This window comes from Pseudomonas sp. MYb118 (genome assembly GCF_040947875.1).
Classification (GTDB): Bacteria; Pseudomonadota; Gammaproteobacteria; order Pseudomonadales; family Pseudomonadaceae; genus Aquipseudomonas.
Genome location: NZ_JBFRXN010000002.1, coordinates 2,332,993 through 2,390,663, shown reverse-complemented (window position 1 = coordinate 2,390,663; position 57,671 = coordinate 2,332,993). Strand labels below are relative to the sequence as shown.

The window sequence follows — 57,671 nt, the reverse complement described above, 5'->3', positions numbered from 1 at the left end:
TTTCGGCTACCCGGCCAATGACCCGCAAGCCATCAAGGAACCGGGACGCACGTTCTGGACGAAGGTGGATATGAGTTTCTAAACCGTACCGCGCCACCCCTGTAGAAGCGAGCTTGCTCGCGATGGCGGCGTGTCAGCCACCATTGATATATCTGACACACCGTCATCGCGAGCAAGCTCGCTCCTACAGGGAACAAACCAGACAACTACAACAGTTCCACGCCAAGCGGAGCACAACCGATGAAACAGCCCAAAGTGAATTTCTACAACCTGGCCTGGCGCTGGCATTTCTATGCCGGTCTGTTCGTCGCGCCATTCATGGTGATGCTGGCCCTGACCGGCACCATCTACCTGTTCAAGCCGCAGCTCGATCCGTTGATGTACGGCAGCCTGCTGAACGTCCCGGCCGGGCATCACACGGTGGCGGCCGACGATTTGCTCAAGCGGGTCAAGGACGCCTACCCGCAGGCGGCGGTCAAACAGTACCTGCCGCCGGTCAGCGCCGAGCGCAGCGCGCAGTTCGTCGTGCAGAACGGCAGCACCGAGTTGAACGTGTTCGTCGACCCCTACCACGGCAACATCCTCGGCGAGCAGGATGCCAAGTGGAACCTGCAAGCCGTGGCGCGGGCGATTCATGGTGAGTTGATGATCGGCACGGTCGGTGACCGTCTGATCGAAATGGCCGCCGGCTGGGGTGTGGTGCTGGTGGTGTCCGGCCTGTTCCTGTGGTGGCCCCGTGGCCAGGCGGCCGGCATTCTGTGGCCGCGCCTGAGCAGCCGTGGCCGTGTGTTGTGGCGCGACCTGCATGCCGTCACCGGTTTCTGGGGCGCCTCGTTGCTGCTGGTGATGCTGCTCAGCGGCATGACCTGGACCGGCTTCTGGGGCAAGCAGTACGCGGAAGTGTGGAACAAGTTTCCCGATGCCATGTGGAACGACATGCCCAAGTCCGACCTCGAGGCCCGCAGCCTCAACACCGCTACTCGCCAGACCGTGCCATGGGCGATGGAAAACACGCCGATGCCGATGTCCGGCGACCATGCCGAACACATGAACCACGGCGCTGCCCACGCAGGCCCGGCGGCACCGACCATCCGCCTGCAGGACGTGCAGGACATCGCCGAACAACGCAAGGTCGAGCCGGGCTACAGCATCACCCTGCCGACCACCGACACCGGCGTGTTCACCATCGCGGTATTCGCCGACGACCCGCGCAACGACGCCACCCTGCATGTCGACCAGTACAGCGGCAAGGTCCTGGCCGACGTGCGCTGGGAGCAATACGGTCCGGTTGCCCGGGCGACCGAGCTGGGCGTGATGCTGCATGAAGGCAAGATGTTCGGCACCCTCAACCAGATCATCGTGTTGCTGATCTGCCTGATGATCCTGCTCAGCGCCGTCAGCGGCGTAGTGATCTGGTGGAAACGCCGGCCACAGGGCAAGTTCGGCGTACCGCCTCTGCGCCACGACCTGCCTACCTGGAAAACCGGCGTGGCGATCATGCTGGCCCTGGCCGTGGTGTTCCCGCTGGTGGGCGCTTCGCTGGTGGTGGTATGGCTGCTGGATCGCCTGCTGATGGCGCGGGTCAGCCGGCAGGTGGAGGCGGGTTCGGCCTGATTCGAACCCGCTGACCTGGAACATCTGTGGGAGCGAGCCTGCTCGCGATGAACCCAAGATCACCGAGGGGTGTCAGGCACCCCTCATTATCGTTGACGGTTATCGCGAGCAGGCTCGCTCCCACAGGGTTGGGGTGGATCAACTCGACCGGCGACTGATCTCTTGCAACCGCTTGGTCGTCACTCGCCCCCGCGGCCGCCAGAATTCGTCAGGCTCCAGGATGTCCAGGCGGCCGCTGCGGATCAGGGTGTCGAGCACCTTCGAGAGCTTCTGCGCCTCGCTCCAGCCGTCCAGCAGCACCCGCGATTCGGCGTCCAGGTAGCTGGGGCGATAGACCAACAAGGCGCCGTTGAGCGGGGTCAGGTAGTAACGGCTATTGGCAACGACCGCCGTCGCCAGCACCGCGATGCTCGCCCTGATTTCATTGTGGGCGATGAAGTTGCGCTGCAACGTGCGTTCGAACGCCAACGCTTCATCGTTCACCTTGTACAGCTGCTGCACGCCCATCACTTCGTAGCCCGCCGGGTAGCGTTTCGAGGGGCCGGGATTGCTGCGCGAGTAACCGGGGAACAACACCCCGATAAACAAGCGTCGAAACGCCGGCGAGTCATCCCGCAGGCCGACCGGCACGGTGGGGCCGGCATCCTCCAGCGGTTCGGTGGCGACAAAATTCAAGTGACCGTCGCGCAGGATCGCCGCCAACTGCGCCTTGCCGCGAGCCCGTTGCCAGGCCCAGCGCGCCGCATCGTCCGGGTGAGCACACAAGGGCCCCAGCGCCAGGCGCTCATCGGCCGCCGCAGGTTTTTCCACGATCTTGCCTGGCGACCACTTGGCCCCGACAGGCCCAGTCATTGCCCAGGTGGCACTCGGCACCAACACCTCCAACTGCCTACCGCCTGCAACCTTGCGAATGTAGTCGGCAGGGTTGTCATCGCCCTGCAACGACTGGACGTACGCCGTCATCGCAACATGGGTTTGCAGGTCGCGATCCCAGGCCGGCATTGAAAGCGAACCCTGGTACCTGAGCAACGCACCATCAGCGCACGACAGGTACAACGGCTGAAACCCGCTCAGCGTTCCCGCCGCGAACACCTTTACCGCCGACAACGCGGCCACCAGCACCGAGAGCGGAATAAAGCTGCGAAACACTTCGCTGCGCGGCAACTCGTCGGGCTGGCGGGCCGGTGCGCACAAGTACAGACCCTGCACCGAATAGCCACTGGGCAACTGCCCGCCAGGGAACACCCGCGCATGGGGAAACTTCAGGTCATCGGCGGTCACCGGCAAGCTGGTCACCGCATGGCCCAGGCGCGCTGAAACCAGCACCAGGCCAAAGCGCCACTGCTCGCGTTTGCCGGCCTGTTGATGGGCATGCCGCACGGCATCGTCTGCGTGGCAGAACGCCGGGCTCAACGCCCGATCGGCCACGGCAAAACGCACCGACTCGGGCGCCTGGTAACCCTGTTTCAGCGGTTGCCAGCCTTTGCCCAGCTTGAGCGCCGGCCCCCACAGGTTGCTACTTTGCACCACGTCAAGGCGACCTACGCCGACCAACTGCTCGACCAGCTCGACGGGGCTGCTCGCGCCACTGCGCATCCGCCGCTCGATCAGGTTGCTCCACGGGTCATGGGGGCTGTCACTGGACGCGGCGAGCTGGCTCTCCAACTCCGCCAGGCGAGTCGCCCTTGCGCTCTTTTGCGCCACGCTCAGCAAGTCGGCCTCCGGGTCCTGCAAGCTGAACGACAGGATCGAACCCTGCGCGCCGAGCAGGTATTCGTGGCTCCACAAATGCCCGGACGCCAGCGCCGTGGCCAGCACCGGGGTCGAGAAAAAATCTCGATAGACCCGCCGCGCGTCGCCCTGTATCAGGAAGGGCAACGGCGTCGCCACCCGGTTGCGATAGCGGGCGACGATTTTGCAACCGGAGGCCAACAGCTCCGGCGTGACCTCTTCATCGGGCAGTATCGACTTGGGATCAAAATCTTCGCTGACCACCGGCAGCGGCGCAGTGGCGACGAACAGCCCATCGCTGCGCTCGAGCACCAACCCGCCGTGAACCTGTTCGCGGTTCGCACCCAACTGCCGCTCGGCATAACGCACGGCATCGGCCTGCGCAGTGAATGCCGGGCTGAGGGGACGGCGGATGAATCCGGCAAAAGGCTGGAAATCCGCGCCCAGCCGCGAAGGCCCAGGCGTTCCCCAACAGTCGTTGCCCTCCAGCACCGTCAACCAGCTCTGGGCGATCACCCGGCTGACAAAATCCCTGGCCGACAATTGCCCGCTGGCCAGTTGCACGTGCACATCTTCGGCCTCCCCCGAAGGCTGGATCGCGGCATCGAACAAGGTCGTCGCAGTGGGCGCCTGGTATTTGAGCAGCGCCAGGTCCAGGGTCGACAGATAGATCGGCAAGCCGATTTTTTCCCCTGCGGTTCGCCAGCGATTGGCCTCGAAAAAGCCGTTGTACAAATCCGTTGAAGAGATGAAGTGCCGGCCCAGCCATTGCTCGGAGGGATGCAGATGCTGCGGCAAGCACTGCCGGGCGTAGAACAGACCGAACAGCTTGAACGAGGTGGGGTAGGAAAACGTCCCGGCCTCCTCGATACGAAACAGGCTGGCCTGGGAAAACAGCGGCTGGCGCTGGTTGGCCGGCACGGTTTCGCTGACCACGTATTGATCGGTTTGCGCATGCTTGAAGACAAAGGCAAAACAAGTCTGCTCCGGGCCCTGGCGTCGTACCCGCCGGTGCGCATCGCGAACCGCCGAATCCGCGTCGGCGAACACCGCACCGAACGCCACCTGCTCCGGCGTTTCGAAGGGGCGCGGTTCGGCGAACGCTTTCCAGTACTCGGCGACCATGCCGCGCGAACCCCACAGCTCATTGGCGAGCAACACCCGCAAACCGCCCGCCGCGGCCAGCTGCTTGACGATGTCCTCGGGCAACTGCGCCCCCGTCGCCAACGCCTCGGCCATCGGGCTGTTTTTTTCCCCGGTGTCACGTGCACCATCAGCTCTTTTTCTGCCGCCGAGCCACTGAGGTCGTAGGCGATCAGCGCGTCTTCAGCGCACGAAAGATAGGCGACCTGGGCCTGCGGACGATTCTGCAAGATCGCATGCAGGTCGGCGTCGCTGAACAATTGCGCGTCGATGCTCGTCTGCTCGCGGTTCCAGCCGTGGCGTTTCATGCGCTGCACGTCGTACCTCGACAACGCCAGGCGCGAGGCGTACACGCCGCGCAGCACATGCTGCTCGGGCAGGATCGGTTTGCCGGTGGCATCTGCGGGGTAGACAAAATCGGCGGCGAAGCGCCCGTCCTTGCCCACCACCCAGGGTTCGGTGGCCACGAACCGCCCGTCCTCGCGCTCCATGACATAACCGCAGAACTCATAGTCGCGCTGGTTGCCGATCTGCTCATGGACATACCGCGCTGCATCGTCCGCCGTGAGAAACCCCGGGCTCAGGCGCAGCTTCGGGTAGCGGGCGAACGGGAACCAGGACGTGCCCACGGCGCCCTCGACATCCCACAGCTTGCCGGTCTGGATCACCGCCAGCGCCCCCACCGCCGCCACTCGCCAGACGAAGGCCTCCGGGGTCAACGTGCCTTTCTCCAGTTCGCGTTGTTCATCGCCGTCAATGACAGCGCTGAACAAGCGGCCCTCCTGCATCGACCCGGAAAACTGGTAGCGCAACCGGGCGCCGTCGCGGGTGCTGAGGTACAGCGCCATACCTGCGGTCTTGTGCAGGCGGGCACTGCCAATGGCCGCGGAAAAATCGCTGGCCGAGATGAAGTTTTCGTACAGCCACCGTTGGGCGGGTATCAAGCTCGCGTCCGGCACGCTCTGGTAACAGATGCCCTGCAGGGCATAGCCAGCCGGCAGCGCCGGGAGGCCCCGTCTGTTGCCGGCAAAGGCTTGCAAGGCCTGGGTAAACGCGGCTTTGCCGGCGTCGATCACCAGCGGTTCAGTGACCACACTGTCGCCGCTCTTCAGGCTTTGCAGAATGAAGGCGACCTGGCCGACCGCCGGCTTTTCGCGCATCAGGTCATGCGCCCATTGCGCACCCACTTCGGTGTTGGGCAATACCCAGCTGAGCGCCGGCTGCACCGGACCATCAGCGACGAAGGGTTGGTAAGCCACCCAGTTACCCGGCACCTTGCCCACTGAGCCCTTCCACACACCGCTGGACTTGAGCACCGTCAACGCACCGAGCGCGACCAGTTTCTTCACCAGGGTTTCCGCCGTGGCATCGAAGCCGTCGAGCTGTTCGTCCATGACGCCAGTCTTGACCGCACCGTCGAGCAGCACGGCGAAATTGCGCTCCTGCTGCGAGCCGACCCGCACGTATTTGATCAGCGACTCGTCGGGGCCGCTGTTGTACAGCGTGGTGATGCCCTCGCGTCCGGACATCACCACTTCCAGATGTTGCAGGTTGGGCAGGCTGGTGTGCAGCGCGATGCGCTCGGCCGACCAATCCGGCTGCATGACCTTGAGCCGCGCGCGGATGTCCTCGGTGGCGTTGTACACCGCCGCATAACGATAGCCCGGCAGCTCGACCTTGCGCGTGGCGATCCCGCCGGCGAACGGCAGGCCCCAGTCCTTTTGCCAGACCTCGCCGTCGACGGGCGTGGTGGCGAAGAACTTGCCGTCGCGCTCGAGGATGTAGCCCAACTGGTCAATGTCGCGGCGGGTGTTCATCTGGTAATGCGCATGCCGTGCGGCATCATCGGCGGTGAGGAACGCCGGGCTCAGCGACTGGCGGATCCGTTCGAAGGGCTGCCAGTCCTGGCCGACCTGGCCGGCCTTGTCCCAGATGTTGCCCGCCTGCAGCACTTCAAGGCGCCCGGCCGCGGCCACCTGCAGGACAAACTCGTAGGGCGTCAGCACGCCTGCCTTGAGGGCCTTTTGCAGGGTTTCGCCGTTATCCGCCATCAGCGCCGTTTCTGCCGCGGAACCGGAGCAGGTGTAACGGAGCAACGCCTCGGTGGGCGTGCGTTTGTAGAGGGTCAAGCCACGCGATGCCGCTCGCAGCTCATCGCGCTGGCGTGACTGCGTGATCAGCGCCGCCAGTTCAGCCGGGGCGAAGAAATTCTTGTACAGCCAGTCCTGCTGCGCCGGGAGCTGCGCAGGCTTGGCGTGGGTCACCGCGTAGAACCCGTCGATGTAAAACCCCGCAGGCAAGCGCGGCCCGCCCTCGGCGCGACGGGGAAACTCGTCGAGCACGGCCGCAATCGAGGTGCGATCGCGCCAGGGGAACGTGGCCACGTATTCGTCGGTACCCTGCGCCTTGAGCACCGCCCCCATGAACTCGACGTGGGTGCTGGCGCTGTCGGCGTTCATGAACTTGTCGACCAGCCCCACAGGCTCATCGGCTATCGGCGTGCAGAATGGCTGCTCGGTCGGCACTCTCGCTGTGTTCACCGGCTGATGGACCACCCACTTGCCGACGAATTGCCCCCTGACGTTGCCCCATAGCTTGTTGGGTATCACCACACTCAGCGTCCCGGTATTCGCCAGTTCGTCGATGATTTCCTCGATGACCAGAAACGTCCCCGTGGGGCGATCATTCTTGATCTCGACGGCGAGCATGTCCTCTGCCGCCGAGCCGCTCGGTTCATATTTGAGCAGGCAGGTTTCCGAGCCCGACAGATAAAACGCCTTGGCAAAATCCCGATGGCGGATCATGAAGGCCTTCTCGACATCGGTGAAAAAATTCATCGCCACCTGGGCGCCGGCCTCGGGCAGGCCTGGGTATTTTTTCATCACCTGCGCCAGCACGTCGGGGTGCGAGTGATAGAGGCCATGGCAGCGGTAGCCGGCCGGGTGAAGGAAATTGCCCTGGGCATCCACTTTCAGTAGCCGGGTGAAATCCACGTACAGGTTGCCGCCAACCGGCGCCGTTGCAAAAAAGCGCCCGCTGGCGTCCTGCACGATCAGCCCGCCGTATTCCCTGTCACGCTTGTTGCCAATCGCCTCGTGGGCAAAACGCGCGGCGTCATCGGCGCTGATCATCGGCGGGCTGAGGGTGGTCAGCGTGAAGTCCTTGAGCGGCTTGCGCCTGGTGTGATCGTTTTCCATAACTTGCTCATCCGTGAAGCGTTCCCACAAAAGCCTTGGGGAATTCGCACAAGCCATGATCCACATTCGTCCCTCAAAGCTGCGGTACATATGTATGCGCAATGCAGAAAACCAGGCCGGCACCAGCGCAGCGCATGGCGTGCACCGGGGGCCTTTTTCGGCGCCAGCGTGGTGCACACGTCTTCATTCACACCCTCGGCAACCGCTCAAGCTCGGTCTTTTCAGAGTTGGGCACAGCCCTTGCTATGGCCCTTGCATAGTCAGTGTTCAGTAGTCCGCATAAGCCACCAGAAAAATTCATAAATTCATGGAGATCGCACAATGAAGCGTCGCAGTTTGATCAAGGCTTTCACCCTCTCGGCCAGCATCGCCGCGATGGGCATGACGTGGACGGTCCAGGCCGCCGAGACCATCAAGGTGGGGATTCTGCATTCGTTGTCCGGGACCATGGCGATCTCCGAGACCTCGCTCAAGGACATGGCGCTGATGACCATCGACGAGATCAACGCCAAGGGTGGCGTCAACGGCAAGCTGCTGGAACCGGTGGTGGTCGACCCGGCGTCGAACTGGCCGCTGTTCGCGGAAAAGGGCCGCCAGTTGCTGACCCAGGACAAGGTCGCGGTGGTGTTCGGTTGCTGGACTTCGGTGTCGCGCAAATCGGTGCTACCGGTGTTCGAAGAACTCAACGGCCTGCTGTTCTACCCGGTGCAATACGAAGGCGAAGAACTCTCGCCGAACGTGTTCTACACCGGCGCTGCGCCCAACCAGCAGGCGATCCCGGCCGTCGAATACCTGATGAGTGAAGAAGGCGGCGGCGCCAAGCGCTACTTCCTGCTGGGCACCGACTACGTCTACCCGCGTACCACCAACAAGATCCTGCGCTCGTTCCTGCACTCCAAGGGTGTGGCCGACAAGGACATCGAGGAGGTCTACACGCCGTTCGGCCACAGCGACTATCAAACCATCGTCGCCAACATCAAGAAGTTCTCGGCCGGCGGCAAGACGGCGGTCATCTCCACGGTCAACGGCGACTCCAACGTGCCGTTCTACAAGGAACTGGCCAACCAGGGCCTGAAGGCCACCGAAGTGCCGGTGGTGGCGTTCTCGGTAGGCGAAGAAGAACTGCGCGGCATCGACACCAAGCCGCTGGTGGGCAACCTCGCGGCGTGGAACTACTTCGAGTCGGTGGAGAACCCGGTGAACAAGAAGTTCGTCGATGACTGGAAGGCCTACGCGAAGAAACACAACCTGCCGGGCGCCGACAAGGCGGTGACCAACGACCCGATGGAAGCCACCTACGTGGGCATCCACATGTGGGCGCAGGCGGCGGAAAAAGCCAAGTCCACCGACGTCGACAAGGTCCGCGAAGCCCTCGCCGGCCAGACCTTCGCCGCACCGTCGGGCTACACCCTGACCATGGACAAGACCAACCACCACCTGCACAAGCCGGTGATGATCGGCGAGATCCAGGCCGACGGCCAGTTCAGCGTCGTCTGGCAAACCGAAGGCCCGATCCGCGCCCAGCCGTGGAGCCCGTTCATTCCGGGCAACGACAAGAAGCCGGAGTATGCGGTGAAGAGTAACTGAGTCACTGGGTGTGCGGGCTGGGCATTTCTCTCAGCCCCCACACAGTTCCCCCCTGTGGGAGCGAGCCTGCTCGCGATGGCGGAGCGTCAGCCTCCGCATCCTTGCCTGTCACACCGCTATCGCGAGCAGGCTCGCTCCCACATCAAGACTGCCCGCGTGAAGGCGACTGTTTATGCCCACTGCCCTCCATCGTTTACTCCTCGTCCTCGCGCTGTTGCTGCCCATGGCCGCACACGCCAGCGACACCGAAGACTTCGTATCCGCCAACCCCACCCGGCAAGCCCAACTGCTGGACACCTGGGCCGCACAACCGGACCCGGCGCGCATCGAATTGCTCAACGCCCTGCAACAAGGCGAACTGAGCGTCGATGGCCAGCCGAAAACCCTACGCCTGAACAACCGCCTGCGCGGGCTAATCGACACCGCGTTGGCCAGTCATCAACTGCTCGCTGCCGACGCGAAAATGCGCCTGGCCGCCGCGCAGCAATTGCAGAAAAGCGCCAAGCCGGCGCAATTGAAATTCCTCGGCCAGCAACTGGCCGGCGAACAGGACGAGGGCGTGCACGCCGCGCTGAGCCTGGCGCTGGCCAACCTGCAACTGGTCGATAGCGACCCGGCCGTGCGCCTCGCCGCGGTGCGCCTGCTCGGTGAAACCGGTGACCCGCTGGCCCGCACGCGCCTGGAAGGCCTGCTGCAAGGCGATGGCGAAACCGACGCGACGGTGCGCACCGCTGCCGAAACCAGCCTGGCCCAGGTCAAGCGCAAGCTGCTGGTCGGCGAAGTGCTCGGCCAGGCGTTCAGCGGCATGTCCCTGGGCTCGATTCTGCTGCTCGCGGCCCTGGGCCTGGCGATCACGTTCGGCCTGCTTGGGGTGATCAACATGGCCCACGGCGAGATGCTGATGCTCGGCGCCTACTCGACCTACGTGGTGCAGTTGCTGGTCTCGCGTGTCGCCCCGCAGGCCATCGAGTTCTACCCGTTGATCGCGCTGCCGGTGGCCTTTGCCGTCACCGCCGCCATCGGCATGGCGCTGGAGCGCACGGTGATTCGCCACCTCTACGGACGGCCACTGGAAACCCTGCTGGCCACCTGGGGCATCAGCCTGATGCTGATCCAACTGGTGCGCCTGCTGTTCGGCGCGCAGAACGTCGAAGTGGCCAACCCGGCGTGGCTGTCCGGCGGCATCCAGGTGCTGCCCAACCTGGTGCTGCCGTACAACCGCATCGTCATCATCGCCTTCGCGCTGTTCGTGGTGGTGCTCACCTGGCTGCTGCTGAACAGGACGCGCCTGGGCCTGAACGTGCGCGCCGTCACCCAGAACCGCAACATGGCCGCCTGCTGCGGCGTGCCCACCGGGCGCGTGGACATGCTCGCCTTCGGCCTCGGTTCCGGCATCGCCGGCCTCGGCGGAGTGGCGCTGAGCCAGATCGGCAACGTCGGCCCCGACCTTGGCCAGAGCTACATCATCGACTCGTTCCTGGTGGTGGTGCTGGGCGGGGTCGGCCAGTTGGCCGGCAGCGTGCTGGCGGCGTTCGGTCTGGGCATCGCCAACAAGATTCTCGAACCGCAGATCGGTGCGGTACTGGGCAAGATCCTCATCCTCGCGCTGATCATTCTGTTCATCCAGAAACGTCCGCAAGGCCTCTTCGCACTCAAAGGCAGGGTGATCGACTGATGAACCAGCCACTCATGCTCACGGCCACACAGAAGGCCGGCCCGAAAGTCACGATTGCCGTTGGCGCGGCGGTCCTCTTTGCCCTGCTGGCATTGCCGCTGCTGTCGCTGCTGCCGGCCGACAGTGCGCTGCACGTTTCGGCCTACACCCTGACGTTGGTCGGCAAAATCCTTTGCTACGCCATCGTCGCCCTGGCGCTGGACCTGGTGTGGGGCTATGCCGGCCTGCTGTCGTTGGGCCACGGCCTGTTCTTCGCCCTCGGCGGCTACGCGATGGGCATGTACCTGATGCGCCAGGCGGCGGGTGATGGCTTGCCGGCGTTCATGACCTTCCTGTCGTGGAGCGAATTGCCCTGGTACTGGGCCGGCACTTCAAGCTTTGCCTGGGCCCTGTGCCTGGTGGTGCTGGCGCCGGGTTTGCTGGCGCTGGTGTTCGGCTTCTTCGCCTTCCGCTCGCGGATCAAGGGCGTGTATTTCTCGATCATGACCCAGGCCCTGACCTTCGCCGGCATGCTGCTGTTCTTTCGCAACGAGACCGGCTTCGGGGGCAACAACGGGTTTACCAACTTCCGCACGATCCTCGGGTTTGGCATCACCGAACCGGGCACCCGCGCGGTGCTGTTTTTCGCCACGGTGCTGTTGCTGGTGGCGAGCCTGTTCATCGGCTGGCGCCTGGCGCAGAGCAAGTTCGGCCGGGTGCTCACCGCCCTGCGCGACGCGGAAAACCGCCTGATGTTCTGCGGCTACGACCCGCGGGGTTTCAAGCTGTTCGTCTGGGTGCTGAGCGCGGTGCTGTGTGGCCTGGCCGGCGCCCTGTATGTGCCGCAGGTGGGCATCATCAACCCCAGCGAAATGTCGCCGACCAACTCCATCGAAGCCGCCGTGTGGGTCGCGCTCGGCGGGCGCGGCACCTTGATCGGTCCACTGCTCGGCGCCGGTGTGGTCAACGGCATGAAGAGCTGGTTCACCGTGGCGTTCCCCGAATACTGGCTGTTCTTCCTCGGTGCGCTGTTCATCCTGGTGACCCTGTACCTGCCCAAGGGCGTGATCGGCCTGTTGAAAAAGCGAGGTGAACAATGAGAGTCACGGCCACCGCAGAATTCATGCTGGAACCGGCATTTTACCCTCCGCAACCGAACAAGGATCCCGGCAGCAGCCGCGAGGCCATCGGCCTCGGCCAGCGCGTCGGCCCGGGCCTGGATACGCGCCACGGCACCATCCTGACCCTGGAAGACATCAGCGTCAGCTTCGACGGTTTCAAGGCCCTCAACGACCTGACCCTGTACATCGGCGTCGGCGAACTGCGCTGCATCATCGGCCCCAACGGCGCGGGCAAGACCACGCTGATGGACGTGATCACCGGCAAGACCCGGCCCAGCCACGGCAAGGCCTGGTTCGGCGAAACCCTGGACCTGACGCAGATGAGCGAAGTGCAGATCGCCCAGGCCGGCATCGGTCGCAAGTTCCAGAAGCCGACGGTGTTCGAGGCCTTGAGCGTGTTCGAGAACCTGGAGCTGGCGCAGAAAACCGACAAGTCGGTGTGGGCCAGCCTGCGCGCACGCCTGAGCGGCGAGCAGAAGGATCGCATCGCCGAGGTGCTGGAGACCATTCGCCTGACCGCCTCGGTCAATCGCCCTGCCGGCTTGCTGTCCCACGGGCAGAAACAGTTCCTGGAAATCGGCATGTTGCTGATGCAGGACCCGCAACTGCTGCTGCTCGACGAACCGGTGGCGGGCATGACCGACGCCGAAACCGAATTCACCGCCGAACTGTTCAAGACCCTGGCGGGCAAGCACTCGCTGATGGTGGTGGAACACGACATGGGCTTCGTCGGCTCGATCGCCGACCACGTCACCGTGTTGCACCAGGGCAGCGTGCTGGCCGAGGGGTCGCTGGCGCAGGTGCAGGACAATGAGCGGGTGATCGAGGTTTATCTCGGTCGCTGAAATGTGCGAACACAGTCCCCTGTGTGAAATGCCCCCTTGTGGGAGCGAGCCTGCTCGCGATGGCGGAGTGTCAGCCTCCTCATCCTTGCCTGTCATACCGCTATCGCGAGCAGGCTCGCTCCCACAGGGGAGAAACTTCAAGCAGGAAGATCTGCGGAGAAACAAGACATGCTGCAAGTCGAAAAACTGCACCAGTACTACGGCGGTAGCCACATCCTGCGCGGCCTGACGTTCGAGGTGAAGGTCGGCGAAGTCACCTGCCTGCTCGGGCGCAACGGGGTGGGCAAGACCACCCTGCTCAAATGCCTGATGGGCCTGTTGCCGGCCAAGGAAGGTGCGGTGAGCTGGGAAGGCCAGCCGATCACCACGCTCAAGCCGCACCAGCGGGTGCACGCCGGCATCGCCTACGTACCTCAGGGCCGGGAAATCTTCGGGCGGCTGACCGTGGAAGAAAACCTGCTGATGGGCCTGTCGCGTTTTCCCGGCAGCCAGGCGAAAGAAGTCCCGGCGTTCATCTACGAGCTGTTCCCGGTGCTGCTGCAAATGAAACAGCGGCGCGGCGGCGACCTGTCCGGCGGCCAGCAACAGCAACTGGCCATCGGCCGCGCCCTGGCCAGCCACCCGCGTCTGCTGATCCTCGACGAGCCCACCGAGGGCATCCAGCCGTCGGTGATCAAGGAAATCGGCGCGGTAATCAAAAAGCTCGCAGCACGCGGCGACATGGCGATCCTGCTGGTGGAACAGTTCTACGACTTCGCCGCGGAACTGGCCGATCAGTACCTGGTGATGTCCCGTGGCGAGATCGTGCAACAGGGCCGCGGCGAACACATGGAAGCTGAAGGCGTGCGCGGGCTGGTGACGATTTGAACAACCACCAGGTCAGCCAGAAACAGGCTGGTAGGGCACCCAGTCAGCGGTGACGCGACCACGCAATCCATGCCAGACCGTGCCGGGTTCGAGGACACGAAACTGGCCGATGGCGACGATCCTCCTGACCCGGCTCTCCGGGGTCGAGCCCATTCGATAGGTAGGGCTGCGCCGGGCGTATTGAGGATCGATGGAATAGGCAATCAGCGAGCCGTAAGCACTGGAAATGTACTGCTGCTGCAAAACCGCCGATTGCCTGAACGACAGCGAAAGGTCGACCGTGGAGGGCAACGTGAGATGCAACCTGACCTGCTCCTCGCGGTAGTGAGGATACCTCCGGGCAACCTCGCGCTCGTGTTGCGGGTGACTGTGAAACAAGGCAACGCAGTGGTAACCCGGCGGGTGGATGATGGTCTGCGTGGTCCGTTCGAATGCCAGCAGGCGCTCGAAATCAAAGGCATCCACCTCATCCGCTATCGGGGTGGTGGCAAAGAATTGGCCATCGTCGCGGCGCAATATCAGCGCACCGTATTCTTTTTCAGTGCCTCGGTCGTGCCGATGCAGCCAATACGCTGCATCGTCCGCAGAAGCGCAAGGCGGGCTCAGAGCGGGCAGCACCGGCACACCGGCCGTGTCAGTGTTTGTGGTCATCGAAATACTCCAATCGGTAAGTCGCCACGAATAGGGGGAGCGCATGCGCCGATGTTGGTGCACAAACGTTCACGCCATGCGGTAGATAGATCTCACCCAAACACCCATTGGCACCAAGTTATTGCAGCCTATTGCGCATGCCGCCCCTTAATGGTGCGACACGATGCCCTGGTGACCATTGCGTCCGGCCATCCACTGGCGGCACAGCCTTTGCAATCCTCCAGGCATTGCCACCAAAAGCACCGACTATGACCCTCCCCGCGACTGGCGCCGTGTTCACCCCCAGCTGGCATGCCGAGCTGGAACTGGGCTATGCCCGTTTCGGCGACAGCACGCGCCCGGTGCAGCGGCGCCACCAGGGGCCGCTGCGGGTGCAGAAGCACCTGTATGCCGAAGGGCCCGAGGTGTGCCAGCACATCATCGTCCACCCGCCGGGCGGCATTGCCGGCGGTGATCGCCTGGACATCTCGGCCAGCGTCGGACCCAAGGCCTGGGCGCAGATCACCAGCCCCGGCGCGGCCAAGTGGTATCGCGCCGCCGGGCCCGCCCATCAGCGCCTGAACCTCAAGGTCGGCGATGGCGCGACACTGGAATGGCTGCCCCAGGAAACCATCGTCTACAGCGCGGCCCAGGCGCAGCTCAGCACCATCATTGACCTTGCAGGCGATGCCCGCCTGTTCTACTGGGACGTGGTCGCGCTGGGCCGCCCGGCCAGTGGCGAGCGCTTCGACCTGGGGCATTTCCAGGCTCGCCTGGACGTGCGCCGCGACGGCCGCCTGCTCTGGCATGAACGTCAGCGCATCGAGGGCGGCGACGGCCTGCTCGACTCGCCGATTGGCCTGGATGGGCAACCGGTGTTCGCTACGTTGTTGGTCACCGGTGAAGTCGATGGCGAACTGCTGGAGCGATGCCGTGCGCTGGACCATGATGTACGCGGTGACCTGACCCAGTTGCCGGGGCTGCTGGTGGCGCGCTGCCTGGCGAGTGAGGCGTTGTTGGCGCGGGGGTGGTTGATTGCGTTGTGGGCATTGCTGCGCCCGGCCTTGCTTGGCCGGGAAGCCGTGCCGCCGCGAATATGGAGCACCTGAACGCGGTCTGCTTCCTGTGGGAGCGGCGGTGCGACGATTCGACTTGCTGGCGAAAGCGGTGAATCATTCACCGAATGTGCCACCTGACACACAGCTTTCGCGAGCAAGTCGAATCGTCGCACCGCCGCTCCCACAGGGGGGGATCTGTGTTTAACCGATTTACTTTATCTGCCCAGATGGATGCTCAACGATGGACCTGACCCCACGCGAAAAAGACAAGCTGCTGATCTTCACCGCCGGCCTCGTCGCCGAGCGGCGTTTGGCGCGCGGTGTGAAACTCAACTACCCGGAGGCCATGGCCTACATCTCCGCGGCATTGCTCGAAGGCGCCCGTGACGGCCAGACCGTGGCCGAGCTGATGCACTACGGCACCACCCTGCTGACCCGCGAACAAGTGATGGAAGGCATCGCGGAGATGATCCCGGAGATCCAGGTCGAAGCCACCTTCCCCGACGGCACCAAGCTGGTCACCGTCCACCAACCTATCGTTTGAGACTGCCCATGACTTACACCATCCGCGACGCGCTGCATGCCGACCTGCCAGCGATCCGCGACATCTACAACGACGCCGTGCTCAATACCACGGCGATCTGGAACGAACAGGCCGTGGACCTCGGCAACCGCCAGGCCTGGTTCAGCGCCCGCCAGGCCCAGGGCTACCCGATTCTGGTGATCGTCGACGGTGACCACAACGTGCTGGGCTACGCTTCCTTCGGTGACTGGCGGCCGTTCGACGGTTTCCGCCACACCGTGGAGCACTCGGTCTACGTGCGCAGCGACCAACGCGGCAATGGCCTGGGCCCGCAACTGATGGACGCGCTGATCGAGCGCGCCAGGGTCTGCGACAAGCACGTGATGGTCGCCGCCATCGAGAGCGGCAATGCCGCGTCCATCCGCCTGCATGAGCGCGCCGGTTTCGTGATCACCGGGCAGATGCCGCAGGTGGGTACCAAGTTCGGTCGCTGGCTGGATCTGACCTTCATGCAACTGACCCTCAACCCTGGCGCCGAACCACCCGCCAGCAAGGAGTAAGCCCCGATGAACGCTGCTCAACTGCGCCGCGTCAATGTTGAAAGCTTTGCGCACTACCGCCAGGGCCTGATCGAGTTGCTGCTCGATGCCGTCGGCTACGGCGCCAGCGTCGGCTTCATGGCCGACCTGGATGCCGCCCAGGCACGTGTGTATTTCGATGAGGTGCAGGAGCAGTTGGCCAAGGGCAACGTGCTGCTGTGGGTGGTGGTCAAGGACGAGGAAGTCCAGGCCAGTGTGCAACTGGGCCTGTGCCAGAAAGCCAACGGCCTGAACCGTGCCGAAGTGCAGAAACTGCTGGTGCGTGAGCAGGCGCGCCGCCGTGGCCTGGGCCAACAGCTGATGAGCGCGCTGGAACAGGCGGCGCTGGCGCACAAGCGCGGCATGCTCTACCTCGACACCGAAGCCGGCTCGCCCGCCGAGGACTTCTACCAGGCGCTGGGCTACACCCGCGCCGGGCAAATCCCCGACTACGCCTGCGACCCCAGCGGTCGCTACAAACCCACCGCCCTCTACTACAAAGTCCTGCAGGGAGCCCACTGATGATTCCCGGTGAAATCCAGGTCCAGCCCGGCGATATCGAACTCAATGTCGGTCGCCGTACCCTCAGCTTGAAAGTGGCCAACAGCGGTGATCGGCCGATCCAGGTCGGCTCGCATTATCACTTCTTCGAAACCAACGACGCGCTGACCTTCGACCGCGCGGCCAGCCGTGGCATGCGCCTGAACATTCCGGCGGGGACGGCGGTGCGCTTCGAACCGGGGCAGAGTCGCGAGGTCGAGCTGGTGGATTTCGCCGGGTTGCGACGGGTGTTCGGGTTTGCCGGGCGGGTGATGGGTGACCTGTAGATTTCAATCGCGAGCAGGCTCGCTCCCACAGGTGCCTGCGATCAACTGTGGGAGCGAGCCTGCTCGCGATGTTTTTCACATTCAATCGAATCTCAAGGCAAACGAATGAAGATCTCCCGTCAAGCCTACGCCGACATGTTCGGCCCCACCGTCGGTGACAAGGTCCGCCTGGCCGACACCGAACTGTGGATCGAAGTGGAACAGGACTTCACCACCTACGGCGAAGAAGTGAAGTTCGGCGGCGGCAAGGTAATTCGTGATGGCCAAGGCCAGAGCCAGTTGCTCGCCGCCGAGGTGGTCGACACGGTGATCACCAATGCGCTGATCGTCGACCACTGGGGCATCGTCAAGGCCGACGTCGGCCTCAAGGACGGGCGCGTGGCCGGCATCGGCAAGGCCGGTAACCCGGACGTGCAGCCGGGCGTGACCATCGCCATCGGCGCCAGCACCGAAGTGATCGCCGGTGAAGGCATGATCCTCACCGCCGGCGGCATCGACACGCATATCCATTTCATCTGCCCGCAACAGATCGAAGAGGCGCTGATGAGCGGCGTCACCACCATGATCGGCGGCGGCACGGGGCCGGCCACCGGCACCAACGCCACTACCTGCACCTCGGGGCCCTGGCACCTGGCGCGGATGCTCCAGGCGGCGGATGCCTTCCCGATGAACATCGGCCTGACCGGCAAGGGCAACGCCAGCCTGCCCGAGCCGTTGATCGAGCAGGTCAAGGCCGGCGCCATCGGCCTGAAACTGCACGAAGACTGGGGCACCACCCCGGCGAGCATCGACAACTGCCTGAGCGTGGCTGACGACTACGACGTGCAGGTGGCGATCCACACCGACACCCTCAATGAGTCCGGTTTCGTCGAAACCACCCTCGGCGCGTTCAAGGGCCGCACCATCCACACCTATCACACCGAAGGCGCCGGCGGCGGCCATGCGCCGGACATCATCAAGGCCTGCGGGTTCGCCAACGTGCTGCCCAGCTCGACCAACCCGACCCGGCCGTTCACCCGCAACACCATCGACGAACACCTGGACATGCTGATGGTATGCCACCACCTGGACCCGAGCATCGCCGAGGACGTGGCCTTCGCCGAGAGCCGTATCCGTCGCGAGACGATTGCCGCCGAAGACATTCTGCATGACCTCGGCGCGTTCTCGATGATCAGCTCCGACAGCCAGGCCATGGGCCGCGTGGGTGAAGTGATCACGCGCACCTGGCAGACCGCCGACAAGATGAAAAAACAGCGCGGCCCGCTGCCCGGCGACGGCGCAGGCAACGACAACTTCCGCGCCAAACGCTACATCGCCAAGTACACCATCAACCCGGCGATCACCCACGGCATCAGCCATGAAGTGGGCTCGGTGGAAGTGGGCAAATGGGCCGACCTGGTGCTGTGGCGCCCGGCGTTTTTCGGGGTCAAGCCGACGTTGATCCTCAAGGGCGGGGCCATTGCGGCCAGCCTGATGGGCGACGCCAACGCCTCGATCCCGACCCCGCAGCCGGTGCATTACCGACCGATGTTCGCCAGCTACGGCGGCTCGCTGCACGCCACCAGCCTGACCTTCATCAGCCAGGCAGCGCAGGCGGCGGGCCTTCCCGAGGCCCTGGGGTTGAAGAAGAAAATCGCCGCGGTCAAAGGTTGCCGCGACGTGCAGAAAACCGACCTGATCCACAACGACTACCTGCCCGCCATCGACGTCGACCCGCAGACCTACCAGGTCAAGGCCAACGGGCAATTGCTATGGTGCGAACCGGCAGAAACCCTGCCGATGGCGCAGCGGTATTTCCTGTTCTGAAACCTGCTCGCGATGGTCGTCGATCGTTCCCACGCTCCGCGTGGGAACGATCAATGGCGTCAGGTGGCCGATGTTGCCGCGGTTTCCCGGCGCGACAGCTCGATCAGTTTCTCGTTGCGCGCAATGCTCAGCTCGATGCCGAGCATTTCCACCGCTCCCGCGTACCCGGCGTCGCCCAGCCCCTGGTGGGCATCCTCCACTTGGCCTTGCCGCCGGGCGGCGTCGCGGTTCAGGGTGCTGAACGCCTCGGGGTATTTTTCCTCCAGGTACTGCACCCAGTAATCGCGGCTGATCAGGTCTTCATAAAACGCGTCCGAGCGTTCCATGGCTTCAATGGTCGCGCGAGCCTGTTGCAACACCGCGCCGCTGATGGGCCGCCCATACATCATGTGTTTTGGCTGCCCGGGCAACTCCAGGCCGTCGGGCCAGCCACGGGCCAGGCCCAGACGGTATTCCAGGCGTACTTCCGCCGGGTCGCCATGGGCGCCGATGGCTTTGTCGGCCAACTCCTCGACCTTGCCCAGGCGAAACAACTGACGGGACAAACGCAACAACGCCGCGCCTTTTTCTTCCAGGCGATCCGGCGCGATGCCCTGCAGCACCTTGTTCTCGAACACCTTCACCTCCAGGGCGCTGAACGTCAGGATCCGCCCGTCCTCGCAGGTGCCATGGGTGCTGGCCATGCCGAACAGGGCTTGGCGCAATTCGCTGTTCTCGGCGGCGGCACTCGACACGTCCCACACCCGCCGGGTCAAGTCCGCGCGCGCCAGGCGGTACTCAGGGGTCAGGCGCAGTAACCCCAGCAGGTGAAAAAACGCGCCATTGTCAGGCTCGGCCGCCAACTGATTCCACAGCGTTCGGTGGCTGGCCGCCACGGCGGGGTCAAGCACCTCGAGCCACGGTTGCAGATCCTCAGGCCGCGCCTCGAGCTGGGTGATCACCTCGTCCGGCAGGACGGGCATGGGCCCTTCGTCAACATCGCTCTCGACCGTCACCTCCTCCTCGCTGCCACTGCCCGACTCGTCGAGCAACAGGTCGACATCATCCGGCGTGTAACCCAGCCATGCGTTGGGCTGCACGCTCTGCGCGTATTCCCACAAACGCATCAGGCTGTCACCCGACAGGCTGTTGTCGGACAGGTCCGTGCCCTGCATCAGGCCGTCGTGTTGCCCATTGAAGGCCTCGACGGGAATGTCGGCAATGCGGTTGCCGCTCAGGTTCAACTCGCGCAGATGCGTAGAGTGCAGCGTGCCCTCGGGCCAGTGCGTGATCAGGTTGTTGCGCAGATCCAGCACTTCCAGTCGCGGCAAGCTTGCAACGCTGAAGGACGGCATGTCGTTGTGGCTCAGGTCCAGCCAGTGCAGGTGCTCGAGCGGGCCCAGCACCGAGTAGACTTCCTGCGGGTCGAGCAACTCGATGCCCGACAGCGCCAAGCGTTCCAGCATGGCCATGGACGAGAGGGCACGCGGCAGTTCGGGTAAGGCCTGGCCGCTGAGCGTCAGGCTGCGCAGCCCGGTGAACGTCCTGAGGAACCCATTGGAGTCCTGGCCCGACAGCCTGACCGCCGTCAGGTCCAGGGACTCCACATGGGGGAACCGCACCGGCAGTTCGGGCAGGTTGCCCACCTGCAAACCATCGAGGCTCAGCGTGCGGTCGGCGATACCGCTCCAGCCGATCAGGCTTTCGCGCCAGCACTGGACAATGCGCAACGCCGCCAGGCGGCGAGTATGCGACGCCACCTGCCAACCCGCGCCTTCGGTTTCGCGGATGCACAGCCAGCCGTTCAATTGGCGGGTCAGACTCACCAGGTCCCGGTGCCAACTGCCGATGCGTTCTGCCACCCGCGCCTCGCTGAGCCCATCGGCGCGCATTTGCGCAATCGCCCGCAACGCTTCGTCATCCGGCAGCGGGGACACCCGCTGCAACCGCTGGGCGAGGCCTTCTGTGGCTGGCGCATCGACCGGCAGCGGCAACAGCGACAGGAAAATCGACGCCACCGTCTCTGGCGGGGGAAAGGCCCGGGGCAGCGGATCGCCGGCCAGGCGTTCGAGGGTGCCGGGCGGCAGGCCCCTGGCCTGCTCGATGCGTGCACGGGTGGCCGTGAGCGCCTCGTGAACCTGAGGCGGCAATGGCGTACCTTTCAGGTGCGTGCGCAGCAACCGCTCATCACTCGCCAGGACGTCATCCGGCAAGGTGCTGATGGCGGTGTTGCTCAAGTCCAGCCAGGTCAGGTTCTCTGTGCCGGCTGGCCAAAATTCAAGATTGGTTCCACTGAGGTTCAAGGCCTTGAGTTGGCTCAACCCACTGACATCCAGACCGACGCGCGACAATTCGATATCCGCAAATTGACTGCCGCTCATGTCGAGGTTTTGCAACTGGCTGAAGTTGCCGAGAAAACCCGGTACCTGCTCGATAGGCGCGCGCATTTCGCGCAGCGACAACGTCGTCACGTGGGCGAAATCTTCGCGGGCGAACTGCGGCAATTCGGCCGCTGTTATCCCGGTCAGCGTAAGTGCCGGCATGTATGCACGTACGCCGTAGCGATGCAGCAGCCCTTCGTACCAACTGAGTCTGAGCCTTGGTAGCGTTAACGTGAGGTTGAGACTTCCCTGCGCGTTCATTCCGGTTCGCCAGGCCTTGAGTCGATGATCGAGCTCGCTGTATTGATCGAGCACCGCCTCGATAGCCGCGAACCTGGCCTCAGCCCCTTGCCACCGGCGCATGAACGCATCGAACAACAGCACGAACGGCGTCTGCGTGGAGGGCCGAAACGCGCCCGCAGGTGAACCACTCAAGTGCCCCAGCCGCCCTCGGCAATAGCCCTTGACCATTTCCTCGATATCAATCAGGTGCGCGGGGTGATTGTTAACGTACTCATACACAGGCTTGAACGCCTCCCGGGAAAACCAGAACCACTCCATCGACAGGCCGGCCAACTGACGATCGTGGTGGCCATCCAGCAGTTCTTCCGGCAACTGCCTGATCTGCGTTTCGCGCAGGTCGAGGCGCTCCAGGTCGGGTAACCGGAGCACACCTTCAGGCATCTCGATCATGTCGAATTGCGCGATGGTCAGGCTGCGCAGGCGGGTCAAGCGGCTCACATCGAAATTGGCAGGCGCACCGAGCAAGCCGCGCATTTGCAGGTGTTCCAGTTGTGTCATGTTTTCCAGCGCAGTGATCTGCTTCTCACTGAAAGAAAAGTTCGAGAAGATCCGCAAGTGTGTCAGCCGGGACAGGCTGCCCAGTGCTGTCGGGATGCTGTGCACCAGCGAACTGCTCACCGTGATCGTCAATTGCTCGATCTGGCCAAAGGCGCGCAGAAAGCTGTCCAGGTTCACATCGTTCAGGCCCGGACCGCCCAGGCCCAGCTCGCGTACATGGGAAAAGTCCGCCGTCAACGCCGGCAAGGGCGCGTCCAGAAACAGGTCGAGCCGCGACGTCGCCGTGGGGCTGGCCCAGATCAACGGCGCGTTGCGCCAGGCAAACTTCAGCGCTTGTGCCACCTCGCGTTTGCCACCCAACAGGGTTCGCGTGGAAGTGTCCGCGCCCACCCATTCGTCCAGGGTCGCCTCTAGAATGTCCCACTCTTCCAGGCGCATTTCGAGCCACTGCATGATCTGTCGGCGGTTCTTGCCCTGGCGCCATTGGTCGAGCAAGAGCTTCTGCGCATCGGCATCCGCCAGCTGCGGGTACACCAGCTGCACCCGTTCGATCAAATCCGCGTCCGCCCATTGCCCATCACCACTGGCCGGGTAGCCGAGCAGGTTTTGGGCAATACGCTGCGGCGGTTTGAACCATGGCTTTCGCGCCGACGGCTCCCGCACCAGCCGTGCAGTTTCAAGAGGCTGCGCGATGGCCTGCTCGACGATCGCCCGTTGCAGATCGGCGCTCTGCCCCACGCCGGGAATGCCCAGGGCCTGACGCGCTTCATCGGGCAAGGCGTGCAGGATCGAGGGGTAGAAGTTGTCACCGTCTCGCGGTAAACCGTTGAGGGTTTCGCCGCGGTCATTGAACGCCTGATACATCGGCCCCTTTTTCACCAGGTATTTGCGCGTCGCGCAGGCCGGGTCGCCAATGGCATCGACCAGCGGGCCTTCGATATGGCCGTCGCGGATTTCCAGGCGCACCTTACCCGACCAGCCGGGTAGCCGCGCCAGTGTATGAAGGGCCAGGCGCTTGCTGTCGGCCGACAACAGATTGGGCGTGTGCAAGCCGGCCAGCGACCGTGCCACGCGACCCTGTTGCGCGTACCAGCGCCCTTGCTCCAGCAGGCGCAGCGGAGCGTGGCCGGTGTTCAGGCGGGTCAATTCCTCGGCCGTGGCCTGGATCAGCACGCGATGGGCCGCCGACTCGCTGAGCCCTGGGCACAGCCGTTGCAGCTTGGCCGCTTGCGGGTCCGGCGGGGTCGCGCCGCTGTAGAGACTTTCGAACAGTGCGGGCTGGCGGGTCCGGGCAAAGTCGGCGATCTGCTTGCGAAACTCCAGAGGGCGGGCTTCCTTGACCCGCGCCGGCTCGCCTCCCAGCAGGCGGACGATTTCCGTTTCATCGAGCTCCGCGAGGATGCGCGCCGGCAACGCGCCGCTGAGCACGTCGGCACGGCTAATGCGGATCGGCGCCTTGCGCTTGGCGCTGATCAACCGCCGTTCGGAGCCGTACTTGAGCGACGGCCCGGACAATTCGGCGCCTTCGAACACTTGCAGCACCCGCCCCGCCGGCCAGCGTGGCAGCTCGGCCACCAGCGGCAAGATGAACAGGTATCGATCATCGATGGCCCGGCCGGTTTCGATCTGCTCGATGACCTGCGCCACATCCTGATTGGCTTCGAACAGGCGCAATGCATCGGCCAGCTCAGGCGGCGGCGCGGCGTTGTCCAGGTGCATCCGGCGCAGGGTGTTGTCACTGGCGCCGCTGATGTCGGCGATTTGTAGCAGTTGCTCATCGGTGAAACGGTCGGTCACCGGTCCCATACGCCGCAACAACGTCAACCGATCCCACTTCAGCGGGCGTTCATGCACGTGGCGCCAGGCGCCGCGACCGTTGTGGCTCAGCGGTGGGCGGTAGGCGCCGGTGTCGGCTGCATGCTCGACGCGCCAGCGCTTGAGCGCAGGGTCATAGGCCTTCTGGTAGAACTGGTCATGGAGGCGCACATGGGTCTTGCCGTCGAACTCGAATTGCCCAAGGTCCGTGGCCGGCACGTCGCGGTCCACCGCCACCGGGCGCTCGTAGCCGCGCAGATCAGGTTTCCACAGGCGGCGTTCGCCATTGGCCAGGGTCACGGCGTCCAGTTGCTCGATCACCGGCGTGGCCTTGGCCGCCGTGAGCTTGCCGAGGGTTTTGCCAGCCGCCGCGGTCAGCGCGATGAAGGCCAGGTTTTCCGCCACGTCGATCAGGTGCGCCTTGGCCGCCTGAATGTCGCCCTCGCTCCACTCGATGGAGGCTTCGAAGGTTTGCGACATCAATTGCCCGACCATCGCCACCATCGTCACCTCGCCCAGCACCGGCACGAACATCGCCACGGTGGTCAGCGCCAGCATGCCGATGTTCAGCAGGTTCGCGAGTTTTTCCGAACGCACCCGCGCATCGACATCCGCCGTGGGCACCGCGTGGCTGCGCGCGTCGGCGATGAGTTTGTCGCGGTACTGCTCGAACAGATAACCCCACAGCTCGATGTTCTCCGACCAAAGGCCCTCGCCCCTGCGCGGGATGCCGGCGGGTGCCAGGAAGGGGTCGTCGTTGGGCTGCTGATCGACCGGAACCTCGGGCAGGTGCTGGAAACCGGCGAACGGGTTGATCCCCTGCAACACTTTGTTGGCGATGGCCAGATAGGGGCTGATTTTCTGCACCAGCGGCAGATCGGCCGCATCCTTGGTGAACGTCTGGAAGTAGTGCGGCAGGTCGGCGTACGCGACGAAGCGGCTGAACTGGCGCTGCTCCGGGGTTGGGCTGCCATCCCTGGGTTGCGCGGTATCGCGGGTGGTGAAGCGCTGCTTGAACATCGCGCGCATGCCCTCGAAGGTGTAGCGCTTGAGCGGGTGCAGCGGGTCGTTGGGGATGTACAGGATCAACGATTCGGGGTAGCGGTATTTTTCGCAGATGATGAACAGCACGCAGCCGGTCATGCGCCGCTTCATCATGAACAGGTCGCGGAACCACACCTGCTGGTCGCCCATCCCGGGGTCGGTTGCGCCGTCGATCACCTGCAGGATCATGGAGTAGTCCGCAGGCAGAATGTCCTTTTTCAACAGCGCCAGTTCGGCGGCGGTGCGCAGGGCGGTTTTCTGCGCATCAATGAAAGGCAGGCGCAGGGCTTGCCCTTCATCAGGCTTGAAGAAATCCTTGAGATAACTTTGGTACTTCACGCCGATGTCCAGTTCGCGGCACAGCCGGGTGAACTGCGTGACGGTAAACGGCGTGTCGAGGGCGGTGAAGGTGCCCGCCGTTTGCGTGAGAAAACCCGAGGAGGCGTGGAACGCGTTGTCCTCTGCTTCCGACGCCTCGAAGTTATGCAGGGCGGCTTGCAGCAGCGGCAGGCGCAACACCTCGTAGGCCCCGACATCGGTGCCCTGGATGCCCCACTCCAGCGGTTGTTTGAGGCTGATGACGGTGGTGTTGAGGTCCAGTTCGACCTTGTATTGATCTTTGAGGGCCTTGACCAGCAGCGGCTCGGCGAAGGCGTCGATCGTTTGCAGGCCGGCCATGACCTTGTCCAGGCGATTCTGCGCGGCGAGGCTGGCGGCAACCGCCGTGCCGACTGCGGCGCGCTGCTCGCGGGTGGCCTGCTTGTACCAGTCGGGGGTTGGGACGGCGTGGTCCTTCAGCGCCTGACGGCGCTCGGCGCTGGCGTCGATCAGCCAGTCGGGCGAGTTCTTTTCCAGCAGCGCACCGTGCAGGCTGGCGGAAGCGGGGGTGACGGGCATAGCGGTTCTCCAGTGAATTGGAGCGCTAGCACATCATCTTGAATGGGGGCGGCTGCGGTACATAGTTATCGCGAGCAGGGCATCTGCTCCACGACACAAATCCCCTGTAGGAGCGAGCTTGCTCGCGATGGCGTAGTGTCAGTCAACACAGATGGTGCTTGATGGTCCGCTATCGCGAGCAAGCTCGCTCCTACAGAGGGGGTGTTGGGCTTACTCCACCACCAAACGTCCCAGCCGCTGCTTGAGCATCTGGTTTTCCGCCCGCAGTTGCTGGACTTCTTCGAGCAGGTCCAGCGCCAGGGCGACGCCTTCCCATTCCAGTTCGAGGTCGTGCCGCAGTTTGGCGGCACGCTTGGCCAGGGTCAGCTCATAGTCGGTGAAGCGCCAGTCCCTGGGCTGGCTACCCTGAGGTTCGAGGATGCCGTGTTCGACGATTTCGATCACGTAGACGTCCGACAGCTCGGTCGCCTCGCAGAATTCTGCCATGTCCAGTTGAACGATCAGGGGACTGCTCATAGTCGGCTACTCCATCTGAGTTTTCAGAAGTTCTCTCGCGGGTCGAATGCGGCCTTCTTCGCCAGTTCCTGCCACAGCGCCTTGACCTCATCGCTGGATGCCTTGGGCATCACAGCCTTGAGTTGCACGAACAGATAACCGCGTTGCCCGGCCTTGTTCAGCAGGCCGTGGCCCTTGGCGCGCATGCGCTGGCCGTTCTGGCTGCCGGCCGGGACCTTGAGGTTGATCTTGCCGGTCAGGGTCGGCACGGCCACTTCGGTGCCCAGTGCCAGCTCCCACGGCGCCAACGGCAAGGTGATGATCAGGTTTTCGCCTTCGACGTCGAACTTGGGGTGCGGCGCGAAGCGAATGATCAGGAACAGGTCGCCATTGGCCCCGCCACCGATACCCGGCGCGCCCTGGCCCTTGAGGCGGATGCGCTCGCCGTCGGTGACGCCGGCCGGAATCTTCACGTTCAGGCTTTTGCTGGTGTTGCTCACGTGCTGGCCGGCCGCGTTGTACTGCGGCACCTGGAAGGTGACCTTCTTCGATTCATTGGACAGGGTTTCCTCGAGGAAAATCGCCAGTTCCATTTCCACGTCCTGCCCTCGTCGTCCGGCGCTGCGGCCTGATTGTCCACCGCCAAAACCGGGGCCACGGTTGCCGAAGATCGAACTGAAGAAGTCCGAGAAGTCGCCCGTGCCGCCGCCACCAAAACCACCACCGCTGCCGCCACGCCCCTGCCAACCCGGCGGGCCCTGGAACGGCTGGCCGTGCTGGCCGTATTTGCGCAAGTCGTCGTATTCGGCGCGCTTGTCGGCGCTTTTCAGCGCTTCATAGGCTTCCGAGGCATCCTTGAACTTGGCTTCGGCGTCCTTTTCCTTGCTGACGTCGGGGTGGTACTTGCGCGCGAGTTTGCGATAAGCGGCCTTGATCGTCTTATCGTCCGCGGTCGGTTCCACACCGAGAATCTTGTAATAGTCTTTGAAGTCCATCTAAGGCTCACCATCCGTTATTCGATATCGCGCCATGACGGCCAGCATGCTCGCATTTGCGGCTGGCCGGTTGACCGATCTCAAGTGCGGGACACTATTGTGACCGGGGGGCGCATCAGAAGTTTATCGGCAGCGGCGGGCGGTACTTGCGACCGTTCGCGGGCTGCCAGGCTCAATGCAGACAAGTTTGGGGCTGAGCGGCGGCTTATCAAGGCGCGAACGGTGAGATTTAGCGGATAGTCGGCCTTCGATTCTGGTCGCTACTGGCATACACTGCGCGGCCGTTTTTTTGACCGGAACCGCACATACATGAACATTGCCTCTCCAGCCCGTGCCTTGGGTATCGACTTCGGCACGTCCAACTCCACTGTCGGCTGGCTGCGCCCCGGCGTGGAAACGCTGATCGCGCTGGAGGACGGCAAGATCACCCTGCCGTCGGTGGTGTTCTTCAACCTCGAAGAACGCCGCCCGGTGTACGGCCGACTGGCGCTGCACGAGTACCTGGAAGGCTATGAAGGCCGTCTGATGCGCTCGCTCAAAAGCCTGCTGGGTTCCAAGCTGATCAAGCACGACACCAGCGTGCTGGGCACGGCGATGCCGTTCAAGGACCTGCTGGGGCTGTTCATCGGCCAGTTGAAGCAGCGCGCCGAGGCCGCCGCCGGCCGTGAGTTCGAGCAAGTGGTGCTGGGTCGCCCGGTGTTTTTCGTCGACGAGGACCCGGTCGCCGACAAGGAAGCCGAAGACACCCTGGTGGAAGTGGCGCGCAAGATCGGCTTCAAGGACGTCTCGTTCCAGTTCGAACCGATTGCGGCGGCCTTCGACTACGAGTCGACCATCGAGAAGGAAGAGTTGGTGCTGATCGTCGACATCGGCGGTGGTACCTCCGACTTCTCCCTGGTGCGCCTGTCGCCTGAGCGTCGCGGCCAGGACCAGCGCCAGGACGACATCCTCGCCACCGGCGGCGTGCACATCGGCGGGACCGACTTCGACAAGCAGCTCAGCCTGCAAGGCCTGATGCCGCTGTTCGGCTACGGTAGCCGCATGAAGAGCGGCGCCTACATGCCCACCAGCCACCACATGAACCTGGCGACCTGGCACACCATCAACTCGGTGTACTCGCAGAAGTCGCAACTGGCCCTGGGCAGCATGCGCTACGACATCGAGGACACCGGCGGCATCGACCGCCTGTTCAAGCTGATCGAGCAACGCGCCGGGCACTGGCTGGCGATGGAAGTGGAAGAAACCAAGATCCAGCTGACCCACAACGACAGCCGCCACGTGCCGCTGGACCGCATCGAACCGGGCCTCGCCGTGGAACTGACCCGCGTGCTGTTCGAGTCGGCCATCGACAGCCTGCTGGTGCGCGTGCGCGAAAGCGTCGGCCAACTGCTCAAGGACGCCGATGTGCAGGTCGGCCAGGTGGACACGGTGTTCTTCACCGGCGGTTCGAGCGGGATCCCGGCGCTGCGCAACAGCGTGGCGGCGATGCTGCCGAATGCGCGGCATGTGGAGGGGAATATCTTTGGCAGTATTGGCAGTGGTTTGGCGATTGAGGCGGCCAAGCGTTACGGTTCTGTGGGCTGATCCGAGACCGCGTTGCCCCTATCGCGAGCAGGCTCGCTCCCACAATGGTTCTGCAGTGAACACAAAACCTGTGAACACCAGCCACCCACTGTGGGAGCGAGCCTGCTCGCGATGGTGTATCAGGCGACGCAAATCCGCCTGATCAAACCATCCCCACCTGCTTCAACTCACTCTTGAGATAAGCATAATAAATCGGCCCCGCCACCACCCCCGGCAGGCCGAACGCCGCTTCGAACACCAGCATCGCCAGAAGCAACTCCCACGACTTGGCACTGATCTGCCCGCCGACGATGCGCGCGTTGAGGAAGTACTCAAGCTTGTGGATCACGATCAAGTAACCCAATGCTGCCACCGCCACCCAGATCGACAGCGACAGGCCGACGATCGTGATCAGGGTGTTGGAAATCAGGTTGCCGATCACCGGCAACAGGCCGAGCAGGAAGGTCAGCACGATCAGGGTCTTGGTCAGCGGCAGCTTGATGCCGAACATCGGCAGCACCACCGCCAGGAAGATCCCGGTGAAGAAGGTGTTGAGCAGGGAAATCTTGATCTGCGCAAAGACGATGTTGCGAAAGGCCTGGACCAACAGGTGCAGGCGATCGAACAACGCCGCCGCCAGCGGTTTGCGCTTGGTCAGGTCAGGGATGCGCTGCAGGGCGATGATCGCGCCCAGCACCATGCCGATCAGCAGCGTGACGAACATGTGCGCGGCGTCCTTGCCCACCAGTTGCAGATCGCTCAGGTGCTTGCTCAGCCAGTCGCCGATGGCCACACGAAACTCGGCGGCGCTGGCCGGCAGATAGGCGTCGACGAATGGCGGCAACTGCCCGCGCGCGCGGTCGACCACGTGCATGAATTTATCCAGGGACGCGCCGGGGTTTTCCGCCTCGTGCAGCAGGAAGCTGATGGCCCCGGCGAAGATCAGCGCCAGCACGCTGACCACCAGCGTGCCCAGCAACGCCACCGCCAGCCAGCGCGCCCGCCGCCCTTCGATCAGGCGCTGCAATTGCGGGGTGAGCATGTTGACCAGTTCGAACACCAGCAACCCGGCCAGCAGGCTGGGCAGCAAGCGCAGGGGCAGCACCAGCAGCAAACCACCGAAGATGATCACCCAACTGATGACCAGCAAGACTTGGCGTTGAGAAAACGTTGGCATACAGCCTCAAAACGAACGGCGTAGAAAGGATTGGCAGTCTGCCAGCGTTCGCGGGGGAGCACTAGGGATTGTGTGGCGACATTGGCGACCCTATCGCGAGCAGGCTCGCTCCCACAATGGGCCGGCGGACACCGAACCTCTGTGGGAGCGAGCCTGCTCGCGAGAAGTACCTTCAGCCGACACGATTATTTCTTCAGGCAACTACTCATGAACGCCTTGCGCTCATCGCCCTTCAACGCCTTGGTCGCCGCATCGGCATTGCAGGTTTTCATCTTTTCCTGCTGCGGGGTCAGGGCCTTGGCGTCGTTGGCGGCCGGCGCGGCCTTGAGGCAGGTGCTCATGAAGGCCTTGCGCTCATCACCCTTGAGGCTCTTGGCGGTGGCGTCAGCGTTGCAGGTGGTCATTTTGTTCTGCTGGGCCGTGGCGGCGAAACCCTGGGAGCAGAGCAGCAGACCGATCATCAACAAAGGGACACGCAACATCTTCATGGAGTTTTCTCCTTGTCGCCGCACCGAGGAGCACGGCCTCGCCCTGAAGTGTAGACAAGCCCTGTTACACATTCCTGCCGGCGACCAGACCGTGGATAATGGCCGGCCATCAATGTTCTGGTTGTGCTGATGCAATACGCTTATCCCCTGCTGGCCATTTTCATCTGGGCCGGCAACACCGTGATCACCAAAATGTCGGCCGGGGCGATCTTCCCCGCCGAGATCGGTTTTTACCGCTGGCTGCTCGCCGGGCTGCTGTTCACCCCGTTCATGCTCAAGCCGGTGATCACCCACTGGTCGGCGATCCGCCCGAACCTGGGCAAGATCTTCATCCTCGGCGTGTTGGGCATGGCCGTGTACCAGAGCCTGGCGTACTTCGCCGCAAGCATGACCACCGCCACCAACATGGGCATCATCCTGTCGCTGATGCCGTTGATGGCGCTGGCCATGGCCATCGTCAGCCTGGGCCAGCGCCTGACCGCAGGCGCACTGGTTGGCGCGGTGTTGTCGCTGATCGGTGTGCTGGTGGTGGTGTCGTCCGGCAGCCTCGCGGCGCTGCTGGAACACGGGGTGAACCTGGGCGACGCGTTGATGCTGATCGCCACGCTGGCCTATGCGCTGTACAGCACACTGCTGAAAAAATGGCAGCTGCGTTTGCCGCCGCTGGTGTTGTTGTACCTGCAAGTGCTGGTGGCGGTGGTGGTGCTGTTTCCGCTGTTTGCCGTCTCGCCGAAAATCGGCCCGACCGTGCAGAACGTTCCGCTGGTGCTGTACGCCTGCCTGCTGGCTTCGATGCTCGCGCCGCTGTTGTGGATGCAGGCGGTGGTGCGCCTGGGATCGAGCCGCACGGTGATGTTCTTCAATTTGCTGCCGTTGATCACCGCGCTGATTGCGGCGGTGGTGCTGCGTGAGCAGTTGGCGCTGTATCACCTGGTGGGTGGGGCGTTGACGTTGGGTGGGGTGATTGTTTCGGAGCGGTGGACGACGGTGTTGGGGCGGCGTCTGGGCTGACGCCTTCGCGAGCAAGCCCGCTCCCACAGGTGATTGCATTTCTTCAGGTGGAATGCGGTCCTCTGTGGGAGCGGCGGTGCGACGATTCGACTTGCTCGCGAAGAACGATAACGCGGTCTAAAGCCCCGCCGCCTTCAACCGCCCCGCATGCTCGACAAACAGCCTGATCGGCTCCGCGCCCTTCCCCACCAGCCCCACCGACTGGTTGACGATGTCGAAATGATCCAGCGGGTACGCATCACCGATCACCGTGCCCAGGTGCGAGCTGTAGCGCCCGACCATGCCGTCGCACTGTCCGGCTTCGCGCACGAAGGTGGTGGCGAACAGGCGACAGCTGCGGTTGGTGCCGTCCAGCAGGTTACGTCCGCGGTCGGTCTTGCCCGGTTGCAGGGTGCCCGACCATGAGTAGTAGCGTACGCCGTTGACCTCTTCCGGCCCGTGCCCACCCCAGGTTTCGGGCAGGCCCTGTGGATAACGCTGATTGAACAGTGTCACCCCCGCCGTGGTCAGCGATTCGTGGCCGGCATGGATATCCACCGGTAGCTTCGGCCCGCGGTAGCCGGTGTCCAGCAGCCCCATCACCGCACCAATCAGGCGCAGGAAGAACGCCAGCAGCCGCCCCTTGGCGCTGTCCGCCGGGTAATGGGTGTGGATGTGATCGGCCAGTTCCGAACCATGGTTGGGCCCGGCCACCGACGTCACCGAAGCCACCAGGTCCGGGCGCATCGCCGCGGCGTAACGGGCGGTCAGCGCGCCCTGGCTGTGACCGATCAGGTTGACCCTGGCGGCGCCGGTCTCACGCAATATCTCTTCGATCCGCGCCAGCAATTGCTCGCCGCGTACTTCGCTGGAGTGCAGCGGCGAGACCTGCACCGCGATCACGGTCGCTCCATCCCGACGCAAGGCTTCGGCTATGCCGTACCAGTACGAATAGAACACCAGCCGGATAAACCCGAGCATCCCCGGGACCAGCACCAACGGGTAACGCGTGGCCGAACCTTGCGACATGGATGGACATCCTTGTAAGCGGCAGGTGACACCCGACTGGATGCAAGACATCCGCCAAGCATCGCCGGCGAAAGTGACAACTCGACGAGCAGTCTATGACATCCCGCGTAACCGACCCGGTGCGGTGCGGCTTTTCGATTGGCCAATTGCATCAAACTTTTTCTCCCGCGCGCCACTCACAGCCTAAGTAGCGATCACTTCCACAGAGGGTGACGCCCCACCGGATTAGCCTCCAGGAGAACGCCATGAGTGACATGCATTTGTCCGATGTAACAACGCTTCGCGCCCGTGCCCGACAGAACGTCGAGAACGGCGCGGTGACCGAAAGCTACAGTGCCGACCGCGAGGAAGTGCTGCGCCTGCTCAACGAATCGCTGGCCACGGAGCTGGTGTGCGTGCTGCGCTACAAGCGCCACTATTTCATGGCCAACGGCCTCAAGGCCCATGTCGCCGCCGACGAATTCCTCGAACACGCCAACCAGGAAGCCGCCCACGCCGACCGCCTGGCCGAGCGCATCGTGCAACTGGGCGGCGAGCCGGAGTTCAACCCCGACCTGCTGTCGAAAAATTCCCACGCGCAGTACGTGGCTGGCAACACGCTCAAGGAAATGGTTTACGAAGACCTGGTGGCCGAACGGATCGCCATCGACAGCTACCGGGAGATCATTCAGTACATTGGCGAAAAGGACCCGACCACCCGGCGCATCTTCGAGGACATCCTGGCTCAGGAAGAAGAGCATGCCGATGATATGGCCGATATTCTTCGGGATTTGTAGCGCCTGACAGGCCGCCTTCGCGAGCAAGCCCGCTCCCACAGTATTAGGTGGTGTTCACAGATTTTGTGTTCACCACAGAACACTGTGGGAGCGGGCTTGCTCGCGAATGCGGTCTCCCAGGCACCACTTATTTTGTGGGTTTAACCGTCACCGGCGCCTTCCCCGCCTTCATCTGCTGCAACAACGGCGCACACTGGTTCGGCTCCCCACCGCTGGGTGCCACCAGGGCCAGCAGGCCCGCGGCCGGCGCCGCGATCACGCCCAGCGCCACCATCCCCGCCCCGCGCAGCATCAGCGGCACCGCCTTCACACCGGCATCGGGCTTGATGAACTTGCCGCGCACGTACAGCGGCGAGCGCAGGGAAATCAGGCGCCAGCCCTTGGATTCCGGGGTCACGGTCAGGTCCAGTTGCTCGGTGGCCATGTTCGCCGTGCCGTCGATGTAGATGATCGCGTTCTCGGTGTCGAAGACGAACAGACGCGTGCTGGCCAGGCCGCTCTTGATGTCGAAGTCGGCGGCCGCGCAGTTGATCTTCACTTCCTTGTCGCCAAAGATCTTGCCGACCACGTAGTTGCCGACGTTGAGCCCGGCCAGTTCCATCAGTTCGCGACTGATGGCGCCGTCGTTGATCAGCATTTTCAGGTTGCCATTGGCGGTGCCCAGCAAGGTCGCCACCGAGTTGCCGCGACCGCTGATGTCGGCATCGCCATTAAGCTCGCCGAAGCTGGTTTTCATCGGCTCGAACGTCGGGAACAGCTGCTTGAGCTTGAAGCCACGCGCGGTGAGCTTGGCGTTGCCTTCCAGCGGTTCGGTGTGGCCGTTGAGGCGAATCTGCGCATCCAGCTTGCCGCCGGCCACGCCGAAGCGCAGCGGCTCGAGGCTGAGCACGCCGTCGGTCAGCACCAGGTGCGTGTAGAGATCGTTGAACGGCAGTTTTTCACTGTGGACGATGCGCTTGCCGGTGAATTCGACATCGGCGTCCATGTCGCGCCAGCGCTCGGTCTTGAACTCCTCGACCGGCAGCACCTTGTCCGCCGGTTGCTTGCTGTCACCGCCACGGGCCTTTTGCTTGGCGTTGGAATCGGCGCCGATCAGCGGCGCCAGGTCAGCGAACAGCAGTTGGTTGGACACCAGCGCGCAACTGAGTTTGGGTCGCGGCTGGCTGGCGACGTAGGCCAGGTTGCCGTGAATGTCGCTGGCGCCGATCTTGCCGTTGAACTCCTCATAACGGAACACCGCGCCACCGGCTTCGTGCAGCTTGGCGATCAGGTGGCCGTCGGTGGCGTAGGGCGGCGTGTCCGGCAGGGTCACGCCGGTCAGCGGGTAGAGGTTGCCGAGGCTGTTGCCGGCCAGTTTCAGGCGCAGGTCCAGGGCGCCGAGGTTGAGCGGGTCGGTCAGCGTACCGGCGAGTTCGACCCGGGTGTCGGCGATGGCCACCTGGGCCTGCAGCGGGAATGGCCGACTGGCGTCCTGCAACGCCAGCAGGCCGCCGATCTTGCCGTCGCCAGCGAGTTTCTGGCCGTGGTACTGGCCTTTGACCTTGAGCGCGAACGCGTAGTCCTGCGGCGCGCTGCCTTTTTCCTGGGCGGTTTTCGCCGCCTTGTCGCCAACGATGTCACTGAAGGGAATCGGCTTGCCCAGAGGGTCGATCAGCAGGTCGAGCTGGGTCTTCAGGGTTTGGTCATCAAGGGTGACGTGGCCCTTGTCGAAACCGATCGAACCGATGTCCACCACCCAGTTGGATGGTTCGGCGTTCGGGTCCTTGGGGTCGAACTGGAACGTCCAGTTGGCGCGGCCATCGGCGAGGCGTTGCAGTTGGGCGTTGGGCTCGGTCAGGTCGATGCGCGGGATCGTTACCCGTTGCGCCAGCAGGGCCAACGGCGAGATGCGCAGCTCAACGCGCTTGAGCGAAGCCATCTGCGGTTGTTTCGACCAGTCCGGGTTGCCCAGGCTCAGGTCCTCGGCCACCACATGCGGCCACGGCACCCAGGCGCGCCAGCCGCCCTCGTCCAGCTCGCGGCGCCAGACCACCGCCAGGTTGCCATTGATGGCGAACGGTCGGTGCAGCTCCGCAGAGACTTTGTCATTAATCGTCGGTTTGATCCGGTTCCAATCGAAGAAGACGATGATCAGTACCAGTACCGCCAGCAGCACCGCCAGGCTGGCGAAGGTCCAGGCGAGGATTTTCGGGGTGCGCGTCATGGCACAAAGCTCCTGAATACGACTGAGCGCCCTGACTGCGACGCGCGTGTGAAACGTGAGGCCGTTCGGCCTGCCATGAAATGTACGACTGAAAAAGCGCCCGCAGGTTTAACCGAAATGCGGCTTAACGTTCAAATAATCGGCCCGGATCAACCTGCGCTCGTCACCCGGTGTTACCGCCCCCGCACTTTTGTGCGGCACATGTGAGTTGAAAATACCCACATCGGTGCGAAAACGCCGGCCGGAAAGGCCCGGTTTAGAGCCTTCGCAGGGAACAATCAATTCTGTTGATTATTACCATTGCGCTTATGAACTTTTATATTGATTTATCGAGAGTAGCATTGCACTCGTACCCAAATTCTTGCCTTGCCACGGAGCACCCTGATCATGAAACGCCAATTACTGCTTAGCCTTACCCTCTCAATGCTGGCCAGCACGGCCTTCGCCCTGCCTGCCGCTGACCAGGCCACCCCACAAGTCAAAGCCAGCCAATCGGCATTCGGCCAGACCGTGGCAGCCGATGGTTCCGACCGCACTCCACAAGGCCAGACCCTGGCTGAAGGTGGTAACGATCGCCTGAAAGAAAAAGGCCTGATCACTCAAGACGGTTCGGATCGCACTCCACAAGGCCAAACCCTGGCTGCTGACGGTTCCGACCGCACCCCACTGGGCCAAACCCTGGCTGCTGACGGTTCCGACCGCACTCCTCTGGGCCAAACCCTGGCTGCTGACGGTTCCGACCGCACTCCGCTGGGCCAAACCCTGGCTGCTGATGGTTCTGACCGCACTCCGCTGGGCCAAACCCTGGCTGCTGACGGTTCCGACCGCACTCCTCTGGGCCAAACCCTGGCTGCTGATGGTTCCGACCGCACCCCACTGGGCCAAACCCTGGCTGCCGACGGTTCCGACCGCACTCCGCTGGGCCAAGCCCTGGCCGAAGGTGGTGGTGACCGTGTGATCGAACGCAACGCCCGCTTGAGCTAAGGCCATGATCGCCTTGAAAAAAAGCCCAATCCCCGGATTGGGCTTTTGACTTTTTCAGCAGCACACTCCCCGCCTGATCGTTCGACGCCGGCAAAGCCGATTTGCTAGAGTGCGTCGCTGTCTTGTCCAGAAAACACCCCTAGCGATGCTGCCCCGCGCCGAACAGAAACAACAGACCCGCAATGCCCTGATGGACGCCGCCCGTCATTTGATGGAGTGCGGCCGAGGTTTCGGCAGCCTGAGCCTGCGTGAAGTGGCGAAAACCGCCGGCATCGTGCCCACCGGTTTCTACCGTCACTTCGCCGACATGGACGAGCTGGGCCTGGTGCTGGTCAGTGAAGTCGGGCAGACCTTCCGCGAAACCATTCGCCTGGTGCGCCACAACGAATTCGTCATGGGCGGCATCATCGACGCCTCGGTGCGGATCTTCCTCGACGTGGTGTCGGCCAATCGTTCGCAATTTCTGTTTCTGGCCCGCGAGCAGTACGGCGGCTCGCTGCCGGTGCGCCTGGCCATCGGTCGCCTGCGTGAAGACATCAGTTCCGACCTGGCCGCCGACCTGGCGTTGATGCCCAAGCTGCAGCATCTCGACAGCGCGGCCCTTAACGTCATGGCCGACCTGATCGTCAAAAGCGTGTTCGCCACCCTGCCCGACATCATCGACCCGCCGGCCAAGGCGCTGCCCGAGCACCTGACGCCACAGGCCAAGATCACCCAGCAACTGCGCTTCATCTTCATTGGCCTCAAGCATTGGCAAGGGCTTGGCAGCACGGAATAAGCCGGCTTTCAGGCGGAGAACGATCATTGGAAGACCTCAACTCCCTCTATTACTTCACGCAGGTGGTCGAGCACGGCGGCTTCGCCCCGGCCGGGCGGGCGCTGGACATGCCCAAGTCCAAGCTCAGCCGGCGTATTGCCGATCTTGAGGAACGCCTGGGCGTGCGTCTGCTGCATCGCACCAGCCGCCATTGCTCGCTGACCGAGGTCGGCCAGGCCTATTACCAGCGTTGCCTGGCCATGCGCGTGGAGGCTGAAGGCGCGGCCGAGATCATCGAACGCAACCGCAGCGAACCCCGTGGACTGGTGCGCATCAGTTGCCCCACCACCCTGCTGAATTTCTGGGTCGGGCCGATGCTGTCGCGCTTCATGGTCAAGTACCCGCAGGTGGAGCTGTTCATCGAGAGCACCAACCGTCGGGTCGACCTGCTGCATGAAGGCATAGACGTCGCCCTGCGCGTGCGTTTTCCGCCACTGGAAAACACCGACATGGTGATGAAAGTGCTGGGCAACAGTACCCAATGCCTGGTGGGCCACCCGAGTTTTCTCGAACAATTGCCGCCGGGTTTCGACCCGCAGGTGCTCAGCCAGTTGCCCAGCGTGCATTGGGGCAGCGCCCAGCGTGAGTACCAGTGGGAGTTGATCCAGGGCGAGGACATGAGCCACAGCCTGATCATCCCCCACACGCCCCGCATGGTGACCGATGACCTGTTCGCCCTGCGTCATTTCGTGGTGGCCGGCGTAGGCATCGCCCACTTGCCACGGGTGGCGGTGCGTGAGGATCTGGCGCAGGGCCGGTTGGTGGAATTGCTGCCCAACTGGCACCCACGTTGCGGCATCGTCCACGCGATTTTCCCGTCACGGCGCGGCTTGTTGCCGTCGGTACGCTCGCTGATCGACCACCTGGCCGAGGAATTCAGCGTCAGCGACATGGCGTGACACACGCCGCCGGCGATCCAGCACAACGATACAATCCCCGTCCCAGACGCTCCTCTACAGTGGCGCTTCCTCTGCACCGGAGCGCCCATGACTGCTTTTATCCGTGGGCCATCGCGCGCCCTGCTCGCCACTGTCGCGATCATCACCCCTCCCCTGAGCCACGCCGATGACGAAGCGGGCTGGTCGCTGCTCAGCCGCAATTATTTCCTCCACAGCGACTTCCGCTCCCCGAGCCCCAGCGGCCAGAACTATCGACAGGAATGGGCCCAGGGGTTCATTGGCGATATTCGCTCGGGGTTCACCGACGGCACGATCGGCGTAGGCCTCGACGCCCATGGCTTCGTCGGCCTCAAGCTCGACGGCGGGCGCGGCCACGCCGGCACCGGTCTGCTGCCACGGGACAGCGATGGGCGCGCCGAGTCCGATTACTCCAGCGCCGGCGCGGCGGTGAAACTGCGCATGGGCAACACACAGCTGCGCTACGGCGAGATGACCGTCGAAACCCCGGTGTTCGACACCGCCGACAAACGCCTGCGCCCGGAATACGCCACCGGCTGGCTGCTGGAAAACACCGACCTGCCCGACTGGCGCCTGCAAGCGGGGCGCTTTACCGCATTCAGCAACCAGGACAGCAGTTCCAGCTTCGAGGATTTCGATGGCTACGGCGCCAACACCGATGGCCATGCCATCAGCCTGGCCGGCGCTACCTACGCCCCCGACGGCCCGTTCGGCGGCGCGCTGTTCGCCTCGCAACTGCAAGACACCTGGCGCCAGGCCTACCTCAACCTCAATGCCAGGCAAGGCAACTGGCACCTGGACGGCAACGTCTATCAAACCCGCGACACCGGCAACGCCAGTGCCGGGGCCATCGACACCCTGGCCTACAGCGTCGCCGCCAAGTACGGCTTCGGCGCCCAGGCCGTGACCCTGGCGTATCAGAAGATCGAGGGCGACACGCCGTTCGATTTCGTCGGCGGCGATTCGATCTACCTCGCCAACTCGATCAAGTACGCCGACTTCAACGGCCCGGGCGAACGCTCCTGGCAACTGCGCTACGACCTCGACATGGCCAGCTTCAGCGTCCCCGGCCTGAAACTGATGGCCCGTTATGTCAGCGGCAGCGGCATCGACGGCACCCACGCCCCGCAGGGCGGTGCCTACAATCCTTTCGACCCGGACGACGGTCGCTTCACGCCCCAGCAAGGCAAGGGTGGCCGGCACTGGGAGCGCGACCTGGACCTCAAATACACCGTGCAGTCGGGCAGCGCCAAAGGCCTGAACCTGTCGTTGTCCCATGTCAGCCACCGCGCCAACAGCGCCCAGGCCGGCGATGACATCGACCGCATCTACGTGATCCTCGAATACCCACTCAAAGGCAGCTTCTGATATGAGCAACGCAACCTCAGGCGCCTGGAGCCCCCTGCGCAATAGCACCTTCCGCATGCTGTGGATTGCCACCATCGCCTCCAACATCGGCACCTGGATGCACGAAGTCGGGGCCGGCTGGTTGATGACCACGCTGTCGGCCAGCCCGCTGCATGTGGCGCTGATCCAGGTGGCCGGTTCGCTGCCGATGTTTTTCCTGGCGCTGCCCGCCGGTGCAGCCGCGGACATCGTCGACAAGCGCCGCTATTTGTTGCTGGTGCAGTTATGGATGTCGGCGGTGGCGGCGGCCCTGGCCTTGCTGACCCTGTTCGGCCTGATGAACGTGACCTTGCTGCTGGTGCTGACCCTGGCACTGGGCATCGGCACCGCGCTGATGATGCCGGCCTGGAGCGCGCTGACTCCGGAGCTGGTGGGCAAGGATGAACTGTCCAATGCGGTGGCGATTTCCAGCGTCGGCATCAACGTATCGCGCGCGGTGGGGCCGGCCCTGGCCGGGGTGCTGGTGAGCCTGGTCGGGCCCTGGCTGACCTTCGCCCTCAATGCCGTGTCGTTCGCCGGAGTGATCCTGGTGTTGCTGCTGTGGAAACGTCAGGTGCAGGAGCCGCTGTTGCCCGCCGAGCGTTTTGTCGGCGCGATCCGCACCGGCCTGCGTTTCGCCCGCAGCTCCAGACCCTTGCAGGCGGTGCTGATCCGCGCCCTGGCCTTCTTCTTCTGCGCCAGCGCCGGCATGTCGCTGTTGCCGCTGATCGTGCGCGGCGAGATGCACGGCAGCGCCGCCGACTTCGGTATGTTGCTGGCCGCGATCGGCATCGGTGCGGTAGGTGGCGCGACCCTGCTGCCGCGCCTGCGCGACAAGATCAGCCGTGATCGCCTGGTCGCCGCAGCCAGCCTTCTGTACGCAGCGTTCCTGCTGGCCCTCGCGCTGACGCGCAACTTCTACGCGCTGTTGCCGGCAATGCTGCTCAGCGGTGCGGCATGGATTGCCGTGCTGTCCAACCTGCAAGTGGCGGCGCAGACGTCGGTGCCGGCCTGGGTGCGGGCACGGGCGCTGTCGGTGTACATCCTGGTGTTTTTCGGCGCTATGGCGGCGGGCAGCCTGCTGTGGGGCAGCATCGCCAGCCATGCCTCGATCACCCTGAGCCTGCTGCTGGCCGCCGGCGGCCTGACCCTGGGCACGCTGCTGACGCTCAAGGTGACCTTGCCGAGCACCGAAGTCGAAGAACTGGCGCCGTCACTGCACTGGCCGACGCCGCTGCTCAGCGATGACCTGGACCGCGACAGCGGGCCGGTGATGGTGACGGTCGAGTACCACGTCGAACCGGCGAAGGTCGAAGCGTTCCAACATGCCGCACGGGATCTGGAAGCCATGCGCAAGCGCAATGGCGCGCTGTCGTGGGGCTTGATGCGCGACAGTGCCGACGCCGATCTGTGGGTGGAGTTCTTCTTCGAGGAATCGTGGCTGGAGCATCTGCGCCATCACGGCCGGGTGACCCGTGGCGAGCTGAAGATCGAAGCGCGGGTGCGGCAGTTGCAGACCGATGGGGTGCCGATTCGGATTCGGCATTTGTTGGCTGGGGCGGTGGTTAAGACCCGCTCTCTCTAGCGGCTTCAATGGCCTCATCGCGAGCAAGCTCGCTCCTACAGGGATCACCTTGTACCTGTAGGAGCGAGCTTGCTCGCGATGAGGCCCTATCAAACAGCACAAAAAAAGGGAGCCATAACGGCTCCCCCCCTTCACATCAGAACGCAAAACACGAACAACCCAACGCCCCCCAGAACCCCTGGTAGTCATTGACCGGCACGCTCGAATGCCGCGCCCGCTCGTGGCTGTGGGCATGCACTCCGCAAGGTCCGACACACTGGTGGGCCACTGCCGCCAATGAGGGTGCACCGGCGCGCCAGTGCCCCGGCACCTTGGCCACCGGCGACCACTCGGGCAACACCGGCACCTGCGCCGGGCCGAACTTGTCGAACTCCGCCGCGCCGTACACCACCTTGCCATCGACGATGGTCAGCACCGATTCGATGCCCTTGATCGCCTCTTCATCGACACTGAAGAAGTCCAGCGACAACGCCGCCAGGTCCGCCAGTTGGCCGACCTTGATCTGGCCCTTCTTGCCCTGCTCGCTGGAGAACCAGGCGCTGCCGTGGGTGAACAGTTGCAGCGCGGTTTCGCGGCTCAGGCCTTCCGGGTACAGCGCCATGCCCCCGACGGTCTTGCCGCTGACCAGCCAGTACAGCGACGTCCACGGGTTGTAGCTGGAGACCCGCGTGGCGTCGGTGCCGGCACCCACCGGGATGCCTTCGGCGAGCATGCGCTGGATCGGCGGGGTTTTCTCCGCAGCCTTGGCGCCGTAACGGTCGACGAAGTACTCGCCCTGAAACGCCATGCGGTCCTGGATGGCGATACCACCGCCCAGTGCACGTACCCGCTCGATGTTTTTCGCGCTGATGGTTTCGGCGTGATCGAAGAACCACGGCAGGCCGTTGAACGGGATGTCGCGGTTGACCCTCTCGAACACGTCGAGCATGCGGCTGATGGATTCGTCGTAGGTGGCGTGCAGACGGAAGGGCCAGCGTTGTTCCACCAGGTGACGCACCACCGGCTCCAGTTCCTGCTCCATGGTCTGCGGCAGGTCGGGGCGCGGCTCGAGGAAGTCCTCGAAGTCGGCGGCAGAGAACACCAGCATTTCCCCGGCGCCGTTGTGACGCAGGAAATCGCTGCCATCGCCGGGCTTGACCTTCGACGTCCAGTTCTTGAAGTCAGCCAGTTCTTCCTTGGGTTTCTGGGTGAACAGGTTGTAGGCAATGCGCACGGTCAACTGGTCCTTGTCGGCCAGTTCCTGGATGACCTGATAGTCGTCCGGGTAGTTCTGATAACCGCCGCCGGCATCAATGGCACTGGTCAGGCCCAGGCGGTTGAGTTCGCGCATGAACTGGCGGGTCGAGTTGACCTGGTACTCCAACGGCAGCTTCGGTCCCTTGGCCAGCGTGGCGTAGAGAATCATGGCGTTGGGCCGCGCGATCAGCAGGCCGGTAGGCTCGCCGAACTTGTTGCGCTGGATCTCGCCACCCGGCGGGTTGGGCGTGTCCTTGGTGTAGCCCACCGCCTTGAGCGCCGCACGGTTGAGCAGTGCACGGTCGTACAGGTGCAGCAGGAACACCGGGGTATCGGGCGCGGCCTGGTTGATTTCCTCCAGGGTCGGCATGCGTTTTTCGGCGAACTGGAATTCGTTCCAGCCACCGACCACGCGCACCCATTGCGGCGACGGCGTACGCGCGGCCTGGTCCCTGAGCAGGCGCAGGGCGTCGGCCACCGAAGGCACGCCTTCCCAGCGCAGTTCCAGGTTGTAATTGAGGCCACCGCGGATCAGGTGCAGGTGCGAGTCGTTGAGGCCCGGTATGACCGTGCGGCCCTTGAGGTCGATGATCTTGGTGGCCGAGGTCTTGAGGGCCATGGCTTCAGCGTCGCTGCCGACGGCGATGAAGCGACCGTCCTTGATTGCCACGGCGGTAGCCAAGGGCTTCTCGCGATCGACCGTGTGCAATTTGCCGTTGAACAGAATGAGGTCGGCGGTCATGGCGCCTCCCTGGCTCGACGCGTAGGCGGCACCTGTGGCGCCAGCGAATGGCAGGGCGGACCAGAGCGCGCCGGCAGCACCGAGGATGGTGCTGTTGGCGAGGAACTGGCGACGGCTCTTGTCGTTGGAGTCTTGAGTCATGGTGTTCTCCATCTGGATGCGGCAGCGGTGGGCACGACTGCGTAGCATGCCGGGGATTGCCCGGCAGGAATTGGATGGATGTGCGGTGATGGGTTGTTGACCCCATCGCGAGCAGGCTCGCTCCCACACAGGACCAATGTGGGAGCGAGCCTGCTCGCGATGAGGCCAGTGCAGTCAGCTTACTTGGCCGTGTTGAAAGCGTTGTAGCTGGTCATCAGGTTGCGGTAGTCCGGGATGTGGTTGGAGCACAGCGCGGCCAGGCCTTCGATGTCGTTGCGCCAGTCGCGGTGCAGCTCGCAGGCCACGCCGAACCAGGTCATCAGTTGCGCACCAGCCTGGCTCATGCGGTCATGGGCGGCGTCGCGGGTCATCTGGTTGAAGGTGCCGGAAGCGTCGGTCACCACGAACACATCGAATTCTTCTTCCAGGGCGGCCAGGGCCGGGAACGCCACGCACACCTCGGTCACGACACCGGCGATGATCAGTTGCTTCTTGCCAGTGGCCTTCACCGCCTTGACGAAGTCTTCGTTGTCCCAGGCGTTGATCTGGCCAGGGCGGGCGATGTACGGGGCATCCGGGAACAGCGCTTTCAGTTCTGGTACCAGCGGGCCGTTGGGGCCTTGTTCGAAGCTGGTGGTGAGGATGGTTGGCAGGTTGAAGAACTTGGCCAGGTCAGCCAGGGCCAGCACGTTGTTCTTGAACGCATCCGGTTCGATGTCGCGAACCAGGGACAGGAGGCCTGCCTGGTGGTCAACCAGCAGTACGGCAGCGTCGTCTTTGTTCAGGCGGTTGTATTTGTAGTTGGTCATGGCTGTAGCTCCTAAGGGGTTTTGATTTTCAGTAGTTGGTGTATGTTTCGCGTTGATGGGAGAAGATTAAAACCAAGACCTTTTGAGCGGTAGACGGCAAAAATTAGCCTTAGCGTTCTATTTTGTGAACGATGAATGGCATGCCCTGTTTACGCCACAAATCGGTGCCTCACTCGGACAGCGCGCCCCACTTCGAGGCAAAAGCCGCGCGAACGGAAAACATTCCTACATCTACTGCGGGCATTTCCTACGCCAAACCCGATTGGCAAGCCCCTTGCTCTAGCCTTGGCACTGCCCACTGCCGGATACCTGCCAATGTTGGTGATTCATCGCCGAATCGACCCCCGCCCTGCCTGGGCCGCCGAACTGCACCTGACCTTCGAAGCACGCAGCAAAAGCCGCCTGCGCTGTTTCAGTGCCACGGGTGAAGACGTCGGCTTGTTCCTGGAACGCGGCCAGGCGCCGCTGTATGACGGCGAATGCCTGGAAGCCGAAGACGGACGCATCGTTCGCGTCTGCGCCCGCGCCGAACAACTGCTGCACGTGACCTGCGCCAATGCCTTCGAGCTGACCCGCGCGGCCTATCACCTGGGCAACCGCCACGTCGCCCTGCAAGTGGGTGATGGCTGGTTGCGCCTGCTCGACGATTACGTGCTCAAGGCCATGCTTGAACAGCTGGGCGCCCACGTCGAAGCCATCGAGGCACCGTTCCAGCCCGAGCACGGCGCCTATGGTGGCGGTCACCATCATTCGCGGCATGGCGACGAGGACTTCAACTACGCGCCGAAACTGCATCAGTTCGGCGTGCGCACATGAACCCGGCCTGGGCGCTGCTGCGCCTGGCCAGTCCGCAATTGCCGATTGGCGGCTACAGCTATTCCCAGGGCCTGGAAATGGCTGTGGATAACGGCCGGGTACACGACACCGCCAGCGCCCGACGCTGGATCGGCGACCAACTGCTGCTCAACCTGGCGCGCTTCGAAGCACCGCTGCTGCTCGCCCATTGCGTGGCGGCAGGCGCAGGCGACTGGGCCGGCTTGCAGCAGCACTGCGACGAGCACCGCGCCAGCCGCGAAACCCGCGAACTGCATCAGGAAAGCCGGCAGATGGGTTACTCGTTGCAGCAGTTGCTCAACGGCCTGCCGGAACTCGATGCGCCGGCCCGCACCTTTCTCGACCGCCAGGACGAACCACACCTGGCCCTGGGTTGGGCACTGGCGGCGCGGGCCTGGCACATCAGCGCACAGGACGCCCTGGCCGCGTGGCTGTGGAGCTGGCTGGAAAACCAGTTGGCGGTGCTGATGAAAACCCTGCCGCTGGGCCAGCAAGCTGCGCAGCGCCTGACCAGCGAACTGCTGCCCCTGCTGCAACAGGCCCAGCAGGAGGCCAGCCGTATCAACCCCGAACACCTGGGCAGCGCCGCGTTTGGCCTGTCCCTGACGTGTATGGCCCATGAGCGCCAGTACAGCCGCCTGTTCCGTTCCTAAGGCCGATCATTTTTGGAGAATCAGATGAACACACAACCTCTGCGCGTCGGCATCGGCGGCCCGGTCGGTTCCGGCAAAACCGCACTGACCCTGGCCCTGTGCCTGGCGCTGCGCGATCGCTACAACCTGGCGGTCGTCACCAACGACATCTATACCCGCGAAGACGCCGACTTCCTGGTGCGCAACCAGGCGCTGGCGCCGGAACGCATCATCGGCGTGGAAACCGGCGGCTGCCCGCACACGGCGATCCGCGAGGATGCCTCGATCAACCTCGAAGCCGTCGATCAGTTGAACCGGCGTTTTCCGGGGCTGGACCTGATCCTGGTGGAGTCCGGCGGCGACAACCTGTCCGCCACCTTCAGCCCGGAACTGTCGGACCTGACGATCTACGTGATCGACGTCTCGGCCGGCGACAAGCTGCCGCGCAAGGGTGGGCCGGGGATCTGCAAGTCCGATCTGCTGGTGATCAACAAGGTCGACCTCGCGCCGCTGGTGGGCGCTTCGCTGGAGATGATGGCCAGCGACACCCAGCGCATGCGCAACGGCAAGCCGTTTGTGTTCAGCAACCAGAAAACCGGGATGGGCCTGGCCGACATCATTGCCTTCATCGAATGCCAGGGTCTGCTGACCGCGGCCTGATCACCTCATTTCAACAAGGAAGCTCCCAGATGACACTCCAACGTATTTTCGGCGCCCTGGCGCTGCTGCTGACCCCGGCCATCGCCCTCGCCCACCCTGGCCACGGCGATAACGGCCTGATCGCCGGAATCAGCCACCCAATCGGCGGCCTCGACCACTTGCTGGCCATGTTCGCCGTCGGGCTGTGGGCCGCGCAGCAGCAAGGCGCTGCGCGCTGGGCGCTGCCGTGCACCTTTGTCGGCACGATGCTGCTGGGCGGCTTGCTGGGGTTTGCCGGGCTGCAACTGCCGGCACTGGAAAGCGGAATCGCCGCCTCGGTGCTGGCACTGGGTCTGGCCGTGGCGCTGGCGGTGCGTCCGCCGTTGAGCCTGGCGGTGGCGGCGACGGCGTTGTTTGCGCTGTTCCACGGCGTGGCCCATGGCCTGGAACTGCCGGACATGTCGAGCCCGTGGGCGTATGCGGCCGGGTTCGTGGTAGCCACGGCGGCGCTGCATGGCGCCGGGTATGCGCTGGTGCGGGTGTTGCCGCAGGCGGCGGCGCCGTTGGTGCGGGTGGCGGGGGTGGTTTCGGCGGTGACTGGGGGATGGTTGCTGGCGGGGTGATTTTGTATTGCCCTTAGGGGCCTCATCGCGGGCAAGCCCGCTCCCACATTGGAACTGTGTTCACCGGACAAATGTAGGAGCGGGCTTGCCCGCGATGAGGCCCGAACAGACACCACAACTCTCAGGCCTGCTAACATATCGCGCAATCACCCTGCCGCGACGACACCAGCCCAATGCCGCCTGTTTCCCGCTCCGCTTCCCAGCCTGAACTGACCGCTCTGTTTGCCACGGTGCAAGCGCATTTTCGGGACGTGATCGTGCCGCTCTGGCAGGGTCCCGGCTGGAATGCCGAGATGGCGCTGCCCTATGAGGCGCTGGACGCCGAGCATCAGCCACTGCCGCCGCAACGCTACCGGGCCATGGCCTGCGCGCGGCAGTTGTATGTGTTTTCCAGCCTGATCGGTGAGGTGCCGGGCGCCCAGGCACGCGCCGCGGCGTTGTTCCGCTCGCTGCAGCAACACTTCCACGACGCCGAGCACGGCGGCTGGTTCTACAGCATCGACCCGCAGGGCGCGCCGCTGGATCAACGCAAGGACCTCTACACCCACGCCTTCATCGTGTTTGCCTGCGCCCATTACTGGGGCAAGGTGCGCGAACCGCTGGTGGAGTCGGTGCTCAATGCCGCGCTGCAAGTGGTCGCCGAACGCTTCGCCACCGGCGACGGCCTGTATGAGGCCAGCCTGGATCGCGACTGGTCGTCACTGGACAGCGGGCCGCTGCAAAACCCGCTGATGCACCTGGCCGAAGCCTTCCTCGCCACCCTGTCGGTGCGTGAAGATGCCACCGTGCAGGCCGCGCTCGTGGAGTTATGCACAGCCATGCAGGCACGCTTTATCGAATCCGAACACGGCGTGCTGATGGAGAAACCGTTGGGTGCTGTGGATAACTGGTTCGAACCGGGGCATCAGTTCGAGTGGTTTTTCCTGCTGGAATCTTCACCCTTGCTGCGCGGCTCGGCACTGCACGCCTCACTGACGCGTGCGTTCAAGTACACCGAGCGCCTGGGTGTCGATCAGAAGACCGGGGCGGTCAAGGCCACTCTGGTGCTGGAACACGATGGCGAGCCTCGCGATGCCACCCAACGCATCTGGGCCCAGGCGGAATACCTGCGCGCCCTGACCCTGCGGCCGGACAGCGACGCCCATGTATTGCGTCAGTTGCAGACCCTGCAACGGCGCTTCCTGCATGCCGGTGGATGGCACGAATGCCGCGCGGTGAACGGTGAAGTCAGCCGTCGCGACATGCCGTCGACCACGCCTTATCACCTGGCGACCTGTTATCGCGGGTTGGTCGAGTATCTGCAGTAACCGTTAGATAGTCATCGCGAGCAGGCTCGCTCCCACATTGGCCCGGTGTACGCCGATCAATTGTGGGAGCGAGCCTGCTCGCGATGGCCACGATGCGGTCTTAAGCCTTGCCGCCCGAACGATCAATCGCAAACCCCGCCCAGCTCTGACTCACCGGCATCAACTCCAGAGTGTTGATGTTGATGTGCGCCGGGGCATTGAGCACCCAGAAGATCGTCTCGGCGATGTCCTGCGGCTGGATCGGCTCGGCGCCGGCGTAGGTGGCGTTGTAGCGCTCCTGATCCCCGCCGAAACGCACCAGCGAGAACTCGCTCTCGCACAGGCCCGGTTCGATGTTGCTGACGCGCACGCCGGTGCCTTGCAGGTCGCAGCGCAGGCTCAGCGAAAACTGCCCGACGAACGCCTTGGTGCCGCCATACACGTGGCTGCCTGGGTACGGATAGTTGCCCGCGACCGAGCCCAGGTTGACGATACCGGCACCACGGCCGTGGGCGATCAGGCGCGGCAACAGCAGGCGAGTGGCGTACATCAGGCCCTTGATGTTGGTGTCGACCATGGTGTCCCAGTCATCCAGGTCGCACTTCTGCGCCGGGTCCGCCCCCAGAGCCAGGCCGGCGTTGTTGATCAGCCCGCGCAGCTTGGCGAAGGACGGCGGCAGGTTGGCGATCGCCTCTTCCATAGCCTTGCGATCACGCACATCGAGCACCAGACCATGCACTTCGGTCTGCTTCGACAATTCGGCGCACAGGGCATTCAGACGCTCTTCACGACGACCTGTCAGCACCAGTTTCCAGCCAGCCTCGGCGAAACGACGGGCACAGGCTTCACCAAAGCCGGAAGTCGCGCCAGTAATAAACAGGGTGTTGGACATCGTGTTCTCCTTGCTTGGGCCGCTGCGCAGCCTTTGAAATGAAAATTCAGCTGGCAGCATGCCCGCCTTGACACGCACCGGCAACCGACACGGCTGTACAAAAAACAATCAAAGCGCTGCACGCCTGATAAATCGTGGCCCGCAGCCATATACCCGCACGTTATCCACAAGCCGCTCCACAGTTTCCGGGGGCAAGTGAATACGCTGCAAGCCGCTGTGCATAAGGCTTTGCGGCCCCATTGCAAAGTTTTTTGCTTGACCCTGGAACGCCCGTTGTGCAGCCCATGGCATATTGCACGATGGGAGCGATCCTACAGAGATGGCGCCAAGCCAGTAACCACGGCCCTCAGCTGAGTCTTTCCAGAGTTTAATCACAGAGTTATCCACAGGCTTTGCCCAGCGGTTTGATACGGCGGCGGTGAACAATAAAAAGGTTGACATTACCGGTCGCAGGCCTGCCAAAAACGCCTGATCAAAAAACGATCACCACGCTGCAAGCCACGAATTCAAAGGCTTTCAGCCGGCTACTCCCATGTTATTCACAGCCAGTTCCACAGCAAACGGGGACAAGTCAAAAGCGTGGCGAAACAACTGTTTACAGCGGCTTTATGTCGCGCTTTCAAGGCTTTTGGAATTTGTTTTCCACAATTGGCCATTTGCTCCAACCCCCGCCCCTGTAGGAGCGAGCTTGCTCGCGATGGAAGCCCAGACACCGCTGGGGGTCAGACATTCCTGCGTTATCGTTAACGACCATCGCGACGGTTCGACGCCTCGACAAGCTCGCTCCTACAGGGGTGGGATAGTCATGAAAAAGCCCCGCCGCTTTGCGCGCCGGGGCTTGGGTGTTGCAGCGGGGCTCAATGCCCGCCGAGGTAGGCGTTGCGCACGTCCTCGTCGACCAGCAGCTCCTTGCCGGTGCCGCTCATGCGGATTTCGCCGTTGACCATCACATAGGCCCGGTCCGACAGGCGCAACGCATGGTTGGCGTTCTGCTCGACCAGGAAGATGGTCATGCCGGTCTTGGCCAGTTCGCGCAGGGTGGCGAAGATCTGTTTCACCACGATGGGCGCCAGGCCCAGGCTCGGCTCATCGAGCAACAGCAGTTTCGGCCGGCTCATCAACGCACGGGCGATGGCGAGCATCTGCTGCTCGCCACCGGACATGGTCATTGCCCGCTGAGTGCGCCGCTCTTCCAGACGCGGAAACAGCTCGAACATGCGCTGCATGTCTTCCTTGGCGTATTTGTCACCAATCGGAATGGTGCCCATCAGCAGGTTTTCTTCGACGGTCATGTCGGGGAACACCCGCCGGCCTTCCGGCGATTGCGCGATGCCGTTGGAAGCGATGTAGTGCGATGACTTGTGGGTGATGTCCACGCCCTGGTAGAGGATCTGCCCGCCCGCCGCGCGCGGCTGGCCGAAGATCGACATCAGCAGGGTCGACTTGCCCGCGCCGTTGGAGCCGATCAGGCTCACGGTTTCCCCTTCGTTGATGTGCAGCGAGACTTTCTTCAGGGCCTGGATCGGCCCGTAGAATACGTCCAGCTCCTTGAGTTCGAGGATGGGTTTACTCATACCACTTCCTCTTCGTCAGCGCCCAGGTAGGCGGCAATCACTTTCGGGTTGTTGCGGATATCGTCGGGGCCGCCCTCGGCGATGACGACGCCGTGGTCCAGCACCACGATGTGGTCGGAAATGCTCATAACCATGCCCATGTCGTGTTCGATCAGCACCACGGTCAGATCGTGCTCGTCGCGCAGCAGCCGGATCATCGCGCTCAGCGCTTCGGTTTCCTGAGGGTTGAGGCCGGCGGCCGGTTCGTCGAGGCAGATGATCTGCGGCCGGGTGCACATGGCCCGGGCGATTTCCAGGCGGCGTTGCTGGCCGTAGGACAGTTCACCGGCCAGACGGTTGGCGCAGTCCACCAGGTCCACCACTTCCAGCCAGTAGAAGGCGTGGTCCAGCGCATCGCTTTCGGCCTTGCGGTAGCCCTTGGTGTTGAGGATGCCCGCAAGCAGGTTGCGGTTGACCCACATGTGCTGAGCCACCAGCAGGTTCTCCAGCACCGACATTTCCTTGAACAGGCGAATGTTCTGGAACGTACGCGCCAGGCCCGCACGGTTGACCAGGTGGGTGCCGCCGAACATTTTGTAGTACATGCGGCTGGCGAAGGACTTCGGCGAAACGAAGTCAGTCGGCTTGAACGACTCGCCCAGCAGCTGGATGACGTTGGTGCGCTCACCGCGCACATTGAGTTCGATCTTGCCGCCGGAGGCCTTGTAGAAGCCGGTCAGGCAGTTGAACACGGTGGTCTTGCCGGCGCCGTTGGGGCCGATCAGGGCGAAGATCGAGTTGCGGTGCACATTCAGGCTGACGTCGTTCAACGCCTTGATGCCGCCGAAGTGCATCATCAGTTTCTCGACCGAGAGGACGACTTCGCTCATGGCGCTACTCCTTTACGCGGTGTCACACCGGTACGGCTGATCCGAATCAGGCCGCGCGGTCGCCAGATCATCATCACCACCATCAGGATGCCGAACAGCAGGACGCGGTATTCGGCGAACCCACGCAGCAGTTCCGGGGCCACGGTCAGCACGAAGGCCGCGATGACTACGCCGATGGTCGAACCCATGCCGCCCAGTACCACGATGGCGAGGATCAGCGCCGATTCGAAGAAGGTGAACGAGGTCGGGTTGACGAAGCCCTGGTAAGTGGCAAAGAACACCCCGGCCAGGCCCGCGGTCGATGCACCGATGGTGAACGCCGAGAGTTTGACCAGCACGTGGTTCAGGCCCATGGAGCGGCAGGCGATTTCATCTTCGCGCAGCGCTTCCCAGGCACGACCGACCGGCATCTTGACCAGACGGTGCTTGATGTACAGCACGGCCAGCACGACCAGGAACAGCACGGCGTAGATGAAGTAGTACTTCACGTCCGGGTTGTAGGCGATGCCGAAGAACTCATGGAACGGCACCCCGCCGTCCTTGGCCCGCTTGCCGAACTCCAGGCCGAAGAAGGTCGGCAGTGGCGCCGGCATGCCGTTGGGGCCACCGGTCAGCGACAGCCAGTTGTTGAGCACCAGGCGGATGATTTCACCAAAGCCCAGGGTCACGATCGCCAGGTAGTCGCCGTGCAGGCGCAGCACCGGGAAACCGAGGATGCAACCGGCCAGGCCTGCGGTGATCGCCGCCAGCGGCAGCACCGTCCAGAACCCCAGCCCCAGGTATTGATAACCCAGCGCCAGACCATAGGCACCGATGGCGTAGAACGCCACGTAACCGAGGTCGAGCAGGCCGGCCAGGCCGACCACGATGTTCAGGCCCAGGCCCAGCAACACGTAGATCAGGCCGAGGATGACCACGCCAAGCAGGTAGGAGTTGGAGAAAAACGGCAGCACCACGGCGATGACGATCATCAGCGGGATGATCCAGCGCAGGCGTGATTTGTAGTCAGGCGGCAGTACGTGAACCCCGGAGCCGGAGCTCTCGAAGCTGTCGAGGATTTTCAGGCCCCGGGACGTTTGCAGGAAAGTGCTCAGGGCAAAGCGCCCAGCCATGACGACGGCGATGATCCAGGCTACCCGTGTGGCTTCCAGGTTGAAACCGTAGCCATCGAGCACGACGCCGACAATTGGCCCGAATACGATCAGGGCAATGAGGCCGGAAAGAATCGCATCAACCAGACTTTTCTTGAGATCAATGGTTTTTTTAGTGGTTGAAGACATGACTTACACCTTCGACACAAGAGGACGGCCAAGCAGGCCTTGAGGCCGAAAGACCAGAACGAGAACCAGCAGCGAGAAGCTGAAGACGTCTTTGTAGTCCGAGTTGACCAGACCCGAGAACAGCGACTCGGAAATCCCGAGGATGATCCCGCCGAGCATGGCGCCGGGCAGAGAGCCGATCCCGCCGAGCACCGCCGCGGTGAACGCCTTGATGCCGATGATGAAACCCGCGTAGAAGTCGAAGGTGCCGTAGTTCATGGTGATCAGCACGCCAGCCAGGGCTGCCATCGCTGCACCGATGATGAATACGTAGGAAATCACCCGGTCGGTGTTGATCCCCAGGATCGAGGCCATCTTGCGGTCTTGCTGGGTGGCGCGGCACATGCGGCCGAGCTTGGTGTACTTGATGATGTAGGTCAGCGCCGCCATCCCGACGAATGCCGCAACCAGGATGAACACCTTGGTGTAGGTCAGTTGCACGAAACCCGAGCCGACCTCGACACGCCAGGCACCGGTCAGCAAGGTAGGCACACCTTGTTGCTTGGCTCCTTGGGAAATCTGTGCGTAGTTTTGCAGGATCAGTGAAATCCCGATGGCGCTGATCAGCGGTGCCAGCCGGGTGGAGTTGCGCAGGGGTTTGTAGGCGATGCGTTCGATGACCCAGCCATATACCCCGGTGACGACAATGGTGAACACCAGTGTGCCGAGCATCAGCAGAGGGAAGGATTCAATACCGAAGTAAGCCAGCAATGCCAGACTGATTGCCGCGAGGTAAGCGGAAATCATGTAAACCTCGCCGTGGGCGAAGTTGATCATGCCAATGATGCCATAGACCATTGTGTAGCCAATGGCGATCAGGCCATAGACCGACCCGAGGGTCAGGCCGTTGACCAGTTGCTGCAGGAAAATACCATCCATAACGCAATCTCACGCATTTGAGAGACTGCACAGAAGCCGCCTGCGACGGACCGGGGTTCAGCCGCCGGCGCAGTGCGGTTGTGTGCAGCTCTACGAGAAAAGTCAGGTACTGCACGGACATGTTCGAGGATTGCCCGGCGCACGAGGCGCCGGGCAGTTATGTCACTTCTGTTTTTCCAGTTGGTGGTATTTGCCGTCCTTGTCCCACTGGTAAACCACGTAGTCGGAGACTTTCAGGTCGCCCTTGCTGTCCCAGGCCTTTTCGCCCATGACGGTCTTGACCGGGTTTTTCTTCAGCCAGGCAGCGGCTTCCTCGCCCTTGTTGGACTTGGCGCCGTTGAAGGCTGCAGCCAGGGTCTGTACCGAGGCGTAGGCGTACAGGGTGTAGCCTTCAGGCTCGGTACCGGCCTTGCGGAAGGCGTCTACCACGGCCTTGCTGTCTGGCAGCAGACGTGGGTCGGCACCGAAGGTCATCAGTACGCCGTCGACGAATTGCGGACCGCCGGCAGTGGTGACCAGTTCGTCGGTCACGATGCCGTCATCGGACATGAACTTGACGTCCTTGAGGCCCTGTTCACGCAATTGACGCACCAGTGGACCGGCTTCCGGGTGCAGGCCACCGAAGTAGACGACGTCTGCGCCGGCGCCACGGATTTTGGTCACGATGGTGCTGAAGTCTTTCTCGCCGCGGGTCAGGCCTTCGTACAGCACGGGCTTGACGCCGCGTTTTTCCAGCTGTGCCTTGGTGGCATCCGCCAGGCCCTGGCCGTAGGTGTCCTTGTCGTGCAGCACGACGACTTTCTTGCCCTTGAGCACGTCGACGATGTAGTCGCCGGCGACGATGCCTTGCTGGTCGTCACGCCCGCACATACGGAACATGGCGCTCAGGCCGCGCTCGGTCACCTGTGGGTTGGTGGAACCCGGGGTGATAGCGATGATGCCCGCTTCGTCGTAGATCTCGGAGGCCGGGATGGTCGACGAGGAGCAGAAGTGGCCCACCACGCCCGCCACTTTCTGGTTGGTCAGGTCCTTGGCGACCGTCACAGCCTGTTTCGGTTCGCAGGCGTCATCGCCCTTGACCAGTACGATTTTTTCCCCGTTCACGCCGCCTGCAGCGTTGACCGCATCGGCCGCCGCTTGTGCACCCTTCATGTACTGTTCGCCAAATGCCGCGTTGGCGCCCGTCATTGGACCCGCTACGCCGATCTTGATGTCGGCCTGAGCAAACGCAGAAACGCCCAACGCAGTAGCCACTGCGAGGGCCAGAAAGCCTTTCTTGTAAAACGTCTGGGACATGAGGTGGTGCTCCAAGGTTTTTTTTGATTTGGCACTGCGACTTCACTGAATGCTCAGAGCAAGGGCCGTGCCATCGGTTTTTTATTCTGAAAAAAGTCGCTGCTTTATTGTTTTTTCGACTGTTTCGGTCCCATTTTCATTGGGCGTGCAACCGTCTAAACCGCGGAAGGTAAAACCATTTATTTTTTCGGGCGCAACCCGCCTGCGCCATCATTGCAACCGCGGCACCAAACGGCGTGCAACCAGCCTGTAACAGCCCACGTCACCGAACTGCACACTGCTGGTGCGGGGACTGCTACAACCCGCACCATTACAGGCTAGCCGCAACGCCGAAAAGCGCCGCTTTGTGCAACAAATTTCTACAATCAGATCACGATGCGCAGGCACTGGCCCGCGTGATACAGCGAAAAGCCGGCCTCGTACAGGCAACTGCGCAGGCCCACCCCGGCCACGGGCTGCATGGGCGCGAAGGGGATCGGCAACGCCTGAGGATTTCCGTTACACAGATAATCGGCAAAGGCCTTGCCGACCACCGTGCCCGTGGTCACGCCGCGTCCGTTGTAACCGGTGACGGCGACGAGGCCCGGCGCGGGTTCGAACAGGCGCATCAGGTGATCGGGCGTGAAGGCAATGCGCCCGGTCCAGGTGCATTCCCACTCCACCGACTTGAGATAAGGGAAGTAATGCTGCTGGACCCGATCGGCCCAGGCCTTGAGGAACCAGGTCGGTTTCTGGTTGCCGTTGCCCAGGCTGCCGAGCAACAGCCGGCCATCCTTGTCGCGACGAACGCTGCTGAGTACCTGGCGGGTATCCCACGAACCCTGGCCACCCGGCAAGATGCGCTGCGCGGCTTCGCCGGTGAGCGGCACGGACGCAACCTGGTAGTAATAGCCGGGGAAGAAGTTGCGGCGCAGTTCGGTCCAGTCGCCTTCGGTGTAGGCGTTGGAGGCAATCACCACCTGCTCGGCCAGCACCGAACCCTGCTCGGTCTGCACCGACCAGCGCTGGCCCTGGCGCTCCAGGCGCGTGACCGGCGAGTGATCGAACAGCTGACCACCCAGTTTCACCGCGGCACCCGCCAGCCCGGTGGCGTAGGCCATCGGGTTGATGGTGCCGGCACGCCGGTCGAGCAGCGCGGCGGCGATCTTTTTGGTGCCCGTGGCGTGTTCGCAGGCCGAACCGGTCAACAGTTCGATCGGCGCGCCACGGCGCTTCCATTGTTGTTCCCGGCTGCGCAGGTCGGCTTCGCCACGGGCATTGTGCGCCATGTGCAGCGTGCCTTCGCGGCGCAACTGGCAGTCGATGTTGTACTTGTCCACCAGGCTGAACACCAGCGCCGGCGCCGCACCCAGCATGCGATTGAGCTGGCTGCCCACCGCTTCGCCGAACCCGGCCTCGATGTCGTCCGGGGGGATCCACATGCCGGCATTCACCAGCCCGACGTTACGCCCCGAACCACCGTGCCCGGTGCGATGGGCTTCGAGCACACAGACCGTCTTGCCCTGCTCCAGCAGATGCACCGCCGCCGACAAACCGGTAAACCCGGCGCCGATGACACACACATCAACCGTTACTTCGCCCTTGAGCGCCGCATGGTCGGGCCTTTGCGGCGTCAGTTTTTCCCACAGACATTCTTCGCGTAACGGCATTGCCAGACTCCAACGGAAACCCAACAAAAACACTTATTCAGTCTTGAATGTGGGAGCGAGCCTGCTCGCGATAGCGTCGTCACATCCAAAAAAGAGGTGACTGACAGATCGCTATCGCGAGCAGGCTCGCTCCCACAAGGTCATTCAGTTCGAGGTTTAGTCGAACGTGATGCCCTGCGCCAACGGCAGTTCCAGCGAGTAGTTCACGGTGTTGGTCTGGCGGCGCATGTAGGCGCGCCAGGCGTCGGAGCCGGATTCGCGGCCGCCGCCGGTTTCTTTTTCGCCACCGAAGGCACCGCCGATTTCCGCGCCGCTCGGGCCGATGTTGACGTTGGCGATGCCGCAGTCGCTGCCGACCGCCGACATGAATTTCTCCGCTTCACGCACGTCGGTGGTGAACACGCACGAGGACAGGCCTTGTGGCACGGCGTTGTTCAGGCGCAGGGCCTCGTCGAAATCGCTGTAGCCGATCACGTAGAGGATCGGGGCGAAGGTTTCGTGGCGGACCACGTCGCTCTGCTCCGGCATTTCGACGATGGCCGGTTCCACGTAGTAGGCGTTCGGGAACTGTTCCTGCAACTGGCGCTTGCCACCGAACACCCGGCCGCCTTCGCTCAGGGCCTGCTCCAGCGCATCCTGCATGTTGTCGAAGCTCTGCTTGTCGATCAGCGGGCCGATCAGGTTGCCTTCCAGCGGGTGACCGATGCGCACCTTGGCGTAGGCAGCCTTGAGGCGGCTGACGATTTCT

Annotated in this window: 45 protein-coding genes (2 of these 45 only partly in view); 26 read left to right on the top strand and 19 right to left on the bottom strand. The window is 63.3% G+C overall.

Annotated elements, in window-relative coordinates:
* Together ABVN20_RS16745 and ABVN20_RS16740 are read left to right on the top strand one after the other, a co-directional pair.
* Positions 1-82, top strand: partial view of a TonB-dependent copper receptor gene (locus ABVN20_RS16745; RefSeq protein ID WP_368556819.1) — the 3' portion only. The gene continues 2,036 nt to the left of window position 1, outside the view; only the last 82 of its 2,118 coding nucleotides appear in the window; its start codon lies beyond the left edge, outside the window; it ends in the stop codon at positions 80-82.
* A 158-nt stretch (positions 83-240) separates the two neighbouring features.
* Positions 241-1,614, top strand: coding sequence for a PepSY-associated TM helix domain-containing protein (locus tag ABVN20_RS16740; RefSeq protein ID WP_368556818.1), 1,374 nt, complete (start codon positions 241-243; stop codon positions 1,612-1,614).
* A 2,243-nt stretch (positions 1,615-3,857) separates the two neighbouring features.
* Here the strand turns inward: ABVN20_RS16740 and ABVN20_RS16735 are convergent.
* Positions 3,858-7,685: a DUF4329 domain-containing protein gene (locus tag ABVN20_RS16735; RefSeq protein ID WP_368556817.1), complete on the bottom strand. Its 3,828-nt coding sequence runs from the start codon at positions 7,683-7,685 to the stop codon at positions 3,858-3,860.
* 321 nt (positions 7,686-8,006) lie between these two features.
* Between ABVN20_RS16735 and urtA the strand changes: the two genes are divergently transcribed.
* From urtA to urtE, 5 genes are all read left to right on the top strand, one after another.
* Complete coding sequence (gene urtA, locus ABVN20_RS16730) at positions 8,007-9,272, top strand: urea ABC transporter substrate-binding protein (RefSeq protein WP_368556816.1); 1,266 nt, start codon at positions 8,007-8,009, stop codon at positions 9,270-9,272.
* A 172-nt stretch (positions 9,273-9,444) separates the two neighbouring features.
* Positions 9,445-10,947 (top strand): urea ABC transporter permease subunit UrtB, encoded by a 1,503-nt coding sequence (gene urtB, locus ABVN20_RS16725; RefSeq protein WP_368556815.1) that lies wholly within the window; start codon positions 9,445-9,447, stop codon positions 10,945-10,947.
* A complete protein-coding gene (gene urtC, locus ABVN20_RS16720) occupies positions 10,947-12,026 on the top strand; it encodes an urea ABC transporter permease subunit UrtC (RefSeq protein ID WP_368556814.1) in 1,080 nt (359 codons plus the stop codon). Before urtB ends, urtC begins: the two co-directional genes overlap by 1 nt.
* The gene (urtD, locus tag ABVN20_RS16715; protein ID WP_368556813.1) at positions 12,023-12,892 is read left to right on the top strand and encodes an urea ABC transporter ATP-binding protein UrtD; all 870 of its coding nucleotides are present in this window, start codon (positions 12,023-12,025) and stop codon (positions 12,890-12,892) included. Before urtC ends, urtD begins: the two co-directional genes overlap by 4 nt.
* Positions 12,893-13,060: 168 nt before the next feature.
* Complete coding sequence (gene urtE, locus ABVN20_RS16710; protein ID WP_368556812.1) at positions 13,061-13,759, top strand: urea ABC transporter ATP-binding subunit UrtE; 699 nt, start codon at positions 13,061-13,063, stop codon at positions 13,757-13,759.
* Between the two features lie 12 nt (positions 13,760-13,771).
* Here urtE and ABVN20_RS16705 read toward each other — a convergent pair whose 3' ends face one another.
* Positions 13,772-14,410, bottom strand: coding sequence for a DUF4329 domain-containing protein (locus ABVN20_RS16705; protein ID WP_368556811.1), 639 nt, complete (start codon positions 14,408-14,410; stop codon positions 13,772-13,774).
* A gap of 248 nt (positions 14,411-14,658) precedes the next feature.
* Between ABVN20_RS16705 and ABVN20_RS16700 the strand changes: the two genes are divergently transcribed.
* The 6 genes from ABVN20_RS16700 (at position 14,659) to ureC (ending at position 19,181) form a co-directional block, all read left to right on the top strand.
* Positions 14,659-15,498 carry an urease accessory protein UreD gene (locus ABVN20_RS16700; protein ID WP_368556810.1) on the top strand — a complete coding sequence of 280 codons (840 nt, stop codon included), beginning with the start codon at positions 14,659-14,661 and terminating at the stop codon, positions 15,496-15,498.
* Positions 15,499-15,688: 190 nt separating this feature from the next.
* Positions 15,689-15,991, top strand: a complete 303-nt coding sequence (ureA, locus tag ABVN20_RS16695) for an urease subunit gamma (RefSeq protein ID WP_368556809.1) — start codon at positions 15,689-15,691, stop codon at positions 15,989-15,991.
* Between the two features lie 8 nt (positions 15,992-15,999).
* The gene (locus tag ABVN20_RS16690) at positions 16,000-16,530 is read left to right on the top strand and encodes an N-acetyltransferase family protein (RefSeq protein ID WP_368556808.1); all 531 of its coding nucleotides are present in this window, start codon (positions 16,000-16,002) and stop codon (positions 16,528-16,530) included.
* Positions 16,531-16,536: 6 nt separating this feature from the next.
* Positions 16,537-17,070 carry a GNAT family N-acetyltransferase gene (locus tag ABVN20_RS16685; RefSeq protein WP_368556807.1) on the top strand — a complete coding sequence of 178 codons (534 nt, stop codon included), beginning with the start codon at positions 16,537-16,539 and terminating at the stop codon, positions 17,068-17,070.
* Complete coding sequence (locus ABVN20_RS16680; protein ID WP_368556806.1) at positions 17,070-17,375, top strand: urease subunit beta; 306 nt, start codon at positions 17,070-17,072, stop codon at positions 17,373-17,375. Before ABVN20_RS16685 ends, ABVN20_RS16680 begins: the two co-directional genes overlap by 1 nt.
* Before the next feature lie 105 nt (positions 17,376-17,480).
* Positions 17,481-19,181: an urease subunit alpha gene (gene ureC / locus ABVN20_RS16675; protein WP_368556805.1), complete on the top strand. Its 1,701-nt coding sequence runs from the start codon at positions 17,481-17,483 to the stop codon at positions 19,179-19,181.
* A gap of 59 nt (positions 19,182-19,240) precedes the next feature.
* On the opposite strand, the gene ABVN20_RS16670 is transcribed toward ureC, so the two are convergent.
* The 3 genes from ABVN20_RS16670 to ABVN20_RS16660 form a co-directional block, all read right to left on the bottom strand.
* Positions 19,241-26,098 carry an NEL-type E3 ubiquitin ligase domain-containing protein gene (locus ABVN20_RS16670; protein ID WP_368556804.1) on the bottom strand — a complete coding sequence of 2,286 codons (6,858 nt, stop codon included), beginning with the start codon at positions 26,096-26,098 and terminating at the stop codon, positions 19,241-19,243.
* Between the two features lie 210 nt (positions 26,099-26,308).
* Positions 26,309-26,614, bottom strand: a complete 306-nt coding sequence (locus ABVN20_RS16665; RefSeq protein ID WP_368556803.1) for a chaperone modulator CbpM — start codon at positions 26,612-26,614, stop codon at positions 26,309-26,311.
* Between the two features lie 23 nt (positions 26,615-26,637).
* Positions 26,638-27,588 carry a DnaJ C-terminal domain-containing protein gene (locus tag ABVN20_RS16660; RefSeq protein WP_368556802.1) on the bottom strand — a complete coding sequence of 317 codons (951 nt, stop codon included), beginning with the start codon at positions 27,586-27,588 and terminating at the stop codon, positions 26,638-26,640.
* 309 nt (positions 27,589-27,897) lie between these two features.
* Here ABVN20_RS16660 and ABVN20_RS16655 point away from each other — a divergent pair, with 309 nt between their 5' ends.
* Complete coding sequence (locus ABVN20_RS16655; protein WP_368556801.1) at positions 27,898-29,172, top strand: Hsp70 family protein; 1,275 nt, start codon at positions 27,898-27,900, stop codon at positions 29,170-29,172.
* A gap of 142 nt (positions 29,173-29,314) precedes the next feature.
* Here ABVN20_RS16655 and ABVN20_RS16650 read toward each other — a convergent pair whose 3' ends face one another.
* Together ABVN20_RS16650 and ABVN20_RS16645 are read right to left on the bottom strand one after the other, a co-directional pair.
* Positions 29,315-30,328 carry an AI-2E family transporter gene (locus ABVN20_RS16650; protein ID WP_368556800.1) on the bottom strand — a complete coding sequence of 338 codons (1,014 nt, stop codon included), beginning with the start codon at positions 30,326-30,328 and terminating at the stop codon, positions 29,315-29,317.
* A 185-nt stretch (positions 30,329-30,513) separates the two neighbouring features.
* The gene (locus tag ABVN20_RS16645) at positions 30,514-30,816 is read right to left on the bottom strand and encodes a PsiF family protein (protein ID WP_192307754.1); all 303 of its coding nucleotides are present in this window, start codon (positions 30,814-30,816) and stop codon (positions 30,514-30,516) included.
* A 129-nt stretch (positions 30,817-30,945) separates the two neighbouring features.
* Between ABVN20_RS16645 and ABVN20_RS16640 the strand changes: the two genes are divergently transcribed.
* Positions 30,946-31,827 carry a DMT family transporter gene (locus ABVN20_RS16640; protein WP_368556799.1) on the top strand — a complete coding sequence of 294 codons (882 nt, stop codon included), beginning with the start codon at positions 30,946-30,948 and terminating at the stop codon, positions 31,825-31,827.
* 117 nt (positions 31,828-31,944) lie between these two features.
* Here the strand turns inward: ABVN20_RS16640 and ABVN20_RS16635 are convergent, their stop codons facing one another.
* Positions 31,945-32,835 carry an esterase/lipase family protein gene (locus ABVN20_RS16635; protein ID WP_368556798.1) on the bottom strand — a complete coding sequence of 297 codons (891 nt, stop codon included), beginning with the start codon at positions 32,833-32,835 and terminating at the stop codon, positions 31,945-31,947.
* Between the two features lie 245 nt (positions 32,836-33,080).
* Between ABVN20_RS16635 and ABVN20_RS16630 the strand changes: the two genes are divergently transcribed.
* On the top strand, positions 33,081-33,611 hold the full coding sequence (locus ABVN20_RS16630) for a bacterioferritin (protein ID WP_368556797.1): 531 nt from the start codon (positions 33,081-33,083) through the stop codon (positions 33,609-33,611).
* 127 nt (positions 33,612-33,738) lie between these two features.
* Here the strand turns inward: ABVN20_RS16630 and ABVN20_RS16625 are convergent, their stop codons facing one another.
* Positions 33,739-35,814, bottom strand: coding sequence for an AsmA family protein (locus ABVN20_RS16625; protein ID WP_368556796.1), 2,076 nt, complete (start codon positions 35,812-35,814; stop codon positions 33,739-33,741).
* A gap of 387 nt (positions 35,815-36,201) precedes the next feature.
* Here ABVN20_RS16625 and ABVN20_RS16620 point away from each other — a divergent pair, with 387 nt between their 5' ends.
* The 5 genes from ABVN20_RS16620 to ABVN20_RS16600 all read left to right on the top strand — a co-directional run bounded on the left by ABVN20_RS16620 (position 36,202) and on the right by ABVN20_RS16600 (position 41,503).
* Entirely contained in the window at positions 36,202-36,798 is a 597-nt protein-coding gene (locus ABVN20_RS16620) for a hypothetical protein (protein WP_368556794.1), read from the top strand.
* Positions 36,799-36,943: 145 nt separating this feature from the next.
* Positions 36,944-37,576 carry a TetR family transcriptional regulator gene (locus ABVN20_RS16615; RefSeq protein WP_368556793.1) on the top strand — a complete coding sequence of 211 codons (633 nt, stop codon included), beginning with the start codon at positions 36,944-36,946 and terminating at the stop codon, positions 37,574-37,576.
* A gap of 26 nt (positions 37,577-37,602) precedes the next feature.
* Positions 37,603-38,514, top strand: a complete 912-nt coding sequence (locus tag ABVN20_RS16610; RefSeq protein ID WP_368556792.1) for a LysR substrate-binding domain-containing protein — start codon at positions 37,603-37,605, stop codon at positions 38,512-38,514.
* An 87-nt stretch (positions 38,515-38,601) separates the two neighbouring features.
* Positions 38,602-39,900, top strand: coding sequence for an OprD family porin (locus tag ABVN20_RS16605; RefSeq protein WP_368556791.1), 1,299 nt, complete (start codon positions 38,602-38,604; stop codon positions 39,898-39,900).
* 1 nt (position 39,901) lies between these two features.
* Positions 39,902-41,503 carry an MFS transporter gene (locus ABVN20_RS16600; protein WP_368556789.1) on the top strand — a complete coding sequence of 534 codons (1,602 nt, stop codon included), beginning with the start codon at positions 39,902-39,904 and terminating at the stop codon, positions 41,501-41,503.
* A gap of 136 nt (positions 41,504-41,639) precedes the next feature.
* On the opposite strand, the gene ABVN20_RS16595 is transcribed toward ABVN20_RS16600, so the two are convergent.
* Both ABVN20_RS16595 and ycaC read right to left on the bottom strand, forming a co-directional pair.
* Entirely contained in the window at positions 41,640-43,481 is a 1,842-nt protein-coding gene (locus ABVN20_RS16595) for an amidohydrolase (RefSeq protein WP_368557718.1), read from the bottom strand.
* 320 nt (positions 43,482-43,801) lie between these two features.
* On the bottom strand, positions 43,802-44,431 hold the full coding sequence (ycaC, locus tag ABVN20_RS16590; protein ID WP_368556788.1) for an isochorismate family cysteine hydrolase YcaC: 630 nt from the start codon (positions 44,429-44,431) through the stop codon (positions 43,802-43,804).
* A gap of 315 nt (positions 44,432-44,746) precedes the next feature.
* On the opposite strand from ycaC, the gene ureE reads away from it, so the two are divergent.
* From ureE to ABVN20_RS16565, 5 genes are all read left to right on the top strand, one after another.
* Positions 44,747-45,247 carry an urease accessory protein UreE gene (gene ureE / locus ABVN20_RS16585; protein WP_368556787.1) on the top strand — a complete coding sequence of 167 codons (501 nt, stop codon included), beginning with the start codon at positions 44,747-44,749 and terminating at the stop codon, positions 45,245-45,247.
* Positions 45,244-45,918, top strand: a complete 675-nt coding sequence (locus tag ABVN20_RS16580; RefSeq protein WP_368556786.1) for an urease accessory protein UreF — start codon at positions 45,244-45,246, stop codon at positions 45,916-45,918. Before ureE ends, ABVN20_RS16580 begins: the two co-directional genes overlap by 4 nt.
* 24 nt (positions 45,919-45,942) lie before the next feature.
* Positions 45,943-46,557, top strand: coding sequence for an urease accessory protein UreG (gene ureG / locus ABVN20_RS16575; protein WP_368556785.1), 615 nt, complete (start codon positions 45,943-45,945; stop codon positions 46,555-46,557).
* Positions 46,558-46,586: 29 nt separating this feature from the next.
* Entirely contained in the window at positions 46,587-47,159 is a 573-nt protein-coding gene (locus tag ABVN20_RS16570; protein ID WP_368556784.1) for a HupE/UreJ family protein, read from the top strand.
* Positions 47,160-47,332: 173 nt separating this feature from the next.
* Positions 47,333-48,466: an AGE family epimerase/isomerase gene (locus ABVN20_RS16565; RefSeq protein WP_368556783.1), complete on the top strand. Its 1,134-nt coding sequence runs from the start codon at positions 47,333-47,335 to the stop codon at positions 48,464-48,466.
* Positions 48,467-48,566: 100 nt separating this feature from the next.
* Here ABVN20_RS16565 and ABVN20_RS16560 read toward each other — a convergent pair whose 3' ends face one another.
* From ABVN20_RS16560 to ABVN20_RS16525, 8 genes are all read right to left on the bottom strand, one after another.
* Positions 48,567-49,337, bottom strand: coding sequence for an SDR family oxidoreductase (locus ABVN20_RS16560; RefSeq protein ID WP_368556782.1), 771 nt, complete (start codon positions 49,335-49,337; stop codon positions 48,567-48,569).
* A gap of 857 nt (positions 49,338-50,194) precedes the next feature.
* On the bottom strand, positions 50,195-50,911 hold the full coding sequence (locus ABVN20_RS16555) for an ABC transporter ATP-binding protein (protein ID WP_368556781.1): 717 nt from the start codon (positions 50,909-50,911) through the stop codon (positions 50,195-50,197).
* Positions 50,908-51,780 carry an ATP-binding cassette domain-containing protein gene (locus tag ABVN20_RS16550; protein WP_368556780.1) on the bottom strand — a complete coding sequence of 291 codons (873 nt, stop codon included), beginning with the start codon at positions 51,778-51,780 and terminating at the stop codon, positions 50,908-50,910. The genes ABVN20_RS16555 and ABVN20_RS16550 overlap by 4 nt, the downstream gene beginning before the upstream one ends.
* On the bottom strand, positions 51,777-53,060 hold the full coding sequence (gene livM, locus ABVN20_RS16545) for a high-affinity branched-chain amino acid ABC transporter permease LivM (protein WP_368556779.1): 1,284 nt from the start codon (positions 53,058-53,060) through the stop codon (positions 51,777-51,779). Before livM ends, ABVN20_RS16550 begins: the two co-directional genes overlap by 4 nt.
* A gap of 3 nt (positions 53,061-53,063) precedes the next feature.
* The gene (locus ABVN20_RS16540; RefSeq protein WP_368556778.1) at positions 53,064-53,978 is read right to left on the bottom strand and encodes a branched-chain amino acid ABC transporter permease LivH; all 915 of its coding nucleotides are present in this window, start codon (positions 53,976-53,978) and stop codon (positions 53,064-53,066) included.
* Between the two features lie 162 nt (positions 53,979-54,140).
* Positions 54,141-55,274 (bottom strand): ABC transporter substrate-binding protein, encoded by a 1,134-nt coding sequence (locus ABVN20_RS16535; RefSeq protein WP_368556777.1) that lies wholly within the window; start codon positions 55,272-55,274, stop codon positions 54,141-54,143.
* Positions 55,275-55,639: 365 nt separating this feature from the next.
* A complete protein-coding gene (locus ABVN20_RS16530; protein WP_368556776.1) occupies positions 55,640-56,923 on the bottom strand; it encodes an NAD(P)/FAD-dependent oxidoreductase in 1,284 nt (427 codons plus the stop codon).
* Between the two features lie 156 nt (positions 56,924-57,079).
* Positions 57,080-57,671, bottom strand: partial view of an aldehyde dehydrogenase family protein gene (locus ABVN20_RS16525; protein ID WP_368556775.1) — the 3' end only. It continues 899 nt past the right edge of the window; 592 of the gene's 1,491 nt are visible here — the last part of the coding sequence; the start codon falls outside the window, past its right edge — the gene reads right to left on this strand; the stop codon is at positions 57,080-57,082.

Coding starts and splice junctions, on each gene's coding strand:
- ABVN20_RS16740 (WP_368556818.1), top strand. CDS start 241: ATGAAACAGCCCAAAGTGAATTTCTACAACCTGGCCTGGCGCTGGCAT.
- ABVN20_RS16735 (WP_368556817.1), bottom strand. CDS start 7,685: ATGGAAAACGATCACACCAGGCGCAAGCCGCTCAAGGACTTCACGCTG.
- urtA (WP_368556816.1), top strand. CDS start 8,007: ATGAAGCGTCGCAGTTTGATCAAGGCTTTCACCCTCTCGGCCAGCATC.
- urtB (WP_368556815.1), top strand. CDS start 9,445: ATGCCCACTGCCCTCCATCGTTTACTCCTCGTCCTCGCGCTGTTGCTG.
- urtC (WP_368556814.1), top strand. CDS start 10,947: ATGAACCAGCCACTCATGCTCACGGCCACACAGAAGGCCGGCCCGAAA.
- urtD (WP_368556813.1), top strand. CDS start 12,023: ATGAGAGTCACGGCCACCGCAGAATTCATGCTGGAACCGGCATTTTAC.
- urtE (WP_368556812.1), top strand. CDS start 13,061: ATGCTGCAAGTCGAAAAACTGCACCAGTACTACGGCGGTAGCCACATC.
- ABVN20_RS16705 (WP_368556811.1), bottom strand. CDS start 14,410: ATGACCACAAACACTGACACGGCCGGTGTGCCGGTGCTGCCCGCTCTG.
- ABVN20_RS16700 (WP_368556810.1), top strand. CDS start 14,659: ATGACCCTCCCCGCGACTGGCGCCGTGTTCACCCCCAGCTGGCATGCC.
- ureA (WP_368556809.1), top strand. CDS start 15,689: ATGGACCTGACCCCACGCGAAAAAGACAAGCTGCTGATCTTCACCGCC.
- ABVN20_RS16690 (WP_368556808.1), top strand. CDS start 16,000: ATGACTTACACCATCCGCGACGCGCTGCATGCCGACCTGCCAGCGATC.
- ABVN20_RS16685 (WP_368556807.1), top strand. CDS start 16,537: ATGAACGCTGCTCAACTGCGCCGCGTCAATGTTGAAAGCTTTGCGCAC.
- ABVN20_RS16680 (WP_368556806.1), top strand. CDS start 17,070: ATGATTCCCGGTGAAATCCAGGTCCAGCCCGGCGATATCGAACTCAAT.
- ureC (WP_368556805.1), top strand. CDS start 17,481: ATGAAGATCTCCCGTCAAGCCTACGCCGACATGTTCGGCCCCACCGTC.
- ABVN20_RS16670 (WP_368556804.1), bottom strand. CDS start 26,098: ATGCCCGTCACCCCCGCTTCCGCCAGCCTGCACGGTGCGCTGCTGGAA.
- ABVN20_RS16665 (WP_368556803.1), bottom strand. CDS start 26,614: ATGAGCAGTCCCCTGATCGTTCAACTGGACATGGCAGAATTCTGCGAG.
- ABVN20_RS16660 (WP_368556802.1), bottom strand. CDS start 27,588: ATGGACTTCAAAGACTATTACAAGATTCTCGGTGTGGAACCGACCGCG.
- ABVN20_RS16655 (WP_368556801.1), top strand. CDS start 27,898: ATGAACATTGCCTCTCCAGCCCGTGCCTTGGGTATCGACTTCGGCACG.
- ABVN20_RS16650 (WP_368556800.1), bottom strand. CDS start 30,328: ATGCCAACGTTTTCTCAACGCCAAGTCTTGCTGGTCATCAGTTGGGTG.
- ABVN20_RS16645 (WP_192307754.1), bottom strand. CDS start 30,816: ATGAAGATGTTGCGTGTCCCTTTGTTGATGATCGGTCTGCTGCTCTGC.
- ABVN20_RS16640 (WP_368556799.1), top strand. CDS start 30,946: ATGCAATACGCTTATCCCCTGCTGGCCATTTTCATCTGGGCCGGCAAC.
- ABVN20_RS16635 (WP_368556798.1), bottom strand. CDS start 32,835: ATGTCGCAAGGTTCGGCCACGCGTTACCCGTTGGTGCTGGTCCCGGGG.
- ABVN20_RS16630 (WP_368556797.1), top strand. CDS start 33,081: ATGAGTGACATGCATTTGTCCGATGTAACAACGCTTCGCGCCCGTGCC.
- ABVN20_RS16625 (WP_368556796.1), bottom strand. CDS start 35,814: ATGACGCGCACCCCGAAAATCCTCGCCTGGACCTTCGCCAGCCTGGCG.
- ABVN20_RS16620 (WP_368556794.1), top strand. CDS start 36,202: ATGAAACGCCAATTACTGCTTAGCCTTACCCTCTCAATGCTGGCCAGC.
- ABVN20_RS16615 (WP_368556793.1), top strand. CDS start 36,944: ATGCTGCCCCGCGCCGAACAGAAACAACAGACCCGCAATGCCCTGATG.
- ABVN20_RS16605 (WP_368556791.1), top strand. CDS start 38,602: ATGACTGCTTTTATCCGTGGGCCATCGCGCGCCCTGCTCGCCACTGTC.
- ABVN20_RS16600 (WP_368556789.1), top strand. CDS start 39,902: ATGAGCAACGCAACCTCAGGCGCCTGGAGCCCCCTGCGCAATAGCACC.
- ABVN20_RS16595 (WP_368557718.1), bottom strand. CDS start 43,481: ATGACCGCCGACCTCATTCTGTTCAACGGCAAATTGCACACGGTCGAT.
- ycaC (WP_368556788.1), bottom strand. CDS start 44,431: ATGACCAACTACAAATACAACCGCCTGAACAAAGACGACGCTGCCGTA.
- ureE (WP_368556787.1), top strand. CDS start 44,747: ATGTTGGTGATTCATCGCCGAATCGACCCCCGCCCTGCCTGGGCCGCC.
- ABVN20_RS16580 (WP_368556786.1), top strand. CDS start 45,244: ATGAACCCGGCCTGGGCGCTGCTGCGCCTGGCCAGTCCGCAATTGCCG.
- ureG (WP_368556785.1), top strand. CDS start 45,943: ATGAACACACAACCTCTGCGCGTCGGCATCGGCGGCCCGGTCGGTTCC.
- ABVN20_RS16570 (WP_368556784.1), top strand. CDS start 46,587: ATGACACTCCAACGTATTTTCGGCGCCCTGGCGCTGCTGCTGACCCCG.
- ABVN20_RS16565 (WP_368556783.1), top strand. CDS start 47,333: ATGCCGCCTGTTTCCCGCTCCGCTTCCCAGCCTGAACTGACCGCTCTG.
- ABVN20_RS16560 (WP_368556782.1), bottom strand. CDS start 49,337: ATGTCCAACACCCTGTTTATTACTGGCGCGACTTCCGGCTTTGGTGAA.
- ABVN20_RS16555 (WP_368556781.1), bottom strand. CDS start 50,911: ATGAGTAAACCCATCCTCGAACTCAAGGAGCTGGACGTATTCTACGGG.
- ABVN20_RS16550 (WP_368556780.1), bottom strand. CDS start 51,780: ATGAGCGAAGTCGTCCTCTCGGTCGAGAAACTGATGATGCACTTCGGC.
- livM (WP_368556779.1), bottom strand. CDS start 53,060: ATGTCTTCAACCACTAAAAAAACCATTGATCTCAAGAAAAGTCTGGTT.
- ABVN20_RS16540 (WP_368556778.1), bottom strand. CDS start 53,978: ATGGATGGTATTTTCCTGCAGCAACTGGTCAACGGCCTGACCCTCGGG.
- ABVN20_RS16535 (WP_368556777.1), bottom strand. CDS start 55,274: ATGTCCCAGACGTTTTACAAGAAAGGCTTTCTGGCCCTCGCAGTGGCT.
- ABVN20_RS16530 (WP_368556776.1), bottom strand. CDS start 56,923: ATGCCGTTACGCGAAGAATGTCTGTGGGAAAAACTGACGCCGCAAAGG.